Genomic DNA, 57,671 nt, shown 5'->3' on the forward strand with positions numbered 1-57,671 from the left:
TGCTCCAACAACTACGGCCCCTACCAGCACGTGGAGAAGTTCATCCCCAGGCAGATCACCAACATCGTCGACGGCGTGCGCCCCAAGCTCTACGGCCGCGGCGAGAACGTCCGCGACTGGATCCACACCGAGGACCACAGCTCCGCGGTGTGGGACATCCTCACCAAGGGCCGCATGGGGGAGACCTACCTCATCGGCGCCAATGGGGAGAAGAACAACATCACCGTCCTGCGCATGATCCTGGAGGCCATGGGCCGCGACCCCGAGGACTTCGACTGGGTCGCCGACCGCCCCGGCCACGACCGCCGCTACGCCATCGACAGCACGAAGCTCCAGCGCGAGCTCGGCTGGAGGCCGGCGCACACCGACTTCGCCGAGGGCCTGAAGGCCACCATCGACTGGTACGTCGAGAACGAGTCCTGGTGGCGCCCGGCCAAGGAGGCCACCGAGGCCAGGTACAGGGCCCAGGGCCAGTAGGCCGAACCCCGGCGAACCGCGCCGCGGGGCGCCCGCGCGGGGACGCAGGGCATGGGGATGATCCTGCGTCCCCGCGCGGGCGCCCCCGGTTATCCAACCTCTTCGATAGGAGCTTTTCCCACATGGCTGACATCGCATTCGAGAAGGACCTCTCCGTCGCGGAGACCGGCATCGGGGGCCTGAAGGTCGTCGACCTGGCCGTCCACGGCGACTCGCGCGGCTGGTTCAAGGAGAACTGGCAGCGCGCCAAGATGACCTCGCTCGGGATCCCCGACCTCCGCGTCGTCCAGAACAACATCTCCTACAACGAGAAGAGGGGCGTCACCCGCGGCATCCACGCGGAGCCCTGGGACAAGTTCATCTCCGTGGCCCGCGGCTCGGTCTTCGGCGCCTGGGTCGACCTGCGCGAGGGCAGCGCCACCTACGGGAAGGTCTACACGACCGTGCTGGACCCCTCCAGGGCCATCTACGTCCCGCGCGGCGTGGGCAACTCCTTCCAGGCCCTGGAGGACGGCACCGCCTACACCTACCTGGTGGACGCCCACTGGTCCCTCGAGCTGAAGAGGACCTACACCTTCGTGAACCTCGCCGACCCCGAGCTCGCCATCGAGTGGCCGATCCCGCTCGACGAGGCCACCGTCTCCGAGGCCGACCTCAACCACCCGATGCTCAGGGACGTCGTCCCCATGGCGCCCAAGAGGACGCTCGTCACCGGCTGCAACGGCCAGCTGGGCCATGCGGTGCGCGCGCTCGCCGAGGAGCGCGGCGTGGCCAAGGACTTCGACTTCTGCGACATCGACACCTTCGACATGTCCGACCCGGAGGCCTATTCGCAGTACGACTGGTCGCTCTACGGCACCGTGATCAACTGCGGCGCCTACACCGCCGTGGATAAGGCGGAGACCCCCGAGGGCCGCGCCACCGCCTGGAAGGCCAACGCGACCGGTCCCGCCCTTCTCGCCCGCACCTGCGCCGGGCACGGTATCACCCTCGTGCACGTGTCCTCCGACTACGTCTTCGACGGCACGGTCGAGGTCCATGACGAGGACGAGCCGTTCTCTCCGCTGTCCGTCTACGGCCAGACCAAGGCCGCCGGCGACATCGCCGTGGCAGGGTGCCCGCGCCACTACATCATGCGCAGCTCCTGGGTCATCGGCGAGGGCCACAACTTCGTCAAGACCATGAAGGCGCTGTCCGACCGCGTCGCAGACCCCGAGGACGGGCTCACGCAGGTCACCGTGGTCGACGACCAGCTGGGACGCCTGACCTTCACGCGCGACATGGCCGAGGCCATCTTCCACGTGCTGGGGACGCACGCCCCCTACGGCACCTATAACTGCACGGGCTCCGGCGCCGTCAAGTCCTGGGCCGACATCGCCCGCGCCGTCTTCGAGGCGGCCAACGGCAACGGGGAGAAAGTCTTGCCGGTATCGACCGCCGACTACTACGCGAGCGCCGCCGGTCCCGTCGCCCCGCGCCCGGTCCACTCCGCGCTCGACCTTTCCAGGCTCGAGGCTGCCGGCTTCCACATGCCCGACTGGGAGGAAGAGCTGGGGGAGTACCTCAAGACGCTCTAGCCGCTATTAACTTTTCGAGAGTAAAAGCCGCCGTTCTTTATCGGCGGCTTTTCTTGTTGGTGGCTATCTGCGCAGTGGAGCCAATAGTATTTTGCGGAAGATCTACCTCTCGCTTGGCTTGGAAGTAGGGTGGCCGGGCTGGTCGTCGTAGGCGTATTTGCTGTACACGCTGACCTCCCACTGCTTTTTTTCGACCTTTGCTACAGAATCCAGGATGAATCCGGTCGCAAGGCTCAGGCCGCACAGGAACATAAACGACGCGGCGAGCATGGCGGTGGGGAAGCGCGGAACGAGCCCGGTCTGGAAATACTCGATAATGATGGGGATGCCCAGTGCGAGACCGATAATCGCAAACAGAAGCGCAACGAGGCTGAAGAACTTCAGCGGGCGGTAGTCCTTGAACAGCGTGCCGATCATCGTAACGACTTTAATGCCGTCGCTCACGGTATTGAGCTTGGACTCGGAGCCTTCCGGACGGTCGCGGTACTCGATGGGCACATCTTTGATGCGCCAGCGGTGGTCGACGGCGTGGATTGAGAGCTCGGTTTCGATCTGGAAGCCCTCGGAAAGCACGGGGAAGGTTTTGATAAAAGGACGGCTCATGGCGCGATAGCCCGTCATAACGTCGTCGAAGCTGTAGCCATAGATCCACTTGATCATGGCGCGGACCAGATTGTTGCCAAAGCCGTGGAATGCGCGCTTGTTTTCCTCGGCGTAGGTACCGTTGGAAAGGCGGTCGCCCACGGTCATGTCGGCCGTGCCGTTAAGGATGGGCTCGCAGAGGGCTTTGGCCGCCTCAGCGGGGTAGGTGTCATCGCCGTCGACCATCAGGTAGCAATCGGCGTCGATATCACGAAACATCTGGCGGCAGACGTTGCCCTTTCCCTGGCGGGGCTCAAGGCGGACCGTGGCGCCGTGCTCGGTGGCGATGCGTGAGGTATCGTCCGACGAGTTATTGTCATAGACATAGACCGTCGCTTGCGGAAGCTCGCGGTGAAAGTCGTCGATGACTTTGCCGATCGTGAGGGCTTCGTTGTAGCAGGGGATGATGACGGCGATGGATTCAGAATTCACTCAATGCTCCTTATATATTCAATCCTTGCAAGTATAGCCGTTTGGGCTTGGCATCCTAAGATGTGGGTTAGTTCTCCAGTTTTGTTGCGCGAATCGTTTGCATGGCCGTCGGGTCTATACTGTTCGTTTGTCAACGATTACGAGTAAAGGAGTTGCATCCGTGTCGGATCAGACAAAGCAACAAGAAACTCGCAGTCTGCCTGCGACGTTTGCTAAGAATGAATTTGAGAAGGATGCGTTTATCCTTCGTCAGCTGGTTACCAAGGATTTTAAGATCAAGTATCGCCGCAGCGTCTTGGGTGTCGCATGGTCGGTGCTCAATCCGTTGCTGATGATGATCGTCATGGCCATCGTGTTCTCGACGATTTTTGGCCAGGGCCGCAATGGCTCAATGACGCCCGAGATGTACCCGCTGTACTTGATCGTGGGTAACATTACCTTTGCCGTCATGTCCGAGTCTACGAACCAGGCCCTGACGTCGATCGTGGGCGCTGCCCCTCTGCTCAAGAAGGTTAAGGTGCACCGCTGGGTCTTCCCAGTGCAGAAGGTGCTCTTCTCGCTGGTCAACTTTGCCTTCTCGCTGGTCGCCGTCGCCATCGTTATGCTGTGGTTCCGCGTTATGCCTTCTTGGCACCTCATTCTGCTGCCGGTTTGCCTGCTGCTGCTTATGTGCTTCTGCATGGGCCTGGGCATGATGCTCTCTGCCCTTACGGTCTTTTTCCGCGACGTTATGCATCTGTGGAGCGTTGTCATTACGGCATGGACCTACATTACGCCCATCTTCTGGACGACTGACTATATTGCGCAAATGCCGCATCTCGTGCGTATCTTGATGTATGCGAACCCCATGTACAACTATCTGCAGTTTATGCGCGATATCTTCCTGTTCCAGACGACGCCCTCGCTTATGACGTTTGGTATGTGCGTTGCTTGGGCGGTCCTTGCGCTTGTTATTGGCTACACCGTGTTCCATAAGTCCGAGCGCAAATTTATACTCTACATCTAAGGAGTGCTGTGATGACTGAATCTGTTGTTGATTACAGCGAGCAGCCTCTGGCTGTCGAGGTCGACGACGTCACCATGATCTTTAACATGGCGTCCGAGTCGCTGACCAACCTCAAGGAGTACTTCATTAAGCTTGCCAAGCACGAGCTGTTCTTTGAGGAGTTTAGGGCGCTTAAGCACATCTCGTTTGATATTCATCGCGGCGAGGTCGTGGGCCTGGTCGGCACCAATGGCTCCGGCAAGTCTACGATGCTCAAGATTATCGCTGGCGTTCTTGAGCCTAGCGAGGGCAGCGTTAAGGTGCACGGTAACATCGCGCCGCTGATTGAGCTTGGCGCCGGCTTTGACCCCGAGCTGACCGCCCGCGAGAACATCTATCTGAACGGCGCCCTACTCGGCTATACCAAGGAGTTCATCGATGCCAACTTTGACGGCATTATCGAGTTCGCTGAGCTTCAGAACTTTGTCGATATGCCGCTCAAGAACTTCTCCTCGGGCATGGTGGCGCGTATCGCCTTTGCAATCGCGACGATTACCGAGCCCGATATTCTGATCGTTGACGAGACGCTGTCCGTCGGTGACGTGTTCTTCCAGCAGAAGTGCGAGGCCCGCATCCAGCACTTTATCCAGAGCGGTGACGTGACGGTTCTGTTCGTTTCGCACTCCATGGAGCAGGTTGAGCGCATCTGCCAGCGTGCCGTTTGGATCGAGAAGGGTGACCTTCGCATGGACGGCCCGGTCGATGAGGTCTGCAAGGCGTACCGCGAGCAGTTCAACTAGGTTATAATTACTTACGCCTGACAGGCTTGCGCCTGCTTGGGCGTGCGGTTATTTGCTCCATTAGCTCAGTTGGATAGAGCAGGGGACTTCTAATCCCAAGGTCGACGGTTCGAATCCGCCATGGAGCACCATCGTTTATTAAGCCCGGACCGCTTGGTGGTCTGGGCTTTTTTCATCTTGTGTACTGCGGTTTTGAAGGGTTCGCCATGGGAAGCAAAAGGCTCGACTGGATCGATATTGCAAAGGGGATTGCAATTATTCTGGTCATTGTGGGGCACACCGTCCCAAATCCCTCTCCCTTGCGACACGCGATCTTCTCGTTTCACATGCCGTTGTTCTTTATTCTTGCCGGGTATACGTTTAGGCCGAAGCTGTGGCGTGAGCTGTTGAGTGGTTCGGTGTCCCGCCTGCTGGTGCCGTATGTGGTTCTTGCACTGGCGTGGCAGGTGCCGACGTTCTTGATGAGCGGTGTTCCTTTGACGAGCGGTACGCTGGTTGCGGGGTTTAAGACGCTTGTGTTTGCTTCGGGCGTTGATGTCCCTGGGCTTGGTGTCGCTGCCGTTGGCATGGCATGGTTTTTGGCGGCGCTGTTTACGTCGCGCCTGCTGTTTAATGCGCTTGTGCGGTTGTTTGATCGCGGCGGGATTGGGGTTGTTTGGCAGGGCGTTGTCTGTGCCGCGATTGCCTTTTGCGGTTTGAGCGTGTCTCGCTATTTTGGTGTTTACCTGCCGCTCGATTTGGATCTGAGCTGCTACATCGTCTTGCTGATGTGGATTGGCTATACGGCGCGCCAAAGGGGGCTCGAGACGAGCGTGAGCAAGGCCCTGCTGTTTATTGGAGCCGGTGTCGCTTGGCTTGTCCTTGCCGCGCTGAGTGGGCTTGAGCTTTCGAGCCGCCGCGTGGATGGGTTTGTGGTTGCGACAGTTGCCGCTCTTGCCGGCAGCTATTGCGTGTGCTGGGTTTCCATGGCGCTGGAGAAGTTGAAAGACGTGCCGGTTTTGGGGTCCTTTGAACAAGCGCTCGTGTTCTGCGGACAGGCCAGTCTTGCCATCTTTACAATCCACGCGGTCGATTGGTTTATCCCCTGGCAGACCATGCCGTTGCTTATGGCGTTGCCAGTGCCATGGCTCCTTGCGTCGATTGTGCGCTGCGGGTGCGACATAGGGTTGGCGTACGTCATCAAGAAGGCGTAATTAAAAGCGGGGAGGACCAAGCTGGCCCTCCCCGCTGCTATTTATTCGGTAGTGTTGCAGGCTTACTTTTCGAGACGCTCCTTCAGCAGCTCCAACGCGTGAGCGTAGCCCTGCAGGCCCTCGCCGGTGATGGTGGCAAAGCAGGCCAGGCGGGCGTAGCTTATCTGGCGGAAGTCCTCGCGCGTCTCGACGGCGCTGATGTGGACCTCCACGGCGGGGATGGCCACGGCCTTGAGGGCATCGAGGATTGCGACGCTTGTGTGCGTGTAGGCAGCCGGATTGATGACGATGCCGTCGACCTTGCCGTAGGCCTCCTGGATCTTGTCGACGATGCTGCCCTCGTGGTTGGACTGGAAGACTTCGACCTCGTCAAAGCCCTGTACGGCACCTGCCTCCTGGCAGATCTGAACCAAGCGGTCGTAGTTATCGCTGCCGTAGATGCCTGGCTCGCGAATGCCGAGCATGTTGAGGTTGGGACCGTTGATGACGAGTGCTTTCATGGTTGCTTCCTTTGCGGTTGGGCGGGCGGTGCGGCGGAACGGAAAACCACCACAAAGGTGCCTGTCCCCTTTGTGGTGGTTTTTGCTAGAGGGCTGGTGGAAGGGTGTCGAGGACGGCGACCGCGGTCTTGGCGGCGCAGTCGCGTGAGTCAATGATGTAGTCGGCCCAGGCGCGGTAGCGCGGCATGCGCTGCTCGGCCAGCTTGTCGATACCGTCGCGGGCGGTGATGGGGCGTCCCTTGTGGGCGAGTTCGTCGAGCTTGCGGTTGAGCATCACAATCTGGCTGTTCTGGTGCAGCAGCGGATAGTTTTCGTCGCGCGTGACCACGCCGCCGCCGGTGGAGAGCACCAGACCGCTGCGCTTGGAGATGTCGGACAGCGCCGCCGTCTCCTGCTTGCGGAAGGCCGGCTCACCGTGCTCGTCGATAAAGTCGGCACAGGGCATGCCCAGGCGCTCCTCGAGGGCGCGATCGAGGTCGATATGCTCGCGTCCCGTGAGCAGGGCAATCTGCTCACCCACGCGGGTCTTGCCCGAGCCCGGCATGCCGATCAGCGCGATGTTCTGTTCGCGGCGGGACAGGCGCTCCGTTACGTCCAGGATGCGCTCGTGCGGGGTGACCTGGCCGGTATAGCGCTCGACTGCCTGTGCCGCTTGGGCCACGAGCATCAGCAGGCCGCCGATGCAGGGGATGCCGCGACGCTCGGCCTCGAGCATGAGTCCCGTGCGGGCGGGGTTGTAGACGATATCGATGACGCCCTCGAGCGCGTCGAGGCCCTCGAGCGTGCATGGCGCGTCGGGGCAGTGGGGAAACATGCCCGCAGGGGTGCAGTTGACGAGCAACGCGGCGTCGGACTGCTGTGCGATGTTGTCGTAGTTGACCTCGCTCGTGCGTCCCGCGGGCACCACGATCGCGCCCAGGTCGCCCAGCACCATGCTTGCCGTGGTGCCGGCGCCGCCGGTGGCTCCGAGCACGAGGACCTTCTTGCCGGCAATCTCCACACCCAGCTCCTCGACCAGACACTGGAAACCGAAGTAGTCGGTGTTGTCGCCGCGCAGGCGGCCGTCGGCCAGGCGCGTGATGGTGTTGACGTTTCCCATGCGCTCGGCGAGCGGGCTCAGCTCGTCCAGATACTCCATGACGGCGCGCTTGTAGGGGATGGTCACGTTGGTGCCCTCCCACTCGTCGCCCGTCATAAAGGCCGCGAGGTCCTCGGGCTCGCGCTCAAATCGCACGTAATCGAGCCCAGCGAGCTTCTTGTAGATGGTCGGGGTGTAGCTGTGGCCCAGCACGCGGCCCAGCACTCCGTAGGGGCGGGTTGCGGCGGTATCGGTCATCTAGAGCACCTCCGTGTAGCTGCCAAAGTAGGTGAAGCTCTCGCACACGTCGTCGATAGAATCGAGCAGGTCGTCGAGGGCCTTGCTGCCAAAGGGGCAGTCCAGATCAAAGTAGAACATAAACTCAAAGTCGCGGCCGGGGATGGGGCGGCTCTCGAGCTTGATGAGGTTGATATTGAGCGCGTAGAAGCGCTCGAGTACGCGATAGAGCGCACCCGGCTCGTTGGCCGTGGTGATCATGAGCGAGGTACGGTTGGCGCCGGGGTAGACGCGCGGCTCGCGGCTGATGACGACAAAGCGCGTGTAGTTGTTGTCCGAGTCCTGAATGTTGGGCTCCAGCACCTCCAGGCCATAGAGTGTCGCGCAGCAGCGCGATGCGATGGCGGCAACATCGGTGCGCCCGGAGCTGGCGACCATCTCGGCCGACATGGCGGTGTTGGGGTACTTGGTGGCGTGCAGGTCGTGGGACTCGATAAAGCCCGCACACTGGGCAATGGCTTGGCCGTGGCTGTAAACCTCGCGCACGTCGGTGAGTTTGGTGCCGGGTTTGACGAGCAGATTGTGGTCGATCTTGAGGCGCAGCGAGCGCACGATGTGGAAATCGAACTGGGCGAGCAGGTCGTAGACGGCGTTGACCGATCCGGCAGTTGAGTTTTCGATGGGTAGCACGCCAAATTCGCAAAAGCCGTCGCGTACGGCGCGCATAACGCCCTCGAAGGTCTCAAAGAAGGCGATATCGGGCACGTCAAAGAGCTTGCACGCGGCGATTTGACTGTAAGCGCCCTCGACGCCCTGGCAGGCGACGGTGGCCGTTTGAGGGAAGGGCGTGTCGGAGGCTGCAGCCGTGGCATGGGCCTTTTGCGACACCGTGATGCCCTTGAGCTCGTTGATGTAGCGCTGCTGCTCGGCCTTGCTCATGCTCATGAGGAGGCGGAACAGCGTGATGGTCTGCGCCTCGTAGCGCTCGGGTGCGCGGCTGGCGAGGTTGTTGAGCTTGGAGCGCTCGCGGGCGGGGTCGAAGACGGCCTTGCCCATCTCGATTTTTGATTTGGCGACTTCGGTGGCAATGTCCATGCGTTCGACAAAGCTGCTGAGAAGCGTAGTGTCGATGCCATCGATGGCCTGGCGGATGTCGGCAAGGTCCATGGAGGCCCCTTTCGTAAATCGTTGCCTGGGGTAGTTAATTTGGGACGGGGCTATTTTAGCTACCCCGGCAGCAAATCGGCCAAAACGTCGCGTTAACTGCCGGGGTAGCTAAAATAGCCCCGTCCCAAATTAACTACCCTTGGGGTGGGTGGACTAAAGCTGGCCTGCGTCCTCGAGGAGGGCGTCCCAGATGGCGAGCGCCGCGGCTGCCTCGGCTACGGGGACGGCTCGGGGGACGATGCAGGGATCGTGACGGCCGTGCACCGAGAGCTCGGCATTTTCCATAGCGTCCATGTCTACGGTCTGCTGCTCGCGGCCAATGGAGGGCGTCGGCTTTACGGCCATGCGCCACATGACGGGCGCGCCGGTGGAGATGCCGCCCAGGATGCCGCCGGCGTTATTGGACTCGACCTCGATCTCGCCGGTCTCGGCATCAACGCGGTACGGGTCGTTGTTCTCGCTGCCGCGCATGGCGGCCACGGCAAAGCCCATGCCAAACTCCACGCCCTTTACGGCGGGAATGCCAAACGCGATTTGCGCGATGCGGTTCTCGATGCCGTCGAACATGGGGTCGCCGATGCCCGCGGGAAGCCCGTAGATGCCGCACTCCACGATGCCGCCGATACTGTCGAGCTCGTCGCGCGCGGCCAGAATCTCCTCGCGCATGCGACCGGCGGCCGCTGCGTCGATGCAGGGCAGGTTGTTCGTAAGGATCGCCTTGCGGTCGGCCTCGCGATAGACCATGTCGTCCATGGGCAGGTCGGAGATGCCGCCGATTTGCGCGACGTGCGCCATGACCTGAATGCCGCGGGCCTCGAGTGCCTGCAGCGCGATGCCGCCGGCGATGCACAGGGGGGCCGTCAAGCGGCCGGAGAAGTGTCCGCCGCCGGCGACGTCATGCATGTTGTGGTACTTCACGCGCGCAGGGAAGTCCGCATGTCCGGGACGGGGCTTGCGGCGCAGCTCGGAGTAATCCTTGGAGCGCGTGTTGGTGTTCTCGATAATCGCGGCGATGGGCGCGCCGGTGGTATGTCCATCGACAACACCGGCGATGATGTGCGCGGCGTCGGCCTCGCGGCGTTTGGTTGCGGTCTCGTCGCGACCGGGGGCGCGACGGTCGAGGAAGGCCTGCAGCTGCTCCTGGTCCACGGCGATACCTGCCGGAATGCCATCGAGCGAGCAGCCGATAGCGGGGGAGTGCGACTGGCCGAAGATGCTCAGATGCAAGACGTTGCCAAAGGTCGAGGACATGCTATTCCTCCTCGAGTGTGACCTTGCCGCCCAGCAGGCGGTAGTGATCGAAGAAATCGGGATAGGACTTGTTGACCGCCTCGGCCCCGTGGATCACGACCTCGCCGGTGGCGCGGCTCGCGGCGATGGCGGCCATCATGGCGATGCGGTGGTCGTTGTGCGAATCGACTTCGCCGCCGGTAAAGGCGTCGACACCCTTGATGATGAGGTCGTCACCGGCAATGCGCACCTGCGCGCCCAGCGCGGTGAGCTCGCGGGTGGTAGTTGCCAGGCGGTCGGATTCCTTGATGCGCAGGCGGGCACAGTCGCGGATGAAGGTACGGCCTTGCGCCAGTGATGCCACGGCCGAGATAACGGGTACCAGGTCGGGAATGTCGTGGGCGCTCATCTCAAAGCCGGCGAGCTTGTCGGACTGCACGGTGGCGGCGTTGGTGGAGCGCACGATGCGGGCGCCAAAGCGCGAAAGCGCGGCAAGCACGTTGCGGTCGCCCTGCGCGGAGCTCAGCGACACGCCCTCCACGGTGATGGGGTCGGTGCCGATGGCGCCAGCGCACAACCAAAAGGCGGCGTTGGACCAGTCGCCCTCGACAGTCACGCTGCCAGGCGTGCGGTACGAGCCGCTGCTCACGCGGAAGTTCGTGACCTCGGGCTTGCCATTCTTGGCGGGGATGCGCTCGACGTTGACCTCGACGCCAAAGGCCTTCATGGCCTGGATTGTCAGGTTGATGTAAGGGCGGCTCTCGATGAGGCCGGTCACCTGCACGCAGGAGGGCTGGGCCAGCAGCGGGGCTGCCAGCAGCAGGCCGGAGATATACTGCGAGCTCACGTTGCCCGGCAGCACAAAGGTGCCCGGGCGCATGCGTCCGCTCGTCTTGAGCGGAAAACCGCCCAGGCCCTGCAGGTCGCAACCGGCGGCGATGATCTCGTCCGAGAGCGGGGAGAGCGGGCGGGCGCCCAGGCGGCCCTGGCCCACGAAGGTGGCATTCGCACCCAGCGCGCAGGCGACGGGCAGCATAAAGCGGAGCGTGGAGCCGCTCTCGCCGCAGTCGAGCGTGCCGCCGGCAAGGGCCTTGAGCAGGCCAAACTCAACACTCTTCATGGTGGGGTGGACCTGGAAGCCGTCCTCGACGGTCTCGATGCGGGCGCCGAGCGCCGTGAGACAACGCACCGTGGCCTCGATGTCGGCGCAGGTAGTGTTGCAGGTAACGTGCGTCTCGCCGTTGGCAAGCGCGGCGCAGATGATCAGGCGATGCGCCATCGACTTAGATGCGATGGCGGGAACGGTGCCCTTGAGCGGGGACGGGGTGATGCGGGCTAGCATGCGGATGCGTCTCCCTTCTGGCCGAGGCCTTCGGCAATGAGTTCGTGGAAAGTGGAAAGCGGCGTGCGGTCGATGCTGCAGTGGCCAATGTCGTGCGGAATCACCAGGTCGATGGTGTCGCCCGCGCGCTTCTTGTCGTGGAGCGCCTCGGCAAAGATGGCATCGGCATCTAGGTCGCAGTGGGTCTTGAGGCCATGGCGGGCGCAGAGTTCCTCAATACGACCGGGCAGCTCGGCATCGCAGACGCCGTGTAGGGCTGCGGCGCGCGTGATGATGCCCATGCCGATCGACACGCAGTTGCCGTGTCCGAGCTCAAAGTGCTCGCAGGCCTCGACGGCGTGTCCGGCGCTGTGTCCAAAGTTGAGCAGCTTGCGCTGGTTGGTTTCGCGCTCGTCGGCGACGACCACGGCGCGCTTGATGTCGATATTGCGGGCGATGATGAGCGCTACGCGGGCCACATCGCGGTTGAGTAGCTCAAGCGTAAGCGGGGTCTTCTCCAGTTCGGCGAAAAGCTCCGGGTCGGCGATCACGGCATGCTTGACGACCTCGCCGCAGCCGTCGGCGAACTGCTCGGGCGTGAGGGTGGCCAGGCACCCCACGTCGGCGATAACCACGCTCGGCTGCCAAAAGGCGCCGGCCAAGTTCTTGCCGGCAGCCAGGTCGATGGCGGTCTTGCCACCCACCGACGAATCCACCATGGCGAGCAGACTCGTCGGGATCTGCACAAACTTGCAGCCGCGCATGTAGGTGGCGGCCACAAAGCCCGTCACGTCGCCCACGACGCCGCCGCCGAGCGCCACGATAACGTCGGAGCGCGAAAGCTCGTGCTCGGCCACAAACTCCAAAATGGCAACATAGGTTTCGGCGCGCTTATGGGCCTCGCCGGCCTCGAAGGTGCAGATGCTCACCTCGTAGCCTGACGCCTCCAGGCTCTGCTTAACGGGCATCTGGTAGAGCGGGCCCACGTTGGTGTCCGTCACGATGACGGCCTTGGTGCCGCCGGCAGTGGCGCGCACGAGCGGCCCCGCCTGCTCCAGCAAAAACGTGCCAACATGCACCTGGTAGGGGCGTGCAGTGTCGATATCGATGGTAATCGCCATAAGCTTCGGTCCTTTCGACCTGGCGTGATAGGTGGTCTAGTGGGAGGCCTCGTCGTCGAGTGCACGCTTGATGCGGTCGCCCTCGGCAAGGAGATTCTCCAGATAGCGCTGGTCGCGGTCCTTGAGCGCACGGCTGTAGGCGCCGAGCGAGTCGATCAGGTGGTCGATCTCGAAGGCGAGAGCATCGGCGTCGTCGATCATGAGCTCGGACCACATCTGCGGATTGAGGTGCGCCACGCGGGTGAGATCGCGGTAGCTACCGGCCGAAAAGCCGTGGTGGACTTGGGCGGTCGGGCTCTTTACGTAGGCGTTAGACACCACGTGCGCAAGCTGGCTCGTGAAGGCGATGACGCGGTCGTGCTCGGCAGCGGTGGTCACGCTGAACTTGCCAAAGCCCAAGGGGCGCACCATCTCGCGTACCTGGCCCAAAAGCTCCAGCTTGAGTGCGTCGTTCACCGCGGGCGGCACGAGAACGAGCGGGGCGCCCTGGAACAGGTCGGCGCGGGAGTGTGCATAGCCCGAGTACTGCGTGCCCGCCATGGGGTGCGCGCCCACAAAGTAAAAGCCGTGCTCGCGGGCAAGCTCAAAGGCGCGCTCGCACACGATGCCCTTGACGCCCACCGTGTCGATCACCACGGGGCCCATGATGGCCTCGGTGTCGGTGGCGTCGGCGAGTGCCTGGGCATGCGCCTCGAGCCATTCGATGCAGGCCTCGGGGTAGCAAGCCAGGACGATGATGTCGCATTCGCCGAGCGTCTCGTCGTTGAGCTCGCCGGCAACGGTTCCCATGCTGGCGGCTGTCATGACATCGTCATCGGGGTCCCAGGCCAGCACGCGGACGCCCGCCTGCGCATAGCCGCGGGCGAAGCTGCCGCCGATGAGGCCAAGGCCGACGATGCCGGCGCACTTGGGGCCGCCCTGGTTAACGCGCGCGTTTCTCACCGTACCCATGGGCTACTCCATGGTCTCTTGGCAGACAACCTCGCGGATGGCTCGGATGCGGCGCATGGTGTCGTCGAACTGATCGGGGGTGAGGGCCTGGGCGCCGTCGGACCAGGCACGGCTCGGCTCGTCGTGGACCTCGATCTCCAGGCCGTTGGCACCGCAGGCGGTCGCGGCGAGTGCCATGGGTTCTACGTAGCGGGTGTAGCCGGTGGCGTGGCTGGGGTCGGCAACGACAGGCAGGTGCGACAGGTGGTGCAGCACCGGCACGGCGTTGAGGTCGAAGGTGTTGCGGGTGCGGGTCTCGAAGGTGCGGATGCCGCGCTCGCACAGGATGACGTTGTCGTTGCCCTCGCTCATGATGTACTCGGCTGCCATGAGCAGTTCGTCGATCGTGCCGGACATGCCGCGCTTAAGCAAGATCGGAGTCTTGGTCTTGCCGACCTCCTTGAGCAGGGGGAAGTTCTGGGCGTTACGGGCGCCGATCTGCATGACGTCAATCTTCTTGTCAAGGAAGACCTGCACGTCGCGCGGGTCCATGATCTCGGTGACGATCGGCATGTCGAGCTCGGCAGACGCCTCGCACAGCAGGTCGAGGCCGGCAGGGCCCATGCCCTGGTAGGCGTAGGGGGAGGTGCGGGGCTTGTAGGCGCCACCGCGCAGCATCGTGGCACCGGCGGCCTTCACGCGGCGTGCGATGCGGATGAGGTTCTCGCCCTCGACGGAGCAGGGACCGGCGATGACCTGGAACTGGTCGCCGCCGATCTTGACGCCGTGGCCGCAGTCGATGACGGAGTCCTCGGGGTGGAACTTGCGGTTGGCGCGCTTAAAAGGCTCGGAGACGCGCTGCACGCGCTCGACGACATCCATGGACTCGAGCAGGAACGGGTCGATCTTGGTCGTATCGCCCACCAGGCCGATGATCGTCTCGTTCTCGCCGCGCGAGACATCGGTCTTCAGACCCTTTTTCTCAATCCAGCTGACGATATGGCTTACGGCCTCGTCGCTGGCGCTCTGCTTTAAAATTGCAATCATGGTGTGCCTCTCACCTCGATGGATAACTTTTGCAAAAACGGCCCGCATCGCGAGCCGTGTATATATGGTGCATGAGAGTTTATACTATCTGACTCGCTTTTGCCTTCTAAAGTGGGCCGTTGCGGCTCGTCTTCCTCGGAATTGCAAAGCTTTTTCTTTTATTTTGATAGCCCGTGGTGCACTTGGGTATAATGCCAACCGTTGGCCCTATTAGCTCAGGGGATTAGAGCGTCTGCCTCCGGAGCAGAAGGCCGTTGGTTCGAATCCAACATGGGGCACCATCGAACGTAAGACCGTCCGAACCTCGCATGGTCCGGGCGGTTTTCTTATACCGACGCGACGTGATGGGACGTGGTATGGCAGCAACGGATATCGAGCGCGGACTCTCAACCGCCGAGGTCGAGGAGCGTATCGCCGCCGGTAAAATCAACCGCAACATGGAACTCAAGACCAAGTCGGTCAAAGAGCTCATCATCGAGAACCTCTGCACGCTGTTCAATTTGATCAACGTGATCTTGGCTTTCCTGGTCATTTTGACCGGTTCGTTTAAGAATCTGACGTTCCTGTTCGTGGTGTTCCTCAATACCGCTATTGGCGTCATTCAGTCCATGCGTTCCAAGAAGATGGTCGATAAGCTCACGCTGCTGACCTCCAAGAAGGCCATCGCGGTGCGCGATGGCGCCGAGGTGGAGCTCGACCTGGACCAGATCGTGCTCGACGACATCATCCGCCTGGGGCGCGGCGACCAGATTCCCGCTGACGCCGTGGTGGTTTCGGGCGAGGCGCTCGTGAACGAGAGCCTGCTGACGGGCGAGAGCGACCTTATTAAGAAACAGCCCGGTTCCGAGCTCATGAGCGGCAGCTTTATCGACTCGGGCCTGCTGCGCGCCCGCGTGATCCATGTCGGCGCCGACAACTACGTGGCCAAAATTAATAACGAGGCCAAGTACGTCAAAAAGGTCAATTCCGAGATCATGAACGCGCTTAACGCCATCGTGCGCTTTGCGAGCATCATCATGATTCCGCTTGGCCTGGCTCTGTTCGCCTCGAGTGTAAGTGGGCTGTGGGATGCCGCGGGAACCCCGGGCGATAGCGCGCTTTCGTGGTGCTTCTCCGAGCTGTTGGCTGGTCATGTGCCTTCGTCGGCGCTGCTGTCCACGGTGGGCGCCCTGCTGGGCATGATCCCGCAAGGCCTGGTGCTGCTGACCTCGTCGGTGCTCGCCATCGCCACGGTGCGCCTGGCCCGCCGCAAGGTGCTGGCGCAGCAGCTCTACTGCATCGAGACGCTCGCGCGCGTCGACGTGCTGTGCCTGGACAAGACGGGCACCATCACGTCGGGTCGTATGGAGGTCGAGGGCACCTACCCGCTGCCTGTTGAGGGTGTTGGCTTTGGCGTGGACTCGGAGGAGGCGGCTGTTCCCGTCGATACCACAGTGCTCGATTTTGCGCTGGCTAACGTCGCGCGTGCGACTTCGGCCGATGCCAACGAGACCTGCCAGGCGCTGCTCAACTATTACGCCGATCGCCCGGTCGAGGTGTCTGAGCCGCTGTCGGTCATTCCGTTCTCGTCGTCTAAAAAATGGAGTGGCGCTTCTTTTGCGCAGGGCTCCTATGTGATGGGTGCCGCGCAGTTTGTGCTCTCTGATCGTGTGTTTTCGCAGGTCGAGAACCGTGTCGCCGAGCTTGCCGATACCTGCCGCGTGCTCGTGGTGGCGCGCGTGGACGGCTTTACGCCCGATGGGGATATGGTGGGCGAGGCCGAGCCCATGGGCTTTGTGACCATCCGCGACGAGATTCGTACCTCGGCGGCCGAGACCATTGGCTACTTTAACGAGCAGGGCGTGACCCTCAACGTGATCAGTGGCGACGACCCGCGTACGGTGTCGTCGATCGCGCGCGTGGTGGGCGTGCCGGGGGCGGACGCTTATGTGGACGCCACGACGCTCGATACGCCGGCCAAGCTCGATGCCGCAGTGGACCGCTACCATGTCTTTGGTCGTGTGACCCCGCAGCAGAAGCGTGAGCTCGTGCAGGCGCTCAAGCGCCGCGAGCACACCGTGGCCATGACGGGCGACGGCGTCAACGACGTGCTGGCGCTCAAGGAGGCCGACTGCTCCGTGGCCATGGCGGCCGGCTCCGATGCCGCGCGCAACGTGGCCGAGATCGTGCTCGTCGACAACGACTTTGCCTCGATGCCCGCCGTGGTGGCCGAGGGCCGTCGCTCCATCAACAACCTGCAGCGTTCGGCCTCGCTGTTCCTGACCAAGACGCTGTTCTCGATGGGCCTGGCGGCGCTGTGCATCGCGCTGCCGCCGTACCCCTTCGAGCCCATCCAGATGACACTCATTAACTTCTTCTGCATCGGCGCGCCGGGCTTTGTGTTGGGCCTGGAGCCCAACAATGCTCGTGTGAAGGGTGCGTTTTTGAGCAACGTACTCAAGCGTGCACTGCCGGCGTCGATTGCGGTCATTTTGGCTGCGGCGCTCGATATCTTTGTGGCGCGCGTGTTTGGCTTTAACCAGCTCACGCTGTCTACGATGTGCCTGCTTACGTCGTGCGCGGCGAGCGTCAGCCTAATCTGGCGCATCTCGCAGCCTCTCACGCCCTTACGTGTGGTGCTCTTTGTGTTTGTAGTCGCCGGCATCCTGGTGGGCGTTATCGGATTCCCGGAGCTGCTGTCTATTGCCAACCTGTCGATGGGCCAGATGGTTATCTTGGCTGTTATCGTGGTCTTTACCTGCTCGGTGTTCTTTAAGCTCGCCACGATGATGGATTCGCTCAAGCCGCGTCGTCGTCATGCCGCAACTGGTTTTGGCCGCGGTGTGCGCGTCCGCCTGGGTCGCGGTGGCGGCAAGGTGAGCTCGACGGGCTCGACGGCCGAACGTTTTGCCAAGCGCGTCGCCGCCGACATGGCGCAGCGCCGCGAAGATCGCACCGCTCGCGAGGCCGAGGCCCGCGCACTCGAGGGCGTGGCCCAGGCCCAGCCCAAGAAAAAGAATCCCACAGGCGCCAAGCGCTCCCGCGTAACCAAGTCCGCCCAAGGCATCAAAGTCTCGATGCCCAAGAAAAAGAAGTTGTAACCGCACCTTACAGGGTAGCTAATTTGGGACGGGGCTTTTTTAGCTACCCCGGCTGATGGCCCCCAGGCTGATGGCGCGATCGATTTGGCCAATTGGCGGCCAGGGCAGCTAAAAAAGCCCCGTCCCAAATTAGCTACCCTCCGATGTTGAATTGGTGCCTTGCTCCTGTGGGGCCGTGGCGATGTTATGCTCTAACCTCGATTGTTTGAATTGCTTCGAAAAGAGGATGCCGTGATCTGCCCGCATTGCCTTAAGACTATCGAGGACGGCGCCTCGTTCTGCCCCTACTGCAACGCCTATGTGGGTCCGGGCGATGGTCCCGAGCACACCGAGTTTGTGTTCTGCGAGGGCTGCGGTGCCCGTCTTTCTCCGCATGATCGTACGTGCCCCAAATGCGGACGCCCCGCTCCGGGTATTCTCTCCGAGGACGCGGCCGCATCCGACCTGGCAGCGGGCCGCACGGCGGGCTTTCCGCGCCTAACGCAAGAGCAGATTGATACCGAGGTGCCGCATGCGCCCGCCTCGGCAGCCGCGGTTCTTTCGGACGCCGCCGACCCCAATGAGACCTGCGTGCTGCCGGCTTTCGATAAGGATTTCGGTATCCCCAAGGTCGTTATTCCCACACCGGTTTCCCTGCACGACGATCCTCAAAAACCCAAGCGTAAGGTGCATCCCGATGAGGACGCTTATCACAAGCACAAGCGTCATATTCCCAAGCCGCTTATCGTCATCGCGGTTCTTGCCGTCGTGTGCGGTGGGGCCTATTGGTTCGTGACGGCCGATCCCATGGGTGTTATGCCCGGCTTCTATGACCAGTTTGGCCAGGCCGCGCAGACGACCTTCCCTACGCGCCAAAAGGGCGAGGCGACTGAGGACGATACCAAGCAGGACGATTCTGCCGAGGTGGTCCAGGAAGAAACCGTGCTGACCGATGATCAGCTCTATACCAGGCTCGACGGTCTGTATCAGACCATCGTGTCCTACGGTGACGAGGATCAGATCGGCGAGGTCATCGATTCCTTCAACAACGGCTATCTCCGAACGCCGCTGTCCACCCGTCAGGAGCTGTCGCAGAGTGCTTACGCCCTGCGCGACCAGATCAAAAAGACGCTAGATGAGCTCAACAACCTGAAAGTACAGGACGATACGGTCTATGCGGACGACATCGCCCACCTAAAGCAGCTTGCCGAGTGGATGTACGAGCGTGTCGACGTGATCTGCCAGAGCTGGGACATTTCGCTGGCCATTCCCGATGGCGAGTCGATGAGCTCCCACCAAAGCGAGATCTTGGCGCCCATCGCGCAGGGCGGCAACAGCGCGCTGAACCAGTACGACGCCAACGTGGGCTCCTGGAAGCCGCAGCAGCGTTCCTAAAATTAGTTCGCCATAGTCGGCATAACCTACGTGCGCAATTGATGTAAGCCCGTGCTTATTGCTACAATTCGTACAAATATGCTTTAAACGCACGAGGAAGGAACCACATGTTTGGTTTTAAGAAAGAGCTCTACACGCCCGAGTATCAGCTTGTCGGCGACGAGTGCGCTGTAATCGAGACGTCGAAGGGTACCATCAAGGTCAAGTTTGACGGCGAGGGCGCTCCCATTCATGTCGCGAACTTCTGCGAGCTTTCCACGATGGGCTTCTATGATGGCCTTAAGTTCCATCGCTATGTGCCCGGTTTTGTCATCCAGGGCGGCGACCCCAATACCCGTGACATGTCCGGCGCCGACGTCGCTGCCGGTCTTGAGGGCCCCGACGGCATGCCCGGTACCGGTGGCCCCGGCTACTGCATCAAGGGCGAGTTTGCCACCAATCCGCGCAACAGCCATGTCGATGGCGCCCTTGCCATGGCACGCTCCATGGACCCCGATTCCGCGGGTTCGCAGTTCTACTTCTGCCTGGGTGCCCAGCATAACCTCGATTCCGGTTACACCGTCTTTGGTGCCACGGTCGAGGGTCTCGATGTGATTTCGCAGCTGCGTGCCGGCGACGAGATCGTCCATGTCGAGATCGTTCACGAGTAAAGGGGACTTCCTTGAATAGCCAGCTGATCCAACAGGGCCGCGCCGCTTACCGCGCGGGTGATTTTTCCGCTGCAGCCCAGATGCTTGGGGCGGCAAAGACTCCCGATGAGATTATGGGCGAGGCCGATCACCTTCGTGGCAACGCCCTGATGCACCTGGGCATGTATGCCGAGGCCGCCGAGGCCTATGCCGCCGCCCTCAACGACGGCACCTACGGCAAGCGCGGTGCGCTGCTCACCAACCGCGGCAAGGCGCTCGCCGCCGTGGGCGACTACACGACGGCCGCTCAGGCGTTCTCTGCTGCTACGCAGGATGCTTCCTATGCCACGCCGTTTAAGGCCTATCTGGGCCTGGGCAATGCGCTGTTCCAGTCGGGCGACTATGCCAACGCGGGTACTGCCTTCCGTCAGGCCGCCATCGACGGCGCCAATCCGGCTCCTGCCGCCGCACTCGGCGAGCTCGGTCGTTGCTTCATTAAACTCGGCCGTCCGGCGGATGCCGTGGAGACCTACCGCACGGCTATCGACTTTGCCGGCCCCCGCGACGACACACGTGCGCTCAACGCCGGCATGGGTCAGGCGCTTTCTGCCGCCGGCCGTCCCTCCGACGCACTCGACGCCTTTAACGCCGCTACTGCCGATGGCATCTACCAGCTCACCTCCGAGCAGGCCGACGAGCTTGCCCGCGTGCACGATTCGCTTGCCGCGCTGTCTGCCCAGACGGCTATGTCCACGGCTCCGGCGCCCGCGATGGACGCTCCTGCCGTCGATCCGCTCGATCCTACGGGCGCGACCGGTCAGTTTATGCCCGATCCCTCGGACACCGGCTTCTTTACGCTGTCCGAGTCCGAGATGGTCCAGCAGGACCGTCAGGATCGTAAGCAGGCCAAGGTTCGTCGCCGCCATCGCCACACGGGTCTCAAAGTCTTCATCGTGCTGCTTCTGCTCATTTTGATCGCCGCGGGCGGTCTGGGCTTTGCCTACACGCGCGGCTTTGGCTTCCCGTCTCAGGAGTCTGTCGTTACCGATTTGTTCCAGGCTGCCGGCGACGGTGACACCGCAAAGGCCGAGTCTTGCCTGGCCTCGGGCCTGTCCGAGGACGCCAAGTCGATGATCATCTCCTCGATTCCGCAGGGTGCCACCGTGTCAGTCGAGGGCATGGATCAGTCCATGACCGAGACGACCGCCAAGGTGAAGGCATCGCTGTCCAAGGGAGGCGAGCAGGAGTACACCGTTAAATTCGTGCGCTCCGGCAACCATATCGGCTGGGCCGTTTCCTCGCTCGATATGGATTTCTCGGCTGCTGACAACCAGTAGTGACCTTATGGGATTTAGCTTTGCCCGGCGCTTCACCGCAAGTGAGGTGCCGGGCTTGCGCTAGTATGATGAGCTAGTAGTTTTCCAGCAATCATCCAACACATCAGGAGTTGCGTTGTTTTCTTTGATGGATATGTTCTTCGGTAGCTATGCGGGCGATCTTGCCATCGACCTCGGCACCGCAAATACGCTTGTCTCTGTGCGCGGCAAGGGCATCGTCATCCGCGAGCCCTCTGTCGTCGCCATCGACAAGAACGACGAGCGCATCCTGGCGGTCGGTATCGAGGCAAAGCGCATGCTCGGCCGTACGCCTGGTAACATCGTGGCAGTTCGTCCCCTGAAGGACGGCGTCATCGCCGACTTCGATGTTACCGAGGCCATGCTCCGCTACTTTATCGACAAGGCTTCCGAGAAGCGCTATCCGTGGACCCCGCGTCCGCGCGTTGTCGTCTGCGTTCCCTCCGGTGTCACGTCGGTCGAGAAGCGTGCCGTCTTTGAGGCCACGATCCAGGCTGGCGCTCGCCAGGCCTACCTGATCGAGGAGCCCATGGCCGCTGCTATCGGCGCCGACCTGCCCGTCGAGGAGCCCACCGGCTCCATGGTCATCGACATCGGTGGCGGTACCACCGAGGTTGCCGTTATCGCTATGGGTGGCATCGTCGTCTCGCAGTCCATCCGTATTGCCGGCGACGAGTTCGATCAGGCCATCCTCACGCACGTTCGTGATGCCTACAACTTGGCCATCGGCGAGCGTACGGCAGAGGACATCAAGATCAAGGTCGGCTCCGCCGTGCCGCTCAAGGACGAGCTCGACGTCGAGGTCAACGGCCGCGACGTGATCACCGGTCTGCCCAAGACCGTGCGCATCGAGAGCGAGGAGATTCGTCGCGCGCTCAACAAGCCGCTCGACGAGATGGCCAAGGCCGTCAAGGACGCACTCGACGCTACGCCTCCCGATCTTGCCTCGGACCTTATGTACTACGGCATTTTGCTGACTGGTGGCGGCGCGCTGCTGCGCGGTCTCGACGTGCGCCTGCGCGATGAGACCGGTGTTTCGGTCAACGTCAGCCCCACGGCGCTCGATAACGTCGTTAACGGCTGTGCCCGCGTGCTCGAGGCCAATGCGTTTGATGGCGGCTTCGTCCAGACCAATGCTTAATTTCCAAAAGGTGGATTCCATTTGGCACGATCTTCGGGTTTCTCCACAAATCTGAATACCAAGCGACAATCAACGGGTATGCGCCCGTTGATTGTTTTCAGCCTGATTTCGGTGTTGCTGCTCACGTTTTACATCCGCGAGGGCGAGGCAGGACCGATTCATGCCGTGCGTTCGGGCGTAACGACGATTACCTCGCCGGTGCGCTTTGTGGGTTCGGCTGTGGCGGCTCCCTTCAATGCGATCGGCAACGTGTTCTCTAACCTTACGGCGTCGCAGGACACGCTTGACGAGCTTAAGAAGCAAAACGAGGAACTGACCTCTAAGGTTGCTGAGCTCTCCGAGGCTCAAAAGACCGCTGAGCGTCTGGAGGGGCTGGTCGGCCTGCAGTCGACCTACAACCTCAAATCGACCGCTGCTCGTATCGTTGGTGCCTCTGGCGATGCCTGGACCTCGACCGTTACCATCGACAAGGGCTCTGCCGACGGCCTTACCATCAACATGCCCGTGACGAGTTCTGCCGGTGTTATCGGCCAGATTATCGAGGTATCGGCCAAAACGTCGACCGTGCGCTTGATTGGCGACGAGAACTCGGGCGTGTCCGCCATGGTGCAGGACACGCGCGCCCAGGGCATGCTGCAGGGTCAGGCTGACGGCACGCTGCGTCTTGAGTACGTGAGCGTCGACTCCGATGTTAAGGTTGGCGACATCATCGTGACCTCGGGCATCGGTGGCGTGTTCCCCAAGGGTCTACCGCTCGGCACCGTCTCGTCGGTTGAGAAATCGGCAAACGATGTGTACTACACCATTGTGGTGCGCGCTCAGACGACGGCCGAGAACAACGAGGAAGTGCTGGTCATTACCTCGCTGACCGACGAACAGTCGGCCTCGGATGAGGACGTGAGCACGGCCAACAGCACGCCGCAGGGAACGTCGCGCGATGCTGCGACCAAGACGAAGGACGAGAGCTCGGATGACAGTCCCGACACGTCCGAGACGACCGATTCCGGCTCGAGCGAATAGGGGGCATGTCCATGGATCTACACGAGCAGGGGATGAGCTCCCGCACGTTTGTAATCGCCGCCATCGTGTGCGTGCTGCTGCAGGCAGGCCTCGCACCGCAGATCTCAATTGCGGGCGGTCGCGTCAACTTTATGATTATTCTTGTGTGCCTAAGCGTGTTCTCGGGCGACCCGACCCGTGCCGTCGCGTGTGGTTTTTGCAGCGGCTTGTTCTATGACCTGTCCGCTGCCGTGCCGGTGGGCGTTATGTCGCTCCTGCTGACCGTGGGTTCTTTTGCCCTGGTGCACAGCGCCGCCGGTCAGACGGGCGGTACCCCGAGTGCGCGCGGCATCACGGTGGGCACCTTCGCGCTCGTCATTAATGTGATTTACAGCATCATCTTGCTGTTTATGGGTTTGGAGACGAGCTTTGTCGTGGCGATTTTCGGCCATGCGCTGCCTTCTTCGATCCTAACGGGTCTGGTTGCCATTCCATTTTTGATGTCCGGCGTCGTGCCGCAGTCCGGCTATGGATTCTCCGCACGTGGCGGACGCCAGACGGGTATGCGCTTTAAGCCCAAGACCCGCAAGCTCAAATAGGGGAGGCCCGTAGATGTCTTCCCAGATGACGGTTATTATCGCCGGTATCGTGCTGGTCGTGGCCATCGTGGTCGCGCTGGTCATCATGCGTCGGGGCGATTCCCGTTTTACCTACGATACGCAGCATGGAACGGCCCCGCGCGCCACCGAGGGCGAGGGCAATACCGCGGCGACCGCCTTTAAGGGCCGCTTTTCCATCCTCACCGCGGGTGTGGGCGCGATGTTTGCGGCGCTTGCCGTCAAGCTGTGGGGCATGCAGATGGTCTCGTCGGACTATTACGAGAAGCAGGCTAACAGCAATCAGACCCGCACCGTTACCACACCCGCTGTGCGCGGCCGCATCCTCGACCGCAATGGCGTGGCGCTTGTCCAGAACCGTCCCTCACTTGCTGTCGTGGCCTACCGCGATCTTGCCGAGGATGAGGTTCTGGTTCGCCATCTTGCCAACGTGCTCGGTATGCCCTACGTGGCGGTTCTGCGCAATATCCAGGACAATTCCGAGGGCGCCCAGAGCCTGCATACCATCGCGACGGATGTCCGTCGCTCCACGGTTGCCTATATTCAGGAGCATGCCGGCGAGTTCCCGGGCGTCAAGATTGCCGAGCGTACCGAGCGCCAGTACCCGTACGGCGAGACGGCCTGTCACATTTTGGGCTATACAGGCACCATTACCTCAGAGCAGCTCGAGGCCCAGAATAAGAAAACCTCTGGCGTTGATGATGCTTCTGCTGGCCGGATTACGTACCAGTCGGGCGATATCGTGGGCCAAGCGGGCGTTGAGAGCTACTACGAAAATCTGCTGCAGGGTATTCGTGGCGAGCAGACCGTCAAGGTCGATGCCTCGGGCAATGTGACCGGTCAGGCCGGCGCCGTGCCCGCGAAGGCCGGCTCCGACATTAAGCTCACGCTCGACCTTAAGATCCAACAGGCCTGTGAGACGGCGCTGGCGAGCGCTATCGAGCTTGCCAAGACCACTGGCTACAGCAATGCCGGCAACGGCGCCGTGGTGTGTCTCGATCCCAACAATGGCGAGATCCTGGGCATGGCCAGCGAGCCCAAGTTCGATCCCTCCGTCTTTATCGGCGGCGTCTCAAATGACGTGTGGACCGAGCTCAATGATGACGAGGGTTCACACCCGCTGCTCAACCGCGCCATTAGCGGACAGTACATGTCGGCCTCGACCATCAAGCCACTCTCGGCACTGGCCGGTCTTGAGTTTGGAACCTACACCTCAACGCAGACAACCAACTGCACGGGCTATTGGACGGGCCTGGGTAAGGCTTGGGGCAAGCGCTGCTGGCTGCATTCCGGCCACGGCACCATGACGCTGCAGTCGGGTATCGCCAACTCGTGCGACCCCGTCTTCTACGACATGGGCAAGGCGTTCTTCTATGACGAGCAACATCCCGAGGGCCTGCAGGAGGTCTTTCGTCGCTGGGGCCTAGGCAAGACCTGTGGTATCGATCTGCCGAGTGAGGGCGCGGGCCGTATTCCCGATGCCGAGTGGAAAGAGTCGTACTTCACCGATGCCTCTGCCGAGGATCGTAAGTGGAATGCCGGCGATATGACCAACATTGCCATCGGCCAGGGCGACATCCTGGTGACGCCCCTGCAGATGGCGTGCGCCTATATGGGTCTTGCCAACGGCGGCAAACAGTACGTGCCTCACGTGTTTTTGTCTGCCGTGTCGCGCGATGGCGACGGCGATGCCTATAAGTACAACGGCAAGGGCAAGAAGAAGCGCCTGGAGGCCAAGATCAACAGCGATTCGGATTTGGCTCTTGTTCGCAACGGCATGCACGACGTGATTTACACGGCATCGACGTCCCTGGCGGCTCACTTTGGCACCCTGACGCCGCAGGTATACGGCAAGTCGGGCACGGGCGAGAAAAGCGGCGAGGACGAATACGCGTGGTTCTGCGCCTATGCACCGGCCGATGATCCCAAGTATGTCATCGCTACTGTCCTGGAGCAGGGCGGCGGTGGCTCAGATACCGCGATGCATGTCGTGCGCGACGTGCTCGGCGTGATTTATGACGAGCCCGATACCTCTTCGGCCTCGGGCGATTCTTCGGTTCGATAGGAGGTTGCGATGGATTTTTCTCCGGCGGATCTGTTCCGTTCAACCAAGACCGGCTCTCGCAGCAGCCTGGACCGCGTCAACAAGCAACTTTCGGCCTCGCGCGGCACGTTTCGCCAAAAGGTGCATATCGGTGTGCTCGTGGCTACTGTGGCGCTTGTCGCCTACGGTGCCATCATTATCTGGTCGGCTTCGCAGTTTAAGGCCGATGCCTCGTTCTCACGCCATCTGCTGGGAATTGGCATCGGTGCGGTGCTGGCGGTGCTGGTCTGGCGTATCGACCTGCGCGGTATTTCCAATTTCTCGACGGCGTTGCTCGTCATCGACCTGATCGTGATCTTTTCGCCCAAGATTCCGGGTCTGTCCTATACGGGCGGTCTGGGCATGACGGGCTGGATCAAGATTCCCGGTATCGGCTTGACATTCCAGCCGGTTGAGCTTGCCAAGCTCATCACCATCTTCTTTATTGCTACGCTTGGCTCGCAGTATAACGGTCGTATCGATACCGCTCGCGACTACGTCAAGCTCTGCGGCATGCTGTCCATTCCGTTTTTGGCCGTCGTTGCCATGGGCGACCTGGGCTCGGGCCTGGTCGTGCTGGTTTCGGGCGCCATCGTCATTTGTATGAGCGGTGCGCGCCGCGAATGGGTGCTGTCGACCCTAGCCCTGCTCGTGGGCCTGGTGGCCCTCGTCCTGGCGCTCGATTCGGTCTTTGATTCGTTGCTCGGCCACGATGTGCTCATCAAGCAGTATCAGATGAACCGTCTGACGGTCTTTATCGACCCCGATAATGCCGATTCGGACGATGCCTACAACCTGCAGCAGTCGCTTATCGCCGTTGGCTCGGGCGGCTTCTTTGGTAAGGGCTTGGGCCATGCGACGCAGTCGGCCGGCGGCTTTCTGCCTGAGTTCCACACCGACTTCGTCTTCGCCTTCCTGTCCGAGACCTTTGGCTTTTGCGGTTCCTTTTTGCTCCTGTGCCTCTACGTGCTGTTGATCTTTTCGACGATTCGCGTCGCCTTTAAGTGTGAGTCGCTGTTTTTGCGTCTTTCGTGTGTGGGCATCGTTGGCATGTGGGCGTTCCAGACCTTCGAAAACATCGGCATGTGCATCGGCATGATGCCGATTACCGGTATTCCGCTACCGTTTATTAGCTTCGGTTCGTCTTCGATGATGATTCAGCTGCTGACGGTGGGTATCGTACAATCCATATGGCGGCATCGTTCGGGCGCCGCGTAACCGCTGGAGGAGTTTGCTATGAAAATTCCCGTAGATAAGCTGACCCGCGCTTTTAAGATGGGCGCGTCCGTTAAGAAGGATTCCGATACGCCGGTGCGCGTCTCGGTCTATCTGGATTCGTCCGCCTCGCGCTTTCTGGCCGAGACGGTGCGTGACGCCTTTGTGCCGCAGACGACCTCGGGCATTGTGCGCGTCGAGCGTCTGGGGGAGGAGCGAATTGCTCCAAAGACCGATACTGATGTGGCACTGGTGCTCTCGTGTGGTTCTGACCGCTTGGAGAGTGCCGTGCAGGAGCTCGTGATCGCCGGCGCGCCCGTATGCGTGCTTGCCGAGTCTGCTGTGGAGGCGCCGTTTATCGAGGAGTCCACGCCCATGCTCGGCGTGGTAGCGGCAACCGATAAGACGTATCTGCTCGAGACGCTTGCCCGCTGGATTCTCGATCGCACCGACAAGGAAACGGCTTTTGCGGCGAACTTTGCCTTCATGCGCATCGCGGCGGCCAATCGTATTATCACCTCGTGCGCGCTTACCAATATGGCGACCGGTGCGTTGGTGTTTTTGCCGGGCGCCGATTATCCCGTTATGGCGCTGGCGCAGGTGGGTATGCTCTTTGAGCTCGCTGCCGTCTTTGGGCGCGGCATTAAGCCCGAGCGCGGCTACGAGGTCGCGGGCGTGCTTGCCGGCGGTCTTGTGATCCGCGCGGTCACCCGCGCGCTCGTCAAGCAGACGCCGCATATTGGGTTTGCCGTCAGGGCGCTCACTGCTGCCGCGGGCACCTATGGCATGGGCCGTGCGCTCGTTTCGCTCTACGAGCGCGATGTCGACTACAGCCGTGCCAACGAGGTGGTCACTGCCACGTTCTCCCGCGTTCGCGATCTGGTGACCACGGTCGCGGGCGCTACCCGTCCTATGGCGTCCTACCAGGACGCATCCGATCTCGCTGCTTAGGGGTTTTCCGTTGCGCGTTGCATACCAAGATTGTTTTCATTTAATTGAGCCGCTGCTCGCCAAGGTCGAGAAACCGAGCCGCTATATCGATCACGAGTGGGGCACGCTTTCCAAGGCCGATGCCGATTACCGTTGTTGCCTGATCTATCCGGACGTATACGAGGTCGGTCTGCCCAACCAAGGTATCGCCATCCTCTACAACATTCTTAACCAGGCCGAGGGCATCTCCTGCGAGCGCGGCTATGTGCCGTGGCCCGATATGGGTGACGCCATGCGCGAGGCGGGTATTCCGCTGCTGTCGCTCGAAGGTGCCGCCCCCGTCGCTTCGTTTGATATGGTCGGCCTGCATGTGCCGCACGAGATGGCGGTGACGAACTTCCTCGAGGCTCTCGACCTCGCTGGCATTCCGCTGTTGGCGGCCGACCGCACCGAGGACGACCCCATTGTCATCGCCGGTGGTCCTTCGGTGTACAACCCCGAGCCGTACGCGGCCTTCTTCGATGCCATCCTCATCGGCGAGGGCGAGGAATCGCTGCTCGAGACCTGCCAGCTGCATCGCCGCCTGCGTGACGAAGGAGTCCCGCGCGCGCAGATTGTTGAGCAGCTTGCATCCATTGCCGGCAACTACGTGCCGTCGCTCTATGAGGTTTGTCACGACGATCCCTGCTCGCCGCATGGCTACACCGTGCCGCGTGAGGGCAAGGATGCGCCGACCGTGGTCTACAAGCGCGTCGTCGAGGACTTTGGTGCCACCAATCCGCTGTCGCAGTCGTGCGTACCCTATGCACAGCTGGTCCACGACCGCCTGTCTATCGAGATCCTGCGCGGCTGCGCCCGCGGGTGTCGTTTTTGCCAGGCAGGCATGACGTATCGCCCGGTGCGCGAGCGCTCGGCCGACCAGATCGTCTCGTCGGTGATTCAGGGTCTGGAAAAGACCGGCTATGACGAGGTGTCGCTGACCTCGCTCTCCACGACCGACCACTCCTGCATCCGCGACGTGCTCGGCAGGCTCAACCGTCGCCTGGAGGATACGGGTATTCGCGTGTCCATTCCGTCGCAGCGCCTGGATTCGTTTGGCGTGGATATGGCCGAGTCGGTCGCCGGCGAAAAGAAGGGCGGCCTGACGTTCGCGCCCGAGGCCGGCAGTCAGCGCATGCGCGACATCATTAACAAGAACGTGACCGAGGAGGACCTGGACCGTGCAGCCAAGGCGGCCTTCGAGGCCGGCTGGAACCGCATGAAGCTCTACTTTATGATGGGCCTTCCCGGCGAGCGCGACGAGGACATCGTGGCCATCGCCAATCTGGCCGATCACGTGCTGGAACTCGGTCGTTCCGTGGTGCCCAAGGCTCGTCGCGGCTCGATTTCGGTATCCATCTCGGTTTCGGTCTTTATCCCCAAGGCTGCCACGCCGTTCCAGTGGTGCCCGCAGCTCGATTACGACGACGTCAAGCGTCGCCAGAAGCTGCTTATCACGAGCGTTCGCAACCGTGCCGTCCGCGTGCATTACCACGATGCCGAGACCTCGCTCATCGAGGCCGCGCTGTCCCGCGCCGGTCGTGACATGACGCCCGTCATCATCGATGCTTGGCGTGCGGGCTCTCGCTTTGACGCCTGGGTAGAGCATTTCTCGCTCGATAGCTGGAAGGGGGCTGCTGCCAAAAACGGCATCGACCTCAATGAGCTCGTGCACCTGCCCTACGAGTTGGACTGGCGCCTGCCGTGGGAGCACGTGAGCCCCGGTTGCACGCGCGGCTTCCTCGAGCGCGAGTACCGACGCTCGCTCGAGGGTGTCACGACTCCCGACTGCACCCGCACGTCGTGCACCGGCTGCGGAATCTGCCCCACGCTCCACGCCAAGAATGTATTGATGGGTGATCGCGCATGAGTGAGCGCCTGACCGACAACCCCACGCTCTTTAGACTTCGTGTTCGCTATGGCAAGCGCGATCGCCTTAAGTACCTGGGCCATCTCGAAGTAATCCATACCATTGAGCGCATCGTGCGCCGTGCGGGACTTCCCTATGCCGTCACGCAGGGCTTCTCTCCGCACATGCGCGTGGGCTTCTCTTCGGCGCTACCGGTGGGTACGTCGTCGACCTGCGAGTGGTATGACCTGTTTATGACCGAGTTCGTGGCGCTCGACGAGGCGTTTGGGCGCCTGGCTGCGGCGTCTCCGGCCGATCTGGCACCCATCGAGGCGGCGTACATCGACGTGCGCACGCCGGCGTTGACGGCGCAGCTCACGCGCCTGTCGTATCGCATTGACCTGCACTTGGATCCCGAGGCGCCCGTAAGCGCCGACGAGGTGCGTCGCGCGATCGACGCACTGCGCGCGGACCATGGCATCGACTACGCGCGCGGCAAAAAAAGCAAGCGCTTGGATTTGGATCACACGCTCGTGGGCTATGAGCTCACGGCGGGGGATCGCCCGGACCATTTGGTGCTCATGCTCGACACCCATGCCGACAACGAGGGCTCCATGCGTCCGGAAATTTTGCTTTCCGCTGCTGATGTTTTGTTGCAGGGCTTGACCCCGGGCGTGGATGCACCTATTGTTTCCACCGGTATGCAAGACCTCGTGACCATCTGCTCCTACGATGTCGAGCGTCAGAATCAAGCATGCGAGGACGACGAGGGCCGACTCGTCAGCCCCATACCTGTGCGAACTTGTGGATTTGCTCCACATACTCGTTGACGGGGGTATTATCGCCTGCTACTATATTCGGCTGTTGCACTAACTGATGCATGAAGGGCAAGTAAACATGTACGCAATCGTTAACACGGGCGGCAAGCAGTACAAGGTCGCCACCGACGATGTCATCACCGTCGAGAAGATCGAGGGCAATGAGGGCGACAAGGTCACCCTGCCGGTCATCTTCCTCAACGATGGTAAGAAGATCGTCACCGATCCCGACAAGCTGGCCAAGGCCAAGGTTACCGCTCAGATCGTTGAGCAGTTCAAGGGCGAGAAGCAGCTGGTCTTCAAGTTCCACAAGCGTAAGCGCTATCGTCGTCTGAAGGGTCATCGTCAGCAGCTCACCAAGCTGAAGATCGTGAAGGTCCAGGCTACGTCCCGCGCCAAGAAGGCTGTCAAGGCAGAGGCCGAGGCTGTTGCCGAGGCTCCCGTCGCCGAGTAGATTACACTCGTAACGAAAGAGTAGGTATACACAATGGCACACAAAAAAGGACTCGGTTCCTCCCGTAATGGCCGTGACTCCCGCGGTCAGCGCCTTGGCACGAAGCGCTTCGCCGGCCAGACGGTAACCACGGGCACGATTCTCGTCCGTCAGCACGGCACGCACATCCACCCGGGTGAGAACGTTGGCCGTGGCAAGGACGACACGCTGTTCGCGCTGGTCGACGGTACCGTTGAGTTCCACAAGGGTATCAAGCACAGGGTCAGCGTACGCCCGCTCGCGAACGCGTAATTCACCCTTCATAGAGCACATATGTGGGAGGCACTTGAGTTTTAGGATTCAAGGGTCTCCCTCTTTTTTGTAGGAGGCGATTCTGTTGTCACAGTTCACCGATATCAGCCGCATTAACGTTTGCGGCGGCGACGGCGGAGCCGGATGCATGTCGTTTAGGCGCGAGGCATTTGTTCCCAAGGGCGGCCCCGATGGCGGCGACGGCGGTCGTGGCGGCAATGTCGTCATCCAGGCCGATGCTCAGCTGTCTTCGCTGATCGATTACCGTTTTAAGCATCACTTCCGCGCCGAGCGCGGCACGCACGGCCAGGGCGCTCGTCGCAATGGCAAGAGCGGCGAGGACCTGATTCTTAAGGTCCCTATGGGTACCGTGGTGCGCGAGCTCGACCCCGAGACGCAGACCCCGATGTTCGAGATTGCCGACCTGGTGCACGATGGCGAGCGCGTCGTCGTGGCGCCCGGCGGTGCCGGTGGCCTGGGCAATACCCACTTTGTGACGTCGGTGCGCCGCGCGCCCGCGTTCGCTCAGCTGGGCGAACCGGCCGAGGAGCACTGGATTGAGCTCGAGATGAAGCTTATGGCCGATGCCGCGCTCGTGGGCTTTCCCTCGGTGGGTAAGTCTTCGCTCATTGCGCGCATGAGTGCCGCCCGTCCCAAGATCGCTGACTACCCGTTTACCACGCTCGTGCCAAACCTCGGCATGGTGCGTGCCGGCGAATATTCTTACGTCGTTGCCGACGTCCCCGGCCTTATTGAGGGCGCGAGCGAGGGCAAGGGGCTGGGCCATCAGTTCCTGCGCCACATTGAGCGCACGGCTTTGATCATGCACGTCGTCGACATGACGGGCGGGTTTGAGGATCGCGATCCGGTCGAGGATTATCGCATTATTAACCGCGAGCTCGAGCAGTATGGCGCCGAGCTTTCGGAGCGTCCGCAGATCGTCGTTGCCAACAAGTGCGATGCGCCGGGCACGGCCGACAAGATTGCCGACCTTAAGCGTGCGGCGCTCGACGATGGCCATATGTTCTTTGCCGTGTCCGCCGTGACTGGCGCCGGCCTCAACACGCTGATGCTTGCCGTGGGCGAGCAGGTGGCTAAGCTTCGCGCCGAGCTGGCGGTCTCTGATGAGCCGGTCGTTCTGCGCGACGATGAGTGGGAGCGCCGCCGCCTGCAGCGTGAGAAGCGGTTCCGCATTGTCCAGGAAGAGCCCGGTGCGTTCCGTGTGGTTGGTCGCGCGATTGAGCGCATGGTCATCCAGACCGACTGGGAAAACGAGGAAGCCATCATCTACCTGCAGCATAAGTTTGCGCGCATGGGTGTCGACGATGCGCTCGAGAAGGCCGGCTGCCGTGCGGGCGACGAGGTCCGCATTTGCCAGCGCGCCTTTGACTTTGAGGGCGCCGAGGACTTCTCGGAGTACGAGGAGCTCGAGGATGCTGGCGAGGACGTTGCCGTTGAGGCCATTGACGTGGCCGATGCTGCGGATGAGGGCGTCGAGGTTGTCGATGTGGCGGATGCCGCGGACGATGTCGAGACTCCGGAGGGCGAGTAAGCCATGTCGCTGCGCGGTGGAATCGGTCTGCCCGAGCTTCCTCTAGAGGTTGGGCAGGAGTTTAGGCTTGGCATTATGGGTGGCACCTTTGATCCCATCCATTACGGACACCTGGTGACCGCTGAGCAGGCGCGCGAGTCCCTCGACTTGGATGCCGTGCTCTTTATGCCGGCGGGCACGCCTGCCTTTAAGCTTGACAAGCCGGTGACGCCTGCCGAGGACCGTTATGCCATGACGGTTCTCGCCACCGCCGCGAACCCGGCCTTTTTGGCGAGCCGGTTCGAGATCGACCGTCCGGGCGTAACCTATACGGCCGATACGCTTCATGCCCTTCGCGACTTTTACCCGCCGCAGGTAAAGCTCTACTTTATTACGGGCGCCGACGCAATTATCGATATTGTGACCTGGCATGATGCCGAACGAATCGCTGAGCTTGCTACCTTTATTGCGGCGACGCGACCGGGCTTTGATATCGATACGGCGCGTGCCCGAATCAAAGAGTCGGGTCTGCCGTTCGACGTGCGCTATATCCAGATTCCGGCGCTGGCGATCAGCTCGACCAACATTCGTAAGCGAGTTGCCCGCGGTATGAGTGTGCGCTATCTTACGAGCGAGTCCGTGCTCGGCTATATTCGTAAACGCGGGCTGTATGCCGATCTGGGTCAAAAAGATTTTGAGTGATGGGGGTCTACGTTGCCGGTAGAGGATCAGTTTGAGGGCGATGAGCGCGCGCTGCTGGCGCGTATTCATGGGCTGCTCGATGTTCGCATGAAGGATAAGCGCAAGCGCTATGTCCATTCGCTTGGTGTTGCCGAGACTGCGTTGCACCTAGCCGAGGTGTACGGTGTCGACCGCTTTGATGCCGCCGCCGCCGGCCTGATCCATGACTGGGACAAGGTGCTCTCCGACGACGAGCTGGTCACGCGCGCTCTGCATTATGGCATTAAGATTGCCGGCTCTCCTTCCGCTGCGACGCCGCTTTTGCATGGCCCTGTTGCCGCCTGTGAGCTTCCGCAGCTTTTTCCCGAGCTGTCGCCGGCGGTCTTTCAGGCTGTCGACCGTCACACCGTGGGCGCTTGCGACATGATGCCGCTCGATATGGTGGTCTTTGTTGCCGATGCCATCGAACCCAACCGCCACGGCGATTATGCCCATGCGCTGCGCAAGATGGTGGGGAAGTCCTCGCTCGACGAGTTGTTCTTCTCCTGTTTTGCGCAGGGTCTGGTCTATGTGATTCAGACCGGGCGTTATCTTTATCCCACGGCTATTACGATTTACAACCATTACGCCCAGCTGCGCTAGCTCGGGTGCGTCTAGAAAGAGGTATTCCATGGCCGACGAGACCATGACCGACGAGCAGATTCTTGAGGGTGTGGAGCACAAGAGCTTCGCCGCCACGTCCGACCGCACCGCCGCCTCGCTGTCCGCGAGCGGTGTCGCCGCCGAGGATGTCGCCCGCGCCGCCGCGCAGGCCGCCTACGACAAGAAGGGCGAGGACGTGCAGGTGCTCGACCTGACCGAGCTTTCCGATGTGTGCGACTACTTTGTGCTCGCCACCGGTACCAACAACCGCCAAGTCGATTCGATCGTCGACGAGATCGAGGAGAAGGTCGCCGAGGCTTGCGGCGAGCATCCGTTCTCCATCGAGGGCCGTGAGCAGAAGACCTGGATGCTCATGGACTACGGTTCTGTTGTCGTCCACGTCTTCACTCCCGAAGCCCGCGACTTCTACCGCCTAGAAAAGCTCTGGGGCGACGCCCCCCAGCTCCCCCTCAACCTCCTCTAGTAGCTCATTTGAGACGGGGTTTAGCTAACCTCACGCATATCGCCGGGCAGTTGCGGTTTTCCGCAGCTACCCGGCTTTCTTTTTACCCAAAGGTGGTTAATCGTTGAAGCGGGATTGGCGGCCGAAGGATAGGGCGGTGTCGCCGAATTTGTCTCGGACGGCGTCGATGGCGACGGAGAGGTCGCGGCGGTCGCTGGATTGGGCTCCGCGGTCATCGATCTCGCAGAACAGGTCGGTTTGGATCCCGCCTTGGTGATCGAAATCGCTCATGCCGATGCCAGCTAAGCGAACATGCATGCCTTCCTGCCAGATGTTGTCGAGCAGTTCGAGTGCAACCGCCACGAAGATGTTCTCATCGTCGGTCGGATGAGGCAGCCGCCGCTGCGCCGTTCGCCCGCTTCCATACGAATACTTGAGCTTGAGCGTCACCGTGGCGCCCGTTAGTCCCTGACGGCGCAGACGGCGTCCCACTGACTCTCCCAACAGTGCAATCGCCGCTTCGATGTCCCCACGCTCAGTCAAATCTTTCGCAAAGGTGCGCTCATTGCTCACCGATTTAACCTCGCGTTCCTCATCAAGACTCGTGACTTCGGAAACCTCGAGTCCCAGAGCACGCTGGCGCATGCGTACGCCGTTGACACCAAAAATAGAGGCCAAGGTGGATTCCGGTGCACGTGACAGCTCGCCGAGCGTGTAGATGCGCATGCGGCGCAGTCGCTCTTCGGCCGAGCGCCCGATGCCGCTCATGGCAGATACCGGCAGCGCGGCCAAAAAGCGCTGTTCGGTTCCGGGACGCACGATGGTCAATCCAAACGGCTTGTCCCGCTCACTTGCGATCTTTGCGACCGTTTTGTTGCAGCCGACACCGATGGAGCAGGTCACGCCGAGCGCTGCCACGCGGTCGCTTATGCGTCGTGCAACCTGCAACGGGTCTTCGGGCGCAAAGCGACCCGGTGTGATATCGATAAAAGCCTCGTCGATGGATACGCGCTCAACGCGCGGGGTCTCGTCGGCGAGAATCGCCATGACCTGCGCGCTGACCTCGCGGTAGCGATCAAAATGCCCATGCGTCCAAATGGCCTGCGGACACAGGCGCCGTGCCTCGGCCGAGGGCATGGCGGAATGCACGCCAAAGCGACGCGCCTCGTAGGAGCAGGTCGATACAACACCGCGAGAATCGGCGTCACCGCCCACGATGAGCGGCTTGCCGCGCCACTCGGGGTGGTCGAGCATCTCCACGCTCGCAAAAAACGCGTCGAGGTCCATGAGGCCCACCGCCGGTCCCGTCCAGGGCGGCGGCGTGACGCCCGCAGCATCCTCATAACCGTATGTATGTTCGCGTCTTTTCATGGCATGAGTATACCGCGCAGCTCATGTGGGGTGCGTGGATGTGCTTGCAAATCGCGAATTCTTGTCTAAGATATGGATTTGCCTTCGACTACACCGAAGAAGTTGGTCTCACGGACTTCACCTGCCCGCGTCGATGGCGTATTATATTCAAATGTTTGTTTGTAGTTGCAGCCTAAAGCTGCTTGGTTGGAGGAGTTTCCTTTGGCAGTCAAGATTCGCCTTGCTCGTCACGGCGCTAAGAAGCGTCCGTACTACCGTGTCGTCGTCGCCGATTCCCGCGCCCCGCGTGACGGTCGTATCATCGAGGAGGTTGGCCGCTACAACCCGATGACCGCCCCCAAGACCATCAACCTCGATCTCGAGAAGATCGCCGACTGGCAGGCAAAGGGTGCTCAGCTCACCGACGCTGTCGTCGCTCTGGTCAAGGCCGCCAACGAGGGCGAGAAGACCGAGACCGTCGTCAAGAAGTCCAAGAAGCAGCTCGCCAAAGAGGCCGAGGCCGCTAAGGCTGCCGCTGAGGCCGCTGAGGGCGCCGAGGAGTAAATCGTGCCTGAGGTTGACGCTGCACAGCTCGAGGGTGAGGCAATGCTCTCAGATCGCATCGCCGATCTCGTCGAATATCTCGTTGTTCAGATCGTCGACGACCCGGATTCCGTGAGCCTTGAGGTCATCGATGGCGAAGACGCCTCTACTATTGAGGTTTCGGTTGCCGAGGATGACGTCGCTAAGGTCATCGGCCGTCGTGGCCGTACTATCAAGGCCATTCGCACGCTCGCCCGTGCACTGGCCGCTCGCCTCGACACTGCAGTCGAGGTAGAGGTTCTGGGCTAGGACCTTGAGGTCCCAGTACAAAAACATCGCCCGTGTGGTCAAGCCGCACGGAAGGAAGGGGGAGGTCCTCGCGCAGCCGCTGCGGGGGCTTCCTTCTGTATTGGAGCCGGGTATGCGCATCGCCTTGACGCCGCCGGCACTCAAGCGCGACCGCTTTTGCAAGGTCGTGTCCGTCACCGATACGGGCGATGGCGATCTGGTCTTGTTTGAGGGCATTGACGACTTGACGGCCGCCGAGGGCATCACGGGATGCTATGTGCTGGCAAATCGTGACGATTTTGAGCTCGATTCACTCGACGCCGCCTATACCGACCTGATGGGTCGCGAGGTGGTCGATGAGCGCTTTGGCTCGCTCGGCACGATTGTCGAGATTATGTCGACGCCCGCCAACGATGTTTGGGTTGTCGAGGGCGATCGGTACGGCGAGGTGCTGATTCCCGTGATCGAGCAGGTTGTGCTCGATCTTCCCGATCAGGGGGCAATTTCCGTCCACGTTATGGACGGCTTGATCGATATGGACAAGTAGGGAGGACAACATGCTGATCGAGACCCTTTCGGTCTTTCCCGAGATGTTTGAGCCCGTTATGTCCACATCGATTTTGGGCCGCGCCCGCAAGGCCGGCCTTTTTGATTTTAAGGCGTATAACCTGCGCGACTGGACGCACGACCGTCATCGCACCGTCGATGACGAGCCGTACGGCGGCGGGCAGGGCATGCTCATGAAAGTCGAGCCCATCGCCGAGGCCATCGAGGCTATTAGCTCCGAAGGTCCCAAGCCCACGGTTGTGTTCTTTACGCCCTGCGGCGAGCCCTTTACGCAGCATGTGGCCGAGCGCCTGCTCAAAAGCGAGCGCCTGCTGTTTGTGTGCAGTCGCTATGAGGGCGTCGACGAGCGCGCGTATGCGTATGCCGATGAGCGCTTGTCGATCGGCGACTACGTGCTTACGGGCGGCGAGCTTCCCGCTATGGTCGTTGCCGACGCCGTCGTGCGTCTGATTCCCGGCGCCCTTGGTGACGAGATGAGCAACGTGGACGAGTCGTTTTCGACTGCCGAGGACGGAGGCCTGCTCGAGTACGCGCAGTACACCCGTCCGGCCGAGTTCAACGGCGAGGGCGTGCCTCCGGTGCTCGTGAGCGGCGACCACGCCAAGGTCGATGTTTGGCGTCGCAAGAACGCTATCGAGCGCACCTGCCGCTGGCGTCCCGATCTGATCGAGACTGCACGGCTCACGCCCGAGGAGCGCGCGTACGCGCAAGAGATTTTGGACGCGTCGTATTCGCTAAGCGAGGAGTGAGAATGGTTCCATCGCAGCATTCCGTGCTAAAGGGTGCCTTTGAGTGGATCGTGGTCGTCGCGATTGCGCTCGTCGCCACCTTTTTGATTCGCTCGTTTGTGGTTGAACCCTTTGTGGTGCCTACCGGCTCCATGGAGTCTACGATCGAGATTGGCGATCAGATTCTGGCGCAAAAGGTGAGCCTCGAGCTCGGTCAGCCCGTCAAACAGGGCGATATTGTGGTATTCCACAACCCCGATGGCACCTCCGAGCACGATGTTCTCGTCAAGCGAGTTATTGCCACGGCCGGCCAGACGGTCGACCTTCAGGACGGACACGTGGTCGTCGACGGCCAGGCGCTCGATGAAGACTATACGACCGGCATGAGCTGGCCGCTTTCGGTCCAGGCGCCCGCTGCTCAGGTGAGCTATCCTTACACCGTCCCTGACGGGTGCGTGTGGGTGATGGGCGACAACCGCGAGAACTCTGCCGACTCCCGCTACTTTGGCCCGGTCGACCGTTCGGACCTGATCGCCGTGGCGCTTGTTCGCTACTGGCCGCTCAACCGTATCGGCGCTATCGACTAAAAACCGCTATAGTACAGTACCTAACCGTGTAATCGTTTCGACGAGGGGATATTAGAGGCATGAACGCTTCATCGCTTTCCTTCCAAGACATCATCCTGCGTCTCCAGCAGTACTGGGGCGAGCAGGGCTGCGTCATTATGCAGCCCTATGACTCCGAGGTCGGTGCCGGTACCTTCCACACCGCGACCACGCTGCGCTCGCTCGGTCCCGCCGAGTGGCGCACCTGCTATGCGCAGCCCTGCCGCCGTCCCGCCGACGGCCGCTACGGCGAGAACCCCAACCGCATGCAGCACTACTATCAGTTCCAGGTGCTCATCAAGCCCTCGCCGGTTAACGCCCAGGAGCTCTACCTGGGTTCGCTGGCCGCCATTGGCCTGGACCCCAACGACCATGACGTCCGCTTTGTCGAGGACGACTGGGAGAGCCCGACGCTCGGCGCCTGGGGCCTTGGCTGGGAGGTCTGGCTCAACGGCATGGAGGTCACGCAGTTTACGTACTTCCAGCAGGTGGGCGGTATCGAGGTCGACCCCGTGCCCGTCGAGATCACCTATGGCCTGGAGCGTATCGCCATGTACGCTCAGGGCGTCAACTCGGTCTACGACCTGGTGTGGAGCTACCTGCCCGACGGCACGCCCATGACCTACGGCGACGTGTTCCTCGAGAACGAGCGCGAGTTCAGTGCCTATAACTTTGAGGTCGCCAACGTCGAGATGATGCGTCAGAAGTTTGACGACTACGAGGCCGAGTGCCATTCCTGCCTGGAGCGCAAGCTTCCGCTGCCGGCGTACGACTGCGTCATGAAGTGCAGCCACGCTTTCAATCTGCTCGATGCCCGCGGCGCGCTGTCCGCGGTCGAGCGTGCCAACTACATCCTGCGCGTCCGCGCCGTTGCCAAGGCGTGCTGCGAGGCCTATATGGCCGAGGTCGCCGGAGTTAACGAGAATGCCGATCAGGAAGGCGAGGTGGCGTAAGCCATGGCAGACGCTAAGGATTTCCTGTTTGAGATCGGTACGGAGGAAATGCCCTCCGCACCGTTGAACAATGCCGTCAAGCAGCTTGGCACCATGATCGCCAAGGGCCTCGACGAGGCCGGTCTGGCCCACGGCGAGGTCCGCGTGATCTCGAGCCCGCGTCGTCTGGCTGCACTCGTTGCTAACGTCGCCACCGCGACCGATGAGGTTCACGAGGTCAAGCGTGGCCCCGCGGCCAACATTGCCTTCGACGCTGACGGTAACGCCACCAAGGCCGCCCAGGGCTTTGCCCGCAAGTGCGGTGTGGCTGCCGAGGACCTGGTCCGTCGCGAGGACACTGACGGTCGCGAGTATGTGTTCGCCGAGAAGAACATTCCCTCCGTACCGGCTACGCCGATTCTGACCGCTCTGTGCGAGAAGACCATCGCCGGCCTGCAGTGGCCCAACTACCGCAGCCAGCGCTGGGGTCACGAGCATGCGACCTTTGTTCGTCCGGTCCGCTGGATCTGCTGCCTTTTGGGCGAGGATGTTGTGCCCGTGTTGTTTGCCGACGTGACGAGCGGCAACACCACGCGCGGTCATCGCGTACTTGGCCCTGGCGACTATGTGGTTGCCAGCCCCGCTGTTTACGAGCAGGTGCTCGAGGACGCCGGTGTGCTTTCTGCCGAGCGTCGTCGTGAGGCCATCCTTGCCGGTATCGCCGAGGTCGAGGCTGCCCGTCCCGGCTGCCATGTCGATACGCCCAAGAAGGTCTTTGAGGAGGTCATTAACCTCTGCGAGTGGCCGACGGTGCTCGTCGGTACCTTCGATGAGGAGTTCCTCAAGGTCCCGCACGAGATCATCTGCGAGTCCATGCTCACCAACCAGCGCTACTTCCCGATCTATGACGGCGAGGGCAAGCTCACGCGTGAGTTCGTGGTCGTTTCCAACAGCAAGCCCGAGAATGCCGAGCGCGTGATCGACGGTAACGAGCGCGTCGTGCGCGCCCGTCTGGACGACGCAAAGTTCTTCTACGAGGAGGACCTGAAGATCTCCCTCGACGAGTTCCGTGAGCGCCTGGCCAAGGTTGCCTTCCAGGAGAAGCTCGGTAGCGTGCTCGCCAAGTCCGAGCGCATCGAGCAGCTCGCGCTCGCTATCGCCCGCGAGGCTCATCTGGGCGCCCACCTTGCCGCCGATGCCGCTCGCGCCGCGCACCTGTGCAAGGCCGATCTGGTGTCCAACGCCGTCGTCGAGTTCACGAGCCAGCAGGGCGTGATGGGCGGTTATTACGCGACCGCGATGGGGGAGAACGACGAGGTCGCCCACGCCATTCGCGATCACTATCGTCCCCGCTTTGCCGGTGACGAGCTGCCCGAGGGCACCGCTGGCTGCATCGTGGCCTGTGCCGACAAGCTCGATACCATTGCCGGTATCTTTGCCATCGGCGAGCCCCCGACCGGCTCCTCCGACCCCTATGCGCTGCGTCGTGCCGCTATCGGCATCATCAACATCCTGCGCGACCGCCTGCCGATCGACCCCACGTCGCTCATCGACTTTGCGCTCGAGCTCTATAGTGAGCAGGGCATTGAGTTCGACGCCACCGAAGTCGCCCAGCAGGTTCGCGACTTCTTCCATGGCCGCCTGGTGAGCATGGCCCGCGACGAGAAGATCCCGGCCGATACCGTTGCCGCCGTCTCTGCGGTGCACATCATCGCCCCGTCCGTCTTCTTCGCCCGCTGCGCCGCTCTCGATGAGGCCCGCAAGAACGATGCCGAGACCTTCGACAACCTGGCTACCGCCTATGCTCGCGCCGCGCACATCTCCAAGCCCGAGCTGGGTGCGGAGTACGACCGCAGCCTGATGGGCGAGGTCGAGCTTGCGCTTGCCGACGCCTCTGAGGCCGCTCAGACCGCCGTCGATGCTGCTCTCGCCGCCGAGGATTATCCTGCCGCATTTGCTGCCCTCGCCGCCCTGCGCGCGCCCATCGACCGTTTCTTCGACGAGGTTATGGTCATGGACAAGGACGAGCAGCTCCGCGATAATCGCCTTAAGCTGCTCAACCGCTTCGAGGCCGTTTTCTCCGGCATCGCAAACATCGGTGAGCTTGCCCGCAAAAAGTAAGCCAGCCTGCGCATAAGCGCAAAAGGAGCCCCGCATGGATTGCCCGGTCACCGCTCGTCCCACCGTTATCGTTATCTCCGACTCGCTCGGTGATACCGCTTGTGAGGTGGTGCTTGCGGCGTCCGGGCAATTTGATGAAGGGGTTTTTCATCTCTTGCGCCTGCCCAAGGTGAACTCGGTGGAGCAGGTTAAATCGTTTGTGGGTCCGCGCGTCGATGCGGACCATCGCGATATTGCCGTATTCCACACCATTGTCGACCCGGCGCTACGTGCTCGTGTGCTCGATTACCTGGGCATGCTGCATATTCGCTCGGTCGACCTGATCGGCCCGACGCTCGCCGTGCTGTCGTCGCTCATCGGTGTACCGCCCAAGGGCGTCGCGGGCGTGATTCACAAGACCGATGACCGCTATTTCCATCGTATCGAGGCCATGGAGTATTTCGTTGAGCACGATGACGGGCGCGGCTGCGACGATCTGTCGGGTGCCGATATCGTGCTGCTGGGCGTATCGCGCACGTCCAAGACGCCGCTGTCGATGTTTTTGGCCTTTCAAGGTTACAAGGTTGCCAATGTTCCGTTGGCCCATGGCATGGAGCCGCCCAAGTCAATTTACGAGGTCGACCCGATGCGTTTGTTTGGCCTGATTTCGACCGTCGACGTTATTTCCGAGATTCGCGATAGCCGCTTGGGCGATGACTACGCCCGTGCCGTTGCCGGCTCCTATGCCGAGCCCGAGAGCGTGCGCAGCGAGCTCGAGGAAGCTCGTGCGCTCATGAAGCGCCTAGGCTGCTTTGTGGTGCGTACCGACGGCAAGGCCATCGAGGAAAGCGCTGCCGAGATCATTAGCCACTTGGAGGAAATCCAAGAAGCCCGCGCCCGCCGCGCCGCCAGTCGAGTGCAGCAAAGTTAGCTCATTGGAGTAGTTAAAAAGCCCCGTCCTAAATAGACTACCTCAAAATAATGCACGATAATGATAAAGCGATTTAGCAAGAAACCTGCATTTGACCTGCATTTCTCTTGCAGTGGTATCTTCATAAGGTAACCACCTTTATCTACCGTTTACCGCCAGTTTTAGCACGTTTACCAAACCGCGCATCCTCTGCTTAAGCCCGCTCAAAACCCGCCGTATAGTTCCCTCACGGCCCGCATCTGGCGGGTCGATTCGTTACCACGGTCGTGCGCGTAAGTGCATGGAAGGGGAAGTATCGTGAGCGATTGCAAGAGGGTTTACCGTTTTGGAACCGACGCCCAGGGCACCCGTGTCACTGAGGGCGACAAGTCCATGAACTTCGTGCTTGGCGGCAAGGGCGCAAACCTTGCCGAGATGAGCCGTATCGGCCTGCCGGTTCCCGGTGGCTTTACCATTACCTGCCAGACCTGTGTCGAGTACTCCGGTGCCGGCAACGTGTGGCCCGAGGGCGCACTCGATGAGATCGTTGCTGCCGAGGCAGACCTCGAGGCCCGTTGCGGCAAGAAGCTCGGCGACGCTTGTGACCCGCTGCTCGTCTCGGTTCGCTCGGGCGCTCCGTTCTCCATGCCCGGCATGATGGACACGGTCCTCAACCTGGGCCTCAACGACGATTCCGTCCAGGGCCTTATCGCCCAGACGCAAAACCCGCGCTTTGCCTGGGACAGCTATCGTCGCTTTATCCAGATGTTCTCCAACGTCGTCATGGGTGTCGATGCCGACTTGTTCGAGAATGCCCTGACCCAGGTTCGCCTGGTCGCCGGCGTTCGCGTCGACTCCGAGCTTTCGGCCGAGGACCTGCAGGAGCTCGTCGATACTTTCAAGGGCATTTTTTCCGATAACGTCGAGGCCGCCCTGTACCCCGAGCTCGAGGTCGCGGACGGCAAGCCCGTCTTCCCGCACGATCCGGAGCTCCAGCTGCGCCTTGCTATCCAGGCCGTCTTCGGCAGCTGGATGAACGAGCGCGCCTGCATCTACCGCAAGCAGCACGGCATTTCCGACGACCTTGGCACCGCCGTCAACGTCCAGGCTATGGCCTTTGGCAACAAGGGCGAGACCTCTGCGACGGGCGTCGCCTTTACGCGTAATCCGGCCGACGGCACCAAGGAGTTCTACGGTGACTTTCTGGTCAACGCCCAGGGCGAGGACGTCGTTGCCGGCATCCGCAACACCGAGCCCATTGCCGACCTCAAGACCACCCCGGGCCTCGAGTCCGCAGGTGAAGAGCTTGAGCGTGTCTTCCTGACGCTTGAGGATCACTACCGCGACATGTGCGACATCGAGTTCACCATCGAGCAGGGTAAGCTCTGGATGCTCCAGACCCGTGTGGGCAAGCGTACCGCAACCGCCGCTCTGCGCATCGCTATCGAGATGGTCGAGGAGGGCCTCATCACCCGTGAGGAGGCCGTGAGCCGCATCGATCCCACGCAGCTCGACCAGCTCCTGCACCCGCAGTTCGACTCCTCCAAGAAGTACGAGGCGCTCGCATGCGGCCTTAACGCCAGCCCCGGTGCCGCCGTGGGCGAGGTCGTGTTCTCGAGCGATGACGCCGTCGCGCGTTCTGCCGAGGGCCATAAGGTCATTCTGGTCCGCTGGGAGACCAACCCCGACGACCTTAAGGGAATGGTCGCCGCCGAGGGTATCTTGACGAGCCATGGCGGCAAGACGAGCCATGCCGCCGTTATCGCTCGCGGTATGGGTACGCCCTGCGTCTGCGGCGTCGAGCGCTTCCACATTGACGCGGCCGAGAAGGTCGTGCGCATCGAGGGCAGCGATCGCGTGCTGCACGAGGGTGATATCATCTCCATCGACGGCACTCAGGGCATCGTCGTCGATGGCGCTGTCGATTTGGTCTCCGCTGAGCTCACCGGCGATCTGGACACCATCCTGTCTTGGGCCGACGAGATCCGCCTGGACGAGACCGACGGTCACGCCAACCACGTGCACGTCAACGCCGACAACCCCGAGGATGCCGCGCTCGCGCTCGAGTTTGGCGCCGAGGCCATAGGCCTGTGCCGCACCGAGCACATGTTCCTGGGCGACCGCAAGAACATTATCCAGAGCTTCATCCTGTCCGACGACGAGGCTGTGAAGCAGCAGGCCCTGGCCGATCTGCTCAAGGTCCAGACTGAGGATTTCTTGGCGATGTTCAAGACCATGTCCGGTCGCGATGTGGTCGTTCGCCTGCTTGATCCGCCGCTGCACGAGTTCTTGGATAATCCTCGCGAGCTCGAGGTCGCCATCACCAAGAAGGAGGCCGCCGGCGCTCCCGAGGAGGAGCTCACTGCCCTGCGCGCCCGCCTGCGTCGCATTGACGGCATGGTCGAGTCCAACCCCATGCTGGGCTTGCGCGGCGTGCGCCTGTCCGTCGTCTTTGGCAATCTGCCGCTCATGCAGGTCCGCGCTGTGGCCACGGCTGCCGCCCGCCTTATCAAGGAAGGCGTCGACCCGCGCCCCGAGATCATGGTTCCGCTCGTCTCCATCACGGCCGAACATGTCCAGACCCGCGAGGTCATCGAGCGTGTCATCGCCGAGATATCCTCCGAGGAGGGCGTCGAGCTCAACATTCCCGTGGGCACGATGCTCGAGCTGCCGCGCGCCTGCATGGTCGCCGACGAGATCGCCCAGCACGCCGACTTCTTCTGCTTTGGCACCAATGACCTCACCCAGACGACCTTTGGCTTCTCGCGCGACGACGCCGAGGCCAAGTTCATCCCGCTGTACATGCATAAGAAGATCCTGAAGGACAACCCCTTCGAGACCATCGACTCGGCGGTGCTGGAGCTGGTGCGTATGGCCGTGGCGAAGGGCCGCGCCACCAACCCCGGCATGCACTTTGGCGTGTGCGGTGAGCACGGCGGCGACCCTAAGTCTATCAAGGGCCTGTTCAACGTGGCCGATGTGGACTATGTGTCCTGCTCGCCTTACCGCGTGCCCCTGGCGCGCCTGGCCGCCGCTCAGGCCAAGCTCGAGGCCAAGCGTTCCGCCTAACGTTTTGGGTGTAGACGCCTAGTGTAGCCCCCCTTCATGCCGCCCGTCTCATTCGTGAGGCGGGCGGTTATCATGTGCGGGTTTTGTCTTTTTGTCTGCGTAAAAAATTGTTCTTGCAGCAGAAACCCGCGCGTGTATACTCGAATACGTTTGTTCAACTACGTGCCGGCCAAGGTGGTACGGCACCTCTAGAAGAGTAAGGAATTGCACATGGATTACATCCGCGCAATCGAGCGTCAGCAGATCCGCGAGGACATTCCTCAGGTTCGCGTCGCCGACAACGTCAAGGTTCACTACCGCATTAAGGAAGGCGACCGCGAGCGCATCCAGGTCTTCCAGGGCGACGTCATCCGTATGGCCGGCGCCGGTGCCCGCGAGACCTTCACCGTCCGCAAGATGTCCTTCGGTGTCGGTGTTGAGCGTACCTTCCCGCTTCACAGCCCCAAGATCGCCAAGCTCGAGGTCGTTCGTCATGGTCGCGTCCGTCGCGCCAAGCTGTACTACCTCCGCGACAAGGTGGGCAAGGCTGCTCGCATCCCCGAGAAGCGCTAAGAAGATCGCAGCGTCTGTCCACTCGTTTGGACACAAGGGTCACCTTCGGGTGGCCCTTCTTTTTATCTGATTTGCATGCAAGGAGGGCCTGGTATGGCCAACATGACGAGCTCGGTTTCGGCATCGCAGGTTGCCGGTGAGTTGGCGAGCGCTACGTTTGAGGAGATTCCCGCCCTCGTGGAGCATTATCGCGAGGACCCGCGCCAGCAGGTGATCAAGGCTTGTGAACGCGCCCTCAAACGCCATGCCAAAGAGCTTGCCGAGCGTGAGCGTGTCAATGACATGTACGAGCTTATGCATGAGCTTGGCGGCGATGGGGTGGTCGTTGGTGTCGATGAGGTGGGTCGCGGATCGGTGGCCGGTCCTCTGACGGTGTGCGCCGTCTGTCTTCCTATGGAGCCGCGCGTCTGGGGTATCAACGATTCCAAAAAGCTCACGCCGGCGCGCCGCGAGCTGCTCTCGGTGAAGATTGCCGAGGTGGCGACGGCGATCGGTTTTTGCCATATCGCGCCGAAGGATATCGATGATATGGGCATGGCCCGCGCCATCCGCGCTGCCGTTGCGGGCGCCGTGGCCGATACGGGGCTCGAGCCCGACTGCGTCCTCATGGATGGCAACCCCTTGGGCGCCGTTCCTAACGAGCGCGATGTGGTGAAGGGCGATGCCAAAATCGCCTGCATCGCCGCGGCGTCCATCATGGCCAAGGTCACGCGTGATGAGATGATGGTCGAGTACGACGCCGAGTACCCCGAGTACCATCTGGCCGAGTCGAAGGGCTATGCAAGCCCCGAGCATATCGAGGCCATTCGCAAACATGGACTTTGTCCACTGCACCGCGTGAGCTTTTGCGGAAACTTTTTGCAGACTGAGCGCCTTTTCTAGATCAATTGTGGAGAAAGGGACCCCTGGCGTTTTATAAACCTGCTGGTAGCGGGCCGTGTGCAACGTGATTGTTGCGTACGGCCCATTTTTTGTCGGCATTTGGTCAGCTTTTGGTTTGTTTCCGGTACTTACCCGCATGAAAGGTGCCCTCATCATCGGGGCAATGCAGTGTGCGGGAAAGGAGACCCCATGAGTGCCGCATGCAAAAAGAGCAAGTCGCAGCAGCTCAAGGAGCGTTGGGAAAACGGCGAGCTCGATTGCGGGGCGATGACGCCCGAGCTTATCAAGGGACTCAGCCCCCGCGAGCTGGGCATGCTGGGCGAGCTGATCACCATCGACTACTATAACGAGCGCGGCTACACCTTGCTGGAGCAGGGCTATCGCTGCGCCGAGGGCGAGGCCGATCTGGTGCTGCTCGATGAGCTCGACGATGTCGTGGTGATGGCCGAGGTCAAGACCAGACGCGTTGCACTGGATTGCAACGCGCGGGTCTTTCCCGAGGAGGCCGTGGACGCCCAAAAGCAACGCCGCTATCGCCGCATCGCAAGTTGCTATCTCATGGAGCATTATCCGCTCAAGGCGATTCGCTTCGATGCCGTGGGTGTCACCATTCGTGGCGGGCATATCGCCGAGATCGAGCATCAGTACAACGCGTTCGATTGGCAGGTGTCGTGATGGCGTTCGAGACGTTTGCCGTTCACGCGGCCTGCATCCGCGGCGTCGAGGCGATTCACGTCACGGTCGAGGTCTCGCTTGCCGGTGGCGTTCCGGGCATCCAGATGCTCGGCATCCCGAGTATGGAGGTGATGGAGTCGCGCGGTCGTATTCGCTGTGCGATGCGCTCCGCCGGGTTCGAGATTCCGCGCTCGGGCATTACGGTCAATCTGGCGCCCGGCGATATTCGCAAGACCGGTAGCGGCTTTGATCTGCCCATCGCCATCGCGGTATTGGCAGCCGATGGTCAGATTCCCCGCGACAACCTCGATCGTTGTCTTATTGCTGGTGAGCTTGGCTTGGACGGTACGGTGCTTCCTGTCAAGGGCGAGGTGGCGTTTCAGCTATTGGCGCGTGATATGGGGCTGTCCTTTATCGCCGGCAGGTCCGATCAGCATGTGCCGCTTGCGGGCGTGGATTGCGGATTTATCGATCATTTGTCTCAGCTTGCTCATGGTATGGGCGATGCCGCGCGGCACTACTTGGATTCTGAAGTGCTCGAGGCGACCTTTGAGCCCGAACTCGACTATGCCGACGTGCTAGGGCAGGAGGTTGCCAAACGCGGCATGGCGCTGGCGGCAGCGGGTGAGCTCGGTTTGCTTATGATCGGGTCCCCGGGATCGGGTAAGACGATGCTCGCCCGTCGTATGACCGGCATCCTGCCCGAGCTTTCCGTTGAGGACCAGCAGGAGGCGCTGTGCATCCATTCGGTCTTGGGTGAGAACATTGATGGCTTGTTGGCGGGGCACCGGCCCTTCCGCAGTCCCCACCACAGTATTTCGACCGCAGGCCTTATCGGCGGAGGACGCCCGGTGCATCCGGGTGAGATCAGCCTTGCTCATGGCGGCGTGCTCTTTTTGGACGAGCTTGCCGAGTTTCCCACGGGTGTGCTGCAGACGCTGCGTCAGCCCATCGAACGCGGCTATGTGAGGATCGTACGCGTCGACGGGGCCTTTACCTTCCCGTCGCGCTTTCAGCTGCTGGCCGCGAGCAATCCCTGTCCCTGCGGCTTTTTGGGCGATCGCGAGGTGCCATGCCGCTGCTCGGCATCGATGGTGGAGCGCTATCGGGCAAAGCTGCGCGGTCCTTTGGCCGACCGTATCGACATGATGATCGATGTGACCCGTCCCGACCCCCAAGTGATTATCGAGGGTGCGGAGGGTATGTCGTCGGCCGAGTTGCGTGACTTCGTTGTGCGCGGTCGTGCTTTTCGCGCTTGGCGCGAATCCCGTATGGACGATGCGGACGCCGAGGCCGAGGATGATGAGACGCGGTCCATTGACGGCGTCGTTTCGACCTTTGAGCTCGATGATGCGGCGGAGAAGTGTGTGCTCGGCCTGTCAAAGCGCACGCATCTCACGGGCCGCGGCATCGTGCGCCTGGTGCGTATCGCACGTACCATCGCCGACGTCGCCGAGAGCGAGCAGGTGACGCAGGATCACGTGCTCGAGGCGGCGATGTACCAGGGAAGGAGGGACCAATGATGGCCGAGGGGACCTTCGAGCTGCATCCAGGTGACGCGTTGTATCCCGAGACCGTTTTGGAGCTTTCTGATGTACCCCAGACGCTCTTTGTGCGCGGCAACCCCGAGGTGCTTTCGACGCCTGCGCTCTCCATCATCGGCGCGCGCAAGGCCTCTCCGTATGGTCTTGCCGTGGCAGAGCTTGCGGCAAAGGTGGCGGTCGAGGCGGGAGTGACGGTTGTTTCGGGCGGCGCGGTCGGTTGTGACCAGGCCTCGGGTTGGGCTGCGGTCAACGCCGGCGGCAAACACGTCGTGGTGCTGGGGACGGGCGCCGACGTGGTTTACCCGCGTTCGAGCGCGGGGCTTATTACTCGCACGCTCGATACGGGTGGCGCGATCGTGTCGATCTCTCCGTGGGGCATGGGTCCGCGCAGGTTTGCCTTTCCGCGCCGCAATCGTGTGATCGCGGCCCTGTCGCAAGCCCTCTTTGTATCCGAGGCGGGTATGCCTTCCGGGACGTTTTCTACAGCCGAGGCTGCTATGGATTTGGGGCGCGAACTTCTTGCCGTGCCGGGGTCGATCCTATCGCCCGAGTCGCGTGGCACGAATTACCTCATTGCGAACGGTGCCTGCTGCATCATCGACGAGGAATCTATTGAGATGGCTATTTCACGCATCTACGGCACCCTGCGCTACTCGCGCCCCGATGCTCCCGGTATTGCCGACTTGGATCCAACACGGCAGACCGTGATGCATGCGCTCATCGCCTCTCCGCTCAAGGTCGATGACATCGCGGCGCTCGTCTCGCTCGATGCCGTCGGCGTACTCAAACTCCTAGGTTCGCTTGAGCTCGAGGGTCTTATCGAGCGCATGATGGATGGAAGGTATGCGCCCTCCAAGTTTGCCCTTCACGCCCAGACCCCCTTCGGTCACAATGGAAAACGTGTCAATTAGAAAGGTGTTTGCAGATGCTGTTTGATCAGGTGACGGTTATCGGTGGCGGTTTGGCGGGTCCGGAATGCGCGATCCAGCTGGCAGACCGCGGATTCGCCGTAAAGCTGTGCGAGATGCGCCCCCAGGTGAGCTCCCCGGCCCACCATACCGATCACCTGGCAGAGCTCGTCTGCTCCAATTCGTTTAAGTCGACCCGTCCGGACTCTGCGGCTGGTTTGCTGAAGGCCGAGCTTGAGCGCATGGGCTCGGTCCTGCTCGATTGCGCCCGTCGCGCGGCTGTTCCCGCCGGTGGTGCCCTGGCGGTCGACCGTGTCAAGTTTTCCGAGCTTGTCGAGGCCGAGGTTGCCGCCCGTCCCAATATCGAGATCATTCACGGCGAGGTCACGCGGATTCCCGAGGGTCACGTGGTCATTGCCGCCGGCCCCTTGTGCTCGCCGGCGCTGAGCGAAGAGGTCATGAAGCTCGTCGGTGGCGACGCCCTTGCGTTCTTCGATGCCGCGGCACCGATCGTCGATGCCTCCACGCTTGATATGGACGTGCTGTTCTCGCAGTCGCGCTACGAGGAACAGGGGAGTGGCGACTACCTCAATGCCCCGCTCAACAAGGAAGAGTACGAGGCCTTTATCGAGGCGCTCACCACGGCCGACCGCGTGGTGCTCAAGGACTTTGAGGGCGGCGATCTGTTCCAGGCATGCCAGCCTGCCGAGGAGGTTGCGCGCACCGGCAAGGACGCCATTCGCTTTGGCGCCATGAAGCCCGTCGGCCTCACCGACCCGCGTACCGGACGTCGCCCCTGGGCAGCGATTCAGCTGCGTGCCGAGAACAAGGAGAAGACTGCCTATAACCTGGTGGGCTTCCAGACCAACCTGACCTTTGGCGAGCAGAAGCGCGTCTTCCATATGGTGCCGGGCCTGGAGAACGCCGAGTTCTTCCGCTACGGTGTCATGCACCGCAATACCTTTGTCGACGCCCCGCACGTGCTCGATGGCACCTTTGCCGTGCCCGGTACGAGCGTGCGCCTTGCCGGCCAGATCACCGGCACCGAAGGCTATATGGAGGCCGTGGCGACCGGTCTGCTCGCCGCGCTCAACACCTATGCCGAGGCAATCGAGGCGGAGCCTGTTGAGCTGCCGCGCGTGGGCGCCCTGGGTGCACTCGTGGGCTATGCGACCGATCCTGCCACCGTGGGCTATCAGCCCATGCACGTCAACTTTGGCCTCGTGCCACCGCTCGAGGACGGCAAGCGCCGCAGTAAGCGCGACCGCTACCAGGCCTATGCGGACCGTGCGCTCGAAGCTCTTGATGCCTATCTGGCCACTCGCCCCGATCTGTTTGGAGGCGACCGGTCATAGCCTTTGACCTGTACGACACCATCGACTCGTTCATCGCCTATATTGCTCGCGTCGAAGGGCTCGCTCCCAACACGGTGACCGCCTACGCTTCGCGGCTGGAGCGTTTCGCTTCATGGTGCGAGCGCGAAGGCGTCGATGCGCGTGCCGCCGACGTACGGACGGTTCGCTCCTATTTGGCCGAGCTGTCGCGTGACCAGGTGGCGGCTCGGACCCTTGCGGCGCACTTGTCTGCCATTCGCTCACTTTATCGATGGATGGCTGCCGAGGGGATCGTTGAGGGCGATGCGGTCTCGGCGATATCCTCGCCCAAGCTCCCGCTTGATCTGCCCGGTGTGCTGACGAACCAACAGGTGGAGGCGCTCCTCAAAGCCCCCGATACCTCAACTCCCGCGGGATTGCGCGATGCGGCGATGCTCGAGCTGCTCTATGCCTCCGGCGCCCGCATCTCTGAGCTCGCGGCGCTCAATGTGGAGTCCATCGCTTGGTCCGAGCGAACGTTGCGACTTTGGGGTAAGGGGAGCAAGGAGCGTATCGTGCCGCTCTATCGGCGTGCTCTCGAGGCGGCCCGTCTCTATATAGAGGAGGGGAGGCCGGAGCTCCTTGCGCAGGCAAGGCGAAGCGACGGCGCAAACGGCGTGCATCCGCTGCTTATATCGGCGCGCGGCAATCGCATGAGCGCCGCCATGCTCAGGCGGCGGTTCCATACGCTGGCGACGCTCGCCGGAATTCCGGCCGACATCGCCCCGCATGCGATGCGCCATACCTTTGCGACCGACTTGCTCGAGGGCGGTGCGGACCTGCGCTCGGTTCAAGAGCTGCTGGGTCATGCGAGCCTGTCCACGACGCAGATCTACACGCATCTCACGCCCGATCGGCTTAAGCGGGCCGTGGCTCAAGCCCATCCCCGCGGCGAATAGTGGCTGGGACGTCCTGCGCCGCACTCAGGTGTGTGGTTTTGATTGCGGGTTGGCAGGAAGATGCATTCCTGCTATCATTCATCGGGTTGCTTCACGGCAACAGGTTTTTATCACACACGCGCGGCTACTTCATACCGTGGTGCCCGGGCTTTGGTAGCACATGTCCGGGTTGGTTTTGGAGGATGACCCCGCGCGGAGGCAAACCACAGGAGGTTTAACATGGCTACCAAGATTAATATCCGCACCCTGCTCGAGGCCGGCTGCCACTTCGGTCACCAGACCCGTCGCTGGAACCCCAAGATGAAGCCGTTCATCTTCGGTGAGCGCAACGGCATCTACATCCTCGACCTCAAGCAGACCATCCTCGACGCCGACCAGGCCTACACCTTCGTCAAGAACGTCGCCAAGGGTGGCAACGTGCTGTTCGTCGGCACCAAGAAGCAGGCTCAGGAGGCCGTCAAGAACGCTGCTGAGCGCGCCAACATGCCCTACATCAACCAGCGTTGGCTCGGCGGCATGCTGACCAACTTCGTCACCATCCGCTCCCGCATCAACCGCATGGAGGAGCTCGAGGCCATGGTCGATGACGGCCGCATGGCAGTGCTCCCCAAGAAGGAGCAGGCTGTGCTCGGCAAGGAGCTCACCAAGCTCCAGACCAACCTCGGTGGCGCCCGCGACATGAAGGGTCTGCCCCAGGCTCTCTTCGTCATCGACACCAAGCGCGAGGAGAACGCCATCAAGGAGGCCCAGCGCCTGAACATCCCCGTCGTCGCTCTGATCGACACCAACTCCGATCCCGACGAGGTCGAGTACGGCATCCCCTGCAACGATGACGCTATCTCCGCTGTCACCCTTATGTGCGAGCTCATGGCTGACGCCTGCCTCGCTGGCTCCGGCAAGGAGCAGGTCTCCGAGGCCGAGATGGCCGCTGAGCCCAAGGCCGAGTAAATCAGTCTTAGTTAATTCTTTTTCATCTCTTTGAAAGGAACCACAATGGCCCAGATTACCGCCGCTATGGTCAAGCAGCTCCGCGAGATGACCGACTCCCCGATGATGGAGTGCAAGAAGGCTCTCGTCGAGGCTGACGGCGACATGGACGCCGCTGTCGACGTTCTGCGTAAGAACGGCCTTGCCAAGGCCGCCAAGAAGGCTGGCCGTGAGACCAACGAGGGCGCTGTCGCCGCGTTCGTCTCCGAGGATGGCAAGACCGGCGCTCTGCTCGAGCTCTCCTGCGAGACCGACTTCGTTGGCTCCAACGCCAAGTTCACCGGCTTTGCTTCCAAGGTCGCTGAGGTTGTCGCTACCACCGAGCCTGCTGACGTCGACGCTCTGCTCGAGAAGCCGATGGGCGAGGAGACCGTTTCCTCCGAGCTCACCGAGATGATTCACATCATGGGCGAGAACATGAAGATCTCCCGTTTCGCCGCCCGCAAGGCCGAGAACGGCGCGCTCGCTTCTTACATCCACATGGGTGGTAAGATTGGCGTCCTCGTCGAGTTCGCTTTCGAGAAGGCCGAGACCGCTCAGGCTGAGTCCTTCAAGACCTTCGCTCACGACGTTGCCCTTCAGGTTGCCGCCGTCGCGCCGATCTGCGCCACCCGCGATCAGGTTCCGGCCGAGACCGTCGAGCACGAGAAGCAGATCTACATGGCTCAGGCTGCCGAGTCCGGCAAGCCCGAGGCTATCCAGGAGAAGATGGCTGTCGGCCGTCTGGAGAAGTTCTACAAGCAGTCCGTGCTCACCGAGCAGGAGTTCATCAAGGACAGCTCCCTCACCATCAAGAAGTACGCTGAGCAGGTCTCCAAGGAGCTCGGCGACACCATTACCGTCGTTGCCTTTGACCGTCTGGTCCGTGGCGAGTAAATAAGCTCTTGTAGCTGGTAATGAGCAGGCTGTGGGTTTTACTCACAGCCTGCTTTTTCATGGCTCCCCGTTAAGCCTTTGTTATCATATTAAAAGTCTAATTAAAGGAGGATCGCTTTGTCCGACATCCGATATAAACGCGTGCTTCTGAAGCTTTCCGGCGAAGCACTGATGGGCGACGGCCAATATGGCATTGACCCCAAGGTTACCGACCATCTTGCCAAGCAGGTCAAGGAGCTGCTCGCCGTTGGTCATGAGGTCGGCGTCGTTGTCGGCGGTGGCAATATTTTCCGCGGCATGGCCGGCGCTGCCGGTGGCATGGAGCGTGCTCAGGCCGACTACATGGGCATGCTGGCAACCGTTATGAACGCGCTTGCCCTGCAGGATGCCTTCGAGCATAACGATGTTCCCTGCCGCGTGATGAGCGCTATCCAGATGAACGAGATCTGCGAGCCCTATATTCGCCGTCGCGCCATCAATCACCTTTCCAAGGGCAACGTCGTTATTTTTGCCGCCGGTTCGGGCAATCCGTACTTTACGACCGACACCGCTGCGGCTCTTCGTGCGTGCGAGATCGGCGCCGAGATTCTGATTAAAGCCACCAAGGTTGACGGCATCTACGACAAGGATCCCGTCAAGTATGCTGACGCCGTCCGGTTTGACAAGATCACCTACCATGAGGTGCTCGTCCGCGGTCTGCAGGTTATGGATTCCACGGCTACGGCACTGTGCCAGGATAACCGTATGCCGATTTTGGTCCTCAACATCGATGGCGAGGACACCGTCAAGCGCGCGCTTTCGGGTGAGCCCGTCGGCACGCTCGTCTATCAGGAGGATTAAGCATGGCAGAGAACATCACCGCCCACATGGACAAGTCGCTCGAGTCCCTCAAGCATAACTTCTCCAAGGTCCGTACCGGCCGCGCCAACGCTAACATTCTGTCCGACATCACCGTCGATTATTACGGTGTTCCCACGCCGGTCACGCAGGTTGCCGCCGTAAAGACCCCCGAGGCCCACATGCTGCTCATCGAGCCGTGGGACAAGGCGCTCATCAACGCTATCGTCAAGGCCATCGGCGCTTCCGATCTGGGTATTACCCCCAACTCCGATGGCACCGTCGTTCGTCTGCCGTTCCCGGCTCCCACCGAAGAGCGCCGTCGCGAGCTCGTCAAGGAGTGCCGCGAGTACGCTGAGCAGGCCAAGGTGTCTATCCGTAACATCCGTCGCGACTTCAACAACAAGCTCGAGCGCGATGAGGAGCTCACCGAGGACGATGTCCGTCGCGAGCAGGCTAAGGTCCAGAAGCACACCGATGAGTATGTCGCTAAGGTCGAGGAGCTTCTGAAGGAAAAAGAAGCCGAGGTCATGGAGATCTAAGGTGCAATACGACGAGCATAAACTGGTCGAGTACTTTGCCGACGCCCCTGCGGGCGTCGGTTTTTCCGACCTTGACCTCAATAACATTCCGCACCATATCTCGTGCATCATGGACGGCAACGGTCGTTGGGCCACGTCGCGCGGTCTTGCACGCACTGAGGGCCACAAGGCGGGTATCGTCTCCCTTCGCGAGATCATTACTGCCTGTGTGCGTCTGGGCGTCGACGTGCTTTCTGCCTATGCGTTTTCTACCGAAAACTGGAACCGTCCGCAGCATGAGGTCAACGTCTTGATGCATCTGTTTGCCAAGACGTTTATCGACGAGCTGCCGCTTCTGAAGCGCGAAAACGTGCGCGTCGTCTTTTTGGGTGACATTTCCGCGCTGCCCAAGAAGACCCGCGACGTTTTTGAACGCGGTCTTGCCGAGTGCGCCGATCGCACCGGTATGACGCTGGCGCTTGCCGTCAACTACGGCGCGCGTGCCGAGATTACCCGCGCTGTCCGTCAGATTGCGCTCGACGCTGCCGCCGGTAAGATCGATCCTGCCGCAATTGATGACGACATGGTGGCTTCCCACCTCTATACCGCCGGTCTTCCCGATCCTGAGCTTGTGATTCGCACTTCTGGTGAGCTGCGCCTTTCGAACTATCTGCTGTGGCAGGTGGCTTATTCCGAGTTCTACGTCACCGATACCTATTGGCCCGACTTTGATCGCTGGGGCCTCGTCGACGCCATTTTGGCCTATCAGGGCCGTGACCGTAGGTTTGGTGGACTGAGCAAGACCGAGGAGGCTTAATCGTGTCCGATCGTCCCAAGGGATCTGCTCCCAAGACGCCTGCGCGCAAAGCTGGCACTGCGGGAGCGCCTGCAGCGAAGAGTGGCACCGGTTCGTGGCTGGCGGGCTTTATTACCCGTGCCGCCGCCGGTATCGTCTACGCCGTCGTCTTTATCCTGTGCCTGGTTTTGGGTATCGTGCCCACGGCCATCTTTGTTTCCGTCATGAGCGGTCTATGCTGCTATGAATTTTTCCGTATGACAAAGCTCGATGGCAAGATGGCGAACGAGCGTATGGGTATCGCTGCCGCCGTGCTCTTTCCGCTGTCGGCGTTGGGCGATTCGATGTTGTTGAATGCCCTGCTTTTTGCCCTGATGCTCGCGGTGGGCATTTGGTATGTCTGGTCGCCGCGTACCCGCATCTCTGATGTGGCCGTGACGCTCATGGGTCCCATCTACACTGGCTTTATGCTGTCGGCTATCGTGCTGCTGCGCGATTCCGTGCCCGGTTTTGCCGGCGCTCTGCTTTCGGTGGGCGTTTGCGCGTCCCTTTGGGTCTCCGATTCGTTTGCCTACATCGTGGGCAGCCGTATCGGCAAGCACAAGATGGTTCCCAAGATCTCTCCAAAAAAGAGCTGGGAGGGGTTTGTTGGTGGCATCCTGGGCTCGGTTTTGATTTGGCTCATCCTGTGGGCGACGCACTTCTACAAGCTCAGCCTGCCCTATGCGCTGCTGTGCGGCGTGGTCGTGTCCGTCCTGGGCGTTATCGGCGACCTCATCGAGTCACGCATCAAGCGTGGCG

Annotated in this window: 55 protein-coding genes and 2 tRNA genes (1 of these 57 cut by a window edge); 47 read left to right on the forward strand and 10 right to left on the reverse strand. The window is 61.4% G+C overall.

Annotation, left to right across the window (positions count from 1 at the left end):
* Together DWX25_RS03045 and DWX25_RS03050 are read left to right on the forward strand one after the other, a co-directional pair.
* The coding region (locus DWX25_RS03045; protein WP_117858844.1) for a dTDP-glucose 4,6-dehydratase at positions 1–477 on the forward strand (477 nt) is incomplete at its 5' end.
* Positions 478–599: 122 nt separating this feature from the next.
* The gene (locus DWX25_RS03050; RefSeq protein ID WP_117858847.1) at positions 600–2,054 is read left to right on the forward strand and encodes a sugar nucleotide-binding protein; all 1,455 of its coding nucleotides are present in this window, start codon (positions 600–602) and stop codon (positions 2,052–2,054) included.
* Between the two features lie 102 nt (positions 2,055–2,156).
* Here the strand turns inward: DWX25_RS03050 and DWX25_RS03055 are convergent, their stop codons facing one another.
* The gene (locus DWX25_RS03055; protein ID WP_117799068.1) at positions 2,157–3,128 is read right to left on the reverse strand and encodes a glycosyltransferase family 2 protein; all 972 of its coding nucleotides are present in this window, start codon (positions 3,126–3,128) and stop codon (positions 2,157–2,159) included.
* A gap of 160 nt (positions 3,129–3,288) precedes the next feature.
* Here DWX25_RS03055 and DWX25_RS03060 point away from each other — a divergent pair, with 160 nt between their 5' ends.
* The 4 genes from DWX25_RS03060 to DWX25_RS03075 all read left to right on the forward strand — a co-directional run bounded on the left by DWX25_RS03060 (position 3,289) and on the right by DWX25_RS03075 (position 6,106).
* Complete coding sequence (locus tag DWX25_RS03060) at positions 3,289–4,134, forward strand: ABC transporter permease (protein WP_233505234.1); 846 nt, start codon at positions 3,289–3,291, stop codon at positions 4,132–4,134.
* Between the two features lie 11 nt (positions 4,135–4,145).
* Positions 4,146–4,913, forward strand: coding sequence for an ABC transporter ATP-binding protein (locus DWX25_RS03065; RefSeq protein WP_006236046.1), 768 nt, complete (start codon positions 4,146–4,148; stop codon positions 4,911–4,913).
* 54 nt (positions 4,914–4,967) lie between these two features.
* Positions 4,968–5,044, forward strand: a tRNA-Arg gene (locus DWX25_RS03070).
* A gap of 75 nt (positions 5,045–5,119) precedes the next feature.
* Complete coding sequence (locus DWX25_RS03075; RefSeq protein ID WP_117799069.1) at positions 5,120–6,106, forward strand: acyltransferase family protein; 987 nt, start codon at positions 5,120–5,122, stop codon at positions 6,104–6,106.
* A gap of 62 nt (positions 6,107–6,168) precedes the next feature.
* On the opposite strand, the gene aroQ is transcribed toward DWX25_RS03075, so the two are convergent.
* The 8 genes from aroQ to aroF form a co-directional block, all read right to left on the reverse strand.
* Positions 6,169–6,606, reverse strand: coding sequence for a type II 3-dehydroquinate dehydratase (gene aroQ / locus DWX25_RS03080; protein WP_117799070.1), 438 nt, complete (start codon positions 6,604–6,606; stop codon positions 6,169–6,171).
* Positions 6,607–6,691: 85 nt separating this feature from the next.
* Positions 6,692–7,942, reverse strand: a complete 1,251-nt coding sequence (locus DWX25_RS03085; protein WP_117794405.1) for a shikimate kinase — start codon at positions 7,940–7,942, stop codon at positions 6,692–6,694.
* Positions 7,943–9,088, reverse strand: coding sequence for a prephenate dehydratase (pheA, locus tag DWX25_RS03090; protein ID WP_117799071.1), 1,146 nt, complete (start codon positions 9,086–9,088; stop codon positions 7,943–7,945).
* Between the two features lie 153 nt (positions 9,089–9,241).
* Positions 9,242–10,339 (reverse strand): chorismate synthase, encoded by a 1,098-nt coding sequence (gene aroC, locus DWX25_RS03095; RefSeq protein WP_117799072.1) that lies wholly within the window; start codon positions 10,337–10,339, stop codon positions 9,242–9,244.
* Position 10,340: 1 nt separating this feature from the next.
* On the reverse strand, positions 10,341–11,660 hold the full coding sequence (aroA, locus tag DWX25_RS03100) for a 3-phosphoshikimate 1-carboxyvinyltransferase (protein ID WP_117799073.1): 1,320 nt from the start codon (positions 11,658–11,660) through the stop codon (positions 10,341–10,343).
* Complete coding sequence (gene aroB, locus DWX25_RS03105; RefSeq protein ID WP_117799074.1) at positions 11,654–12,760, reverse strand: 3-dehydroquinate synthase; 1,107 nt, start codon at positions 12,758–12,760, stop codon at positions 11,654–11,656. The genes aroA and aroB overlap by 7 nt, the downstream gene beginning before the upstream one ends.
* Positions 12,761–12,796: 36 nt before the next feature.
* Complete coding sequence (locus DWX25_RS03110; RefSeq protein WP_117799075.1) at positions 12,797–13,711, reverse strand: prephenate dehydrogenase/arogenate dehydrogenase family protein; 915 nt, start codon at positions 13,709–13,711, stop codon at positions 12,797–12,799.
* A gap of 3 nt (positions 13,712–13,714) precedes the next feature.
* Entirely contained in the window at positions 13,715–14,737 is a 1,023-nt protein-coding gene (gene aroF / locus DWX25_RS03115) for a 3-deoxy-7-phosphoheptulonate synthase (RefSeq protein ID WP_117629151.1), read from the reverse strand.
* Positions 14,738–14,941: 204 nt separating this feature from the next.
* On the opposite strand from aroF, the gene DWX25_RS03120 reads away from it, so the two are divergent.
* The 19 genes from DWX25_RS03120 (at position 14,942) to rsfS (ending at position 34,949) form a co-directional block, all read left to right on the forward strand.
* Positions 14,942–15,018: transfer RNA gene (locus DWX25_RS03120), tRNA-Arg, on the forward strand.
* A 75-nt stretch (positions 15,019–15,093) separates the two neighbouring features.
* Positions 15,094–17,817 (forward strand): HAD-IC family P-type ATPase, encoded by a 2,724-nt coding sequence (locus tag DWX25_RS03125; RefSeq protein ID WP_117794412.1) that lies wholly within the window; start codon positions 15,094–15,096, stop codon positions 17,815–17,817.
* 231 nt (positions 17,818–18,048) lie between these two features.
* Positions 18,049–19,191 (forward strand): zinc ribbon domain-containing protein, encoded by a 1,143-nt coding sequence (locus DWX25_RS03130; protein WP_158557584.1) that lies wholly within the window; start codon positions 18,049–18,051, stop codon positions 19,189–19,191.
* Between the two features lie 107 nt (positions 19,192–19,298).
* Positions 19,299–19,841, forward strand: coding sequence for a peptidylprolyl isomerase (locus DWX25_RS03135; RefSeq protein WP_117735136.1), 543 nt, complete (start codon positions 19,299–19,301; stop codon positions 19,839–19,841).
* A gap of 11 nt (positions 19,842–19,852) precedes the next feature.
* Positions 19,853–21,157, forward strand: a complete 1,305-nt coding sequence (locus DWX25_RS03140; protein ID WP_233505235.1) for a tetratricopeptide repeat protein — start codon at positions 19,853–19,855, stop codon at positions 21,155–21,157.
* A 127-nt stretch (positions 21,158–21,284) separates the two neighbouring features.
* On the forward strand, positions 21,285–22,316 hold the full coding sequence (locus DWX25_RS03145) for a rod shape-determining protein (protein WP_006236061.1): 1,032 nt from the start codon (positions 21,285–21,287) through the stop codon (positions 22,314–22,316).
* 78 nt (positions 22,317–22,394) lie between these two features.
* Entirely contained in the window at positions 22,395–23,336 is a 942-nt protein-coding gene (gene mreC / locus DWX25_RS03150; protein WP_117794414.1) for a rod shape-determining protein MreC, read from the forward strand.
* 11 nt (positions 23,337–23,347) lie between these two features.
* Positions 23,348–23,914, forward strand: a complete 567-nt coding sequence (locus tag DWX25_RS03155; RefSeq protein WP_117735138.1) for a hypothetical protein — start codon at positions 23,348–23,350, stop codon at positions 23,912–23,914.
* 13 nt (positions 23,915–23,927) lie between these two features.
* Complete coding sequence (gene mrdA / locus DWX25_RS03160; protein ID WP_117735139.1) at positions 23,928–25,997, forward strand: penicillin-binding protein 2; 2,070 nt, start codon at positions 23,928–23,930, stop codon at positions 25,995–25,997.
* A 9-nt stretch (positions 25,998–26,006) separates the two neighbouring features.
* Complete coding sequence (locus DWX25_RS03165; RefSeq protein ID WP_117799077.1) at positions 26,007–27,233, forward strand: FtsW/RodA/SpoVE family cell cycle protein; 1,227 nt, start codon at positions 26,007–26,009, stop codon at positions 27,231–27,233.
* 18 nt (positions 27,234–27,251) lie between these two features.
* A complete protein-coding gene (locus DWX25_RS03170; RefSeq protein WP_117799078.1) occupies positions 27,252–28,181 on the forward strand; it encodes a YcjF family protein in 930 nt (309 codons plus the stop codon).
* Positions 28,182–28,191: 10 nt separating this feature from the next.
* A complete protein-coding gene (locus DWX25_RS03175) occupies positions 28,192–30,069 on the forward strand; it encodes a TIGR03960 family B12-binding radical SAM protein (protein ID WP_117799079.1) in 1,878 nt (625 codons plus the stop codon).
* Positions 30,066–30,878 carry a TIGR03936 family radical SAM-associated protein gene (locus tag DWX25_RS03180; RefSeq protein ID WP_117735143.1) on the forward strand — a complete coding sequence of 271 codons (813 nt, stop codon included), beginning with the start codon at positions 30,066–30,068 and terminating at the stop codon, positions 30,876–30,878. Before DWX25_RS03175 ends, DWX25_RS03180 begins: the two co-directional genes overlap by 4 nt.
* 67 nt (positions 30,879–30,945) lie before the next feature.
* Entirely contained in the window at positions 30,946–31,320 is a 375-nt protein-coding gene (gene rplU / locus DWX25_RS03185; protein ID WP_035138585.1) for a 50S ribosomal protein L21, read from the forward strand.
* A gap of 33 nt (positions 31,321–31,353) precedes the next feature.
* The gene (gene rpmA, locus DWX25_RS03190; protein WP_089573443.1) at positions 31,354–31,611 is read left to right on the forward strand and encodes a 50S ribosomal protein L27; all 258 of its coding nucleotides are present in this window, start codon (positions 31,354–31,356) and stop codon (positions 31,609–31,611) included.
* Between the two features lie 85 nt (positions 31,612–31,696).
* Positions 31,697–33,163, forward strand: coding sequence for a GTPase ObgE (obgE, locus tag DWX25_RS03195; protein WP_199406634.1), 1,467 nt, complete (start codon positions 31,697–31,699; stop codon positions 33,161–33,163).
* A 3-nt stretch (positions 33,164–33,166) separates the two neighbouring features.
* Positions 33,167–33,844 carry a nicotinate-nucleotide adenylyltransferase gene (nadD, locus tag DWX25_RS03200; RefSeq protein WP_117735145.1) on the forward strand — a complete coding sequence of 226 codons (678 nt, stop codon included), beginning with the start codon at positions 33,167–33,169 and terminating at the stop codon, positions 33,842–33,844.
* 87 nt (positions 33,845–33,931) lie between these two features.
* A complete protein-coding gene (gene yqeK / locus DWX25_RS03205; RefSeq protein ID WP_199412313.1) occupies positions 33,932–34,465 on the forward strand; it encodes a bis(5'-nucleosyl)-tetraphosphatase (symmetrical) YqeK in 534 nt (177 codons plus the stop codon).
* 28 nt (positions 34,466–34,493) lie between these two features.
* The gene (gene rsfS, locus DWX25_RS03210; RefSeq protein WP_022094751.1) at positions 34,494–34,949 is read left to right on the forward strand and encodes a ribosome silencing factor; all 456 of its coding nucleotides are present in this window, start codon (positions 34,494–34,496) and stop codon (positions 34,947–34,949) included.
* Positions 34,950–35,045: 96 nt separating this feature from the next.
* On the opposite strand, the gene dinB is transcribed toward rsfS, so the two are convergent.
* Positions 35,046–36,299, reverse strand: coding sequence for a DNA polymerase IV (gene dinB, locus DWX25_RS03215; protein ID WP_117794422.1), 1,254 nt, complete (start codon positions 36,297–36,299; stop codon positions 35,046–35,048).
* Positions 36,300–36,500: 201 nt separating this feature from the next.
* Here dinB and rpsP point away from each other — a divergent pair, with 201 nt between their 5' ends.
* The 22 genes from rpsP to DWX25_RS03325 all read left to right on the forward strand — a co-directional run.
* Positions 36,501–36,842 (forward strand): 30S ribosomal protein S16, encoded by a 342-nt coding sequence (gene rpsP / locus DWX25_RS03220; protein WP_117735148.1) that lies wholly within the window; start codon positions 36,501–36,503, stop codon positions 36,840–36,842.
* A gap of 42 nt (positions 36,843–36,884) precedes the next feature.
* Entirely contained in the window at positions 36,885–37,130 is a 246-nt protein-coding gene (locus DWX25_RS03225; RefSeq protein ID WP_229042092.1) for a KH domain-containing protein, read from the forward strand.
* 34 nt (positions 37,131–37,164) lie between these two features.
* Positions 37,165–37,656: a ribosome maturation factor RimM gene (gene rimM, locus DWX25_RS03230; RefSeq protein ID WP_233505236.1), complete on the forward strand. Its 492-nt coding sequence runs from the start codon at positions 37,165–37,167 to the stop codon at positions 37,654–37,656.
* A gap of 10 nt (positions 37,657–37,666) precedes the next feature.
* Positions 37,667–38,425 (forward strand): tRNA (guanosine(37)-N1)-methyltransferase TrmD, encoded by a 759-nt coding sequence (gene trmD / locus DWX25_RS03235; RefSeq protein WP_117799081.1) that lies wholly within the window; start codon positions 37,667–37,669, stop codon positions 38,423–38,425.
* Positions 38,426–38,427: 2 nt separating this feature from the next.
* Positions 38,428–38,991 (forward strand): signal peptidase I, encoded by a 564-nt coding sequence (lepB, locus tag DWX25_RS03240; protein WP_117799082.1) that lies wholly within the window; start codon positions 38,428–38,430, stop codon positions 38,989–38,991.
* Positions 38,992–39,050: 59 nt separating this feature from the next.
* On the forward strand, positions 39,051–39,962 hold the full coding sequence (locus DWX25_RS03245; protein WP_006236091.1) for a glycine--tRNA ligase subunit alpha: 912 nt from the start codon (positions 39,051–39,053) through the stop codon (positions 39,960–39,962).
* A 3-nt stretch (positions 39,963–39,965) separates the two neighbouring features.
* Complete coding sequence (glyS, locus tag DWX25_RS03250; RefSeq protein WP_117799083.1) at positions 39,966–42,062, forward strand: glycine--tRNA ligase subunit beta; 2,097 nt, start codon at positions 39,966–39,968, stop codon at positions 42,060–42,062.
* 34 nt (positions 42,063–42,096) lie between these two features.
* A complete protein-coding gene (locus tag DWX25_RS03255) occupies positions 42,097–42,972 on the forward strand; it encodes a pyruvate, water dikinase regulatory protein (protein ID WP_117799084.1) in 876 nt (291 codons plus the stop codon).
* A gap of 297 nt (positions 42,973–43,269) precedes the next feature.
* Entirely contained in the window at positions 43,270–46,020 is a 2,751-nt protein-coding gene (ppdK, locus tag DWX25_RS03260) for a pyruvate, phosphate dikinase (RefSeq protein ID WP_117799085.1), read from the forward strand.
* A gap of 210 nt (positions 46,021–46,230) precedes the next feature.
* Positions 46,231–46,572: a 50S ribosomal protein L19 gene (gene rplS / locus DWX25_RS03265; protein WP_006236098.1), complete on the forward strand. Its 342-nt coding sequence runs from the start codon at positions 46,231–46,233 to the stop codon at positions 46,570–46,572.
* 93 nt (positions 46,573–46,665) lie between these two features.
* Positions 46,666–47,454 carry a ribonuclease HII gene (locus DWX25_RS03270; RefSeq protein WP_117742722.1) on the forward strand — a complete coding sequence of 263 codons (789 nt, stop codon included), beginning with the start codon at positions 46,666–46,668 and terminating at the stop codon, positions 47,452–47,454.
* 189 nt (positions 47,455–47,643) lie between these two features.
* Positions 47,644–48,129: a YraN family protein gene (locus DWX25_RS03275; RefSeq protein WP_117799086.1), complete on the forward strand. Its 486-nt coding sequence runs from the start codon at positions 47,644–47,646 to the stop codon at positions 48,127–48,129.
* Entirely contained in the window at positions 48,129–49,652 is a 1,524-nt protein-coding gene (locus DWX25_RS03280; protein ID WP_117735158.1) for a YifB family Mg chelatase-like AAA ATPase, read from the forward strand. Before DWX25_RS03275 ends, DWX25_RS03280 begins: the two co-directional genes overlap by 1 nt.
* Positions 49,649–50,584, forward strand: coding sequence for a DNA-processing protein DprA (locus tag DWX25_RS03285; RefSeq protein WP_369831512.1), 936 nt, complete (start codon positions 49,649–49,651; stop codon positions 50,582–50,584). Before DWX25_RS03280 ends, DWX25_RS03285 begins: the two co-directional genes overlap by 4 nt.
* A gap of 14 nt (positions 50,585–50,598) precedes the next feature.
* Positions 50,599–51,936: a methylenetetrahydrofolate--tRNA-(uracil(54)-C(5))-methyltransferase (FADH(2)-oxidizing) TrmFO gene (trmFO, locus tag DWX25_RS03290; protein ID WP_117799087.1), complete on the forward strand. Its 1,338-nt coding sequence runs from the start codon at positions 50,599–50,601 to the stop codon at positions 51,934–51,936.
* 20 nt (positions 51,937–51,956) lie between these two features.
* Positions 51,957–52,853, forward strand: a complete 897-nt coding sequence (locus DWX25_RS03295; RefSeq protein WP_117799088.1) for a tyrosine recombinase — start codon at positions 51,957–51,959, stop codon at positions 52,851–52,853.
* Positions 52,854–53,072: 219 nt separating this feature from the next.
* Entirely contained in the window at positions 53,073–53,801 is a 729-nt protein-coding gene (gene rpsB / locus DWX25_RS03300) for a 30S ribosomal protein S2 (RefSeq protein WP_117735161.1), read from the forward strand.
* A 45-nt stretch (positions 53,802–53,846) separates the two neighbouring features.
* Positions 53,847–54,716: a translation elongation factor Ts gene (gene tsf, locus DWX25_RS03305; protein WP_022094736.1), complete on the forward strand. Its 870-nt coding sequence runs from the start codon at positions 53,847–53,849 to the stop codon at positions 54,714–54,716.
* A 117-nt stretch (positions 54,717–54,833) separates the two neighbouring features.
* Complete coding sequence (gene pyrH, locus DWX25_RS03310; protein ID WP_117799089.1) at positions 54,834–55,556, forward strand: UMP kinase; 723 nt, start codon at positions 54,834–54,836, stop codon at positions 55,554–55,556.
* 2 nt (positions 55,557–55,558) lie between these two features.
* Complete coding sequence (gene frr / locus DWX25_RS03315; RefSeq protein WP_006236112.1) at positions 55,559–56,095, forward strand: ribosome recycling factor; 537 nt, start codon at positions 55,559–55,561, stop codon at positions 56,093–56,095.
* A 1-nt stretch (position 56,096) separates the two neighbouring features.
* A complete protein-coding gene (locus tag DWX25_RS03320) occupies positions 56,097–56,891 on the forward strand; it encodes an isoprenyl transferase (protein WP_117763014.1) in 795 nt (264 codons plus the stop codon).
* A gap of 2 nt (positions 56,892–56,893) precedes the next feature.
* Positions 56,894–57,671, forward strand: the 5' portion of a protein-coding gene (locus DWX25_RS03325; protein ID WP_233505238.1) for a phosphatidate cytidylyltransferase. 122 nt of this gene lie beyond the right edge of the window; 778 of the gene's 900 nt are visible here — the first part of the coding sequence; its start codon is at positions 56,894–56,896; the stop codon falls past the right edge of the window.

The organism is Collinsella sp. AF18-8LB (genome assembly GCF_003459795.1).
In the GTDB taxonomy this organism is placed as follows: Bacteria; Actinomycetota; Coriobacteriia; order Coriobacteriales; family Coriobacteriaceae; genus Collinsella.

Coding starts and splice junctions, on each gene's coding strand:
- aroQ (WP_117799070.1), bottom strand. CDS start 6,606: ATGAAAGCACTCGTCATCAACGGTCCCAACCTCAACATGCTCGGCATT.
- aroC (WP_117799072.1), bottom strand. CDS start 10,339: ATGTCCTCGACCTTTGGCAACGTCTTGCATCTGAGCATCTTCGGCCAG.
- DWX25_RS03255 (WP_117799084.1), top strand. CDS start 42,097: ATGGATTGCCCGGTCACCGCTCGTCCCACCGTTATCGTTATCTCCGAC.
- DWX25_RS03085 (WP_117794405.1), bottom strand. CDS start 7,942: ATGACCGATACCGCCGCAACCCGCCCCTACGGAGTGCTGGGCCGCGTG.
- DWX25_RS03135 (WP_117735136.1), top strand. CDS start 19,299: ATGTTTGGTTTTAAGAAAGAGCTCTACACGCCCGAGTATCAGCTTGTC.
- trmD (WP_117799081.1), top strand. CDS start 37,667: ATGCTGATCGAGACCCTTTCGGTCTTTCCCGAGATGTTTGAGCCCGTT.
- DWX25_RS03285 (WP_369831512.1), top strand. CDS start 49,649: ATGATGGCCGAGGGGACCTTCGAGCTGCATCCAGGTGACGCGTTGTAT.
- DWX25_RS03275 (WP_117799086.1), top strand. CDS start 47,644: ATGAGTGCCGCATGCAAAAAGAGCAAGTCGCAGCAGCTCAAGGAGCGT.
- yqeK (WP_199412313.1), top strand. CDS start 33,932: ATGAAGGATAAGCGCAAGCGCTATGTCCATTCGCTTGGTGTTGCCGAG.
- aroB (WP_117799074.1), bottom strand. CDS start 12,760: ATGGCGATTACCATCGATATCGACACTGCACGCCCCTACCAGGTGCAT.
- DWX25_RS03050 (WP_117858847.1), top strand. CDS start 600: ATGGCTGACATCGCATTCGAGAAGGACCTCTCCGTCGCGGAGACCGGC.
- aroF (WP_117629151.1), bottom strand. CDS start 14,737: ATGATTGCAATTTTAAAGCAGAGCGCCAGCGACGAGGCCGTAAGCCAT.
- DWX25_RS03170 (WP_117799078.1), top strand. CDS start 27,252: ATGAAAATTCCCGTAGATAAGCTGACCCGCGCTTTTAAGATGGGCGCG.
- DWX25_RS03145 (WP_006236061.1), top strand. CDS start 21,285: ATGGATATGTTCTTCGGTAGCTATGCGGGCGATCTTGCCATCGACCTC.
- DWX25_RS03280 (WP_117735158.1), top strand. CDS start 48,129: ATGGCGTTCGAGACGTTTGCCGTTCACGCGGCCTGCATCCGCGGCGTC.
- DWX25_RS03065 (WP_006236046.1), top strand. CDS start 4,146: ATGACTGAATCTGTTGTTGATTACAGCGAGCAGCCTCTGGCTGTCGAG.
- pheA (WP_117799071.1), bottom strand. CDS start 9,088: ATGGACCTTGCCGACATCCGCCAGGCCATCGATGGCATCGACACTACG.
- tsf (WP_022094736.1), top strand. CDS start 53,847: ATGGCCCAGATTACCGCCGCTATGGTCAAGCAGCTCCGCGAGATGACC.
- trmFO (WP_117799087.1), top strand. CDS start 50,599: ATGCTGTTTGATCAGGTGACGGTTATCGGTGGCGGTTTGGCGGGTCCG.
- dinB (WP_117794422.1), bottom strand. CDS start 36,299: ATGAAAAGACGCGAACATACATACGGTTATGAGGATGCTGCGGGCGTC.
- aroA (WP_117799073.1), bottom strand. CDS start 11,660: ATGCTAGCCCGCATCACCCCGTCCCCGCTCAAGGGCACCGTTCCCGCC.
- glyS (WP_117799083.1), top strand. CDS start 39,966: ATGGCAGACGCTAAGGATTTCCTGTTTGAGATCGGTACGGAGGAAATG.
- DWX25_RS03245 (WP_006236091.1), top strand. CDS start 39,051: ATGAACGCTTCATCGCTTTCCTTCCAAGACATCATCCTGCGTCTCCAG.
- mrdA (WP_117735139.1), top strand. CDS start 23,928: ATGTCTTCCCAGATGACGGTTATTATCGCCGGTATCGTGCTGGTCGTG.
- lepB (WP_117799082.1), top strand. CDS start 38,428: ATGGTTCCATCGCAGCATTCCGTGCTAAAGGGTGCCTTTGAGTGGATC.
- frr (WP_006236112.1), top strand. CDS start 55,559: ATGGCAGAGAACATCACCGCCCACATGGACAAGTCGCTCGAGTCCCTC.
- DWX25_RS03180 (WP_117735143.1), top strand. CDS start 30,066: ATGAGTGAGCGCCTGACCGACAACCCCACGCTCTTTAGACTTCGTGTT.
- DWX25_RS03270 (WP_117742722.1), top strand. CDS start 46,666: ATGGCCAACATGACGAGCTCGGTTTCGGCATCGCAGGTTGCCGGTGAG.
- rplS (WP_006236098.1), top strand. CDS start 46,231: ATGGATTACATCCGCGCAATCGAGCGTCAGCAGATCCGCGAGGACATT.
- nadD (WP_117735145.1), top strand. CDS start 33,167: ATGTCGCTGCGCGGTGGAATCGGTCTGCCCGAGCTTCCTCTAGAGGTT.
- DWX25_RS03155 (WP_117735138.1), top strand. CDS start 23,348: ATGGATCTACACGAGCAGGGGATGAGCTCCCGCACGTTTGTAATCGCC.
- rplU (WP_035138585.1), top strand. CDS start 30,946: ATGTACGCAATCGTTAACACGGGCGGCAAGCAGTACAAGGTCGCCACC.
- DWX25_RS03125 (WP_117794412.1), top strand. CDS start 15,094: ATGGCAGCAACGGATATCGAGCGCGGACTCTCAACCGCCGAGGTCGAG.
- DWX25_RS03225 (WP_229042092.1), top strand. CDS start 36,885: ATGCTCTCAGATCGCATCGCCGATCTCGTCGAATATCTCGTTGTTCAG.
- DWX25_RS03165 (WP_117799077.1), top strand. CDS start 26,007: ATGGATTTTTCTCCGGCGGATCTGTTCCGTTCAACCAAGACCGGCTCT.
- mreC (WP_117794414.1), top strand. CDS start 22,395: ATGCGCCCGTTGATTGTTTTCAGCCTGATTTCGGTGTTGCTGCTCACG.
- DWX25_RS03075 (WP_117799069.1), top strand. CDS start 5,120: ATGGGAAGCAAAAGGCTCGACTGGATCGATATTGCAAAGGGGATTGCA.
- DWX25_RS03110 (WP_117799075.1), bottom strand. CDS start 13,711: ATGGGTACGGTGAGAAACGCGCGCGTTAACCAGGGCGGCCCCAAGTGC.
- rsfS (WP_022094751.1), top strand. CDS start 34,494: ATGGCCGACGAGACCATGACCGACGAGCAGATTCTTGAGGGTGTGGAG.
- rpmA (WP_089573443.1), top strand. CDS start 31,354: ATGGCACACAAAAAAGGACTCGGTTCCTCCCGTAATGGCCGTGACTCC.
- rpsB (WP_117735161.1), top strand. CDS start 53,073: ATGGCTACCAAGATTAATATCCGCACCCTGCTCGAGGCCGGCTGCCAC.